The organism is Streptomyces sp. NPDC037290 (assembly GCF_055603245.1).
Genome location: NZ_JBVJVZ010000027.1, coordinates 1 through 57,671 on the forward strand (window position 1 = coordinate 1; position 57,671 = coordinate 57,671).

Genomic DNA, 57,671 nt, shown 5'->3' on the forward strand with positions numbered 1-57,671 from the left:
GCGATCACCGGGATCTGGGACTTCTTCGCGATGGTCGCGAGGGCGTCGGCGTCGTCCTGGGTGGGGCAGGCGACGCGGACGATCTGGCAGCCGGAGGCCGTCAGCTCGGCGATCTGCTGGAGGGTGGCGCCGATGTCGGACGTACGGGTCGTCGTCATCGACTGGACCGAGACGGGCGCGTCTCCGCCGACGGCCACGCTTCCGACCTGGATCTGCCGGCTCTTGCGGCGCTCGGCGAGCTTGGTCGGAACGGACGGCATGCCGAGAGAAATCGCAGTCATCTGCTGTGCAACCCCAAGTCGTGGATCAAGGTCCGGTCCCGTCAGCAGCGGGCTCCGCGCTTCGAGATTACGGCACGGACGTGAAGGGAGGCACACGGCGTCCCAACGGTCCACCCTATGGCGTCGTGTCACAGCGGGCCGGGCGTGGTGTGGTGCCCGGAGGAGCAGGATCCCTGGTTGAGCACCGTGACCGGCCCGTGGCCCAAGGTGACCGAGGGCACCCGCCCGCCTCGAACATGGGAACGATCGGGGATTGTTAGGGTCGGGTGATGATCTCCCTCCGCGAACCCGTCTTCTTCACCCGCCTGCGCGAGGCGGGCCGGGTCCTCGTCGCCGGGGCGGGTGGGGGGTTCGACGTCTACGCCGGGCTGCCGCTGGCCCTCGCGCTGCGGTCGGCCGGTGCCGAGGTGCACCTGGCCAGCCTGTCCTTTTCCGACCTGTTCGGCCTGGACCTGGACTCCTGGGTCGCGGAGGACGTCGCCGCCGTCCGCCCGGACACCCCGCTGCGCGGCGACTACTTCCCCGAGCGCGCCCTCGCCCGCTGGCTGCACTCGCAGGAGCTGCCCGACACCGTGTACGCCTTTCCCCGCACGGGTGTGCAGCCGCTGCGCGCCGCCTACCGGGCGCTGCTGGAACACCTGGGCGGCGTGGACGCGGTCGTGCTGGTGGACGGCGGGACCGACATCCTGATGCGGGGTGACGAGCACGGGCTCGGCACCCCGGAGGAGGACATGGCCAGCCTGGCGGCCGTCGCCGGGCTGGACGAGGTCACGCACCGGCTCGTCGCCTGCGTCGGCTTCGGCGTGGACGCCTACCACGGCGTCAACCACTCGCTGGCGCTGGAGAACCTGGCCGCTCTGGACCGCGCCGGCGGGTATCTGGGGGCGTTCTCGCTGCCTCGCGAGAGCGTGGAGGGGGCCGCCTATCTCGATGCGGTGGCCGATGCCCAGCACAGCCATGCGAGTCATCCGAGCATCGTCCACGGGTCCGTGGCGGCCGCCGTGCGGGGGGAGTTCGGGGACGTACGGTTCACCGAGCGGACCCGGGGCAGCGAGCTGTTCGTCAATCCGCTGATGGCGCTGTACTTCTGTGTCGACCTGCCCGCCCTGGCGCGCGCGAACCTCTACCTCGACCGGCTGGAGGACACGGTCCTGATGCGCCAGATCAGCTCCGCCATCTCCGCCTTCCGCGAGGAACTGCCCCGGCAGCGGCCACCGCGGGCCTACCCGCACTGACCGGGTCCTGCGCGCGGCTCGTGATGCCCTGTAGGTGCGTACCAGAATGCCATGGCGTCCCACGGAGGGGCGGTCCGTATGAGACCGCCCCTCGCAAGCCGAGCCTGCGGGACTGCTAACTGATCTTGACCGGGTTAACGATGTCCGCGATCAGGACCAGGATCGTGAAGCAGACGAAGATCCCGGCCACCACGTACGCCACCGGCATCAGCCTCGCCACGTCGAACGGGCCCGGGTCCGGGCGGCGCAGGACCCTGGCCACGTTGCGCCTGATGGCCTCCCACAGGGCGCCCGCGATGTGTCCGCCGTCGAGGGGGAGCAGCGGGAGCATGTTGAACAGGAACAGGGAGAGGTTGAAGCCCGCGAGGAGCATCACGAACCCTGCGACCTGCTGCGAGGCGGGGATGTCGAGGGTGGCGATCTCGCCGGTGACCCGGGCCGCGCCGACGATGCCCATCGGGGAGTCCGGCTCGCGCGGGCCGTCACCGAAGGCGGCGTCCCACAGGGCGGGGATCTTGCCGGGCAGGGCGGCGAGGGAGTCGACCGCGTCGCCGACCCGGTCGGTCATCCAGGTCACGGACTGGCCGAAGTCCTGGTGGACGACGCCGGTGGCGCCGCTGAAGCCGAGGAAGCCGGCCTCGACGTACTTGCCCTGGACGTACTGGCCGCTGGAGTCCTTCTTGGCGACCCTGTTCGTCGCGATCGTCGTGTGCAGGGTCAGCTCCTGGCCCTTGCGGTCGACGACGATCGCGACCTTCTTGCCGGCGCTGTCGCGGATGAGGTCCGAGAGCGTGTTCCAGTCCCTGGTCGGCACGCCGTCGAAGGAGACGATCCTGTCGTGCGGCTTCATGCCGGCCTGCGCCGCCGGGGAGACCGGGTCGGACTTCTTGCAGGTGTCGCGGTGCTGGCTCTGGTCGATGGCGCAGGGCGAGACGGAGGCGACGGTGGTGGTCTGCTGCTGGATGCCGAAGCCCATCAGGACCGTGAAGAACAGGCCGATCGCGAGGATCAGGTTCATGAAGGGGCCGGCGAACATGACGATGACACGCTTCCACGGCTTGCGCGTGTAGAACATGCGCGTCTCGTCACCGGGCCGCAGTTCCTCGAAGGCCGCCGAGCGGGCGTCCTCGATCATGCCGCGCCACGGGGAGGTGGAGCGGGCGGAGACCCGGCCCTCCTCGTCGGGCGGGAACATGCCGATCATGCGGATGTAGCCGCCGAGCGGGATCGCCTTGAAGCCGTACTCGGTCTCGCCCTTCTTCCGCGACCAGACGGTCGGGCCGAAGCCGACCATGTACTGCGGGACGCGGATGCCGAAGAGCTTGGCCGTGGACAGGTGCCCCAGTTCGTGCCACGCGATCGAGACGAGCAGCCCGACGAAGAAGACCCCTATGCCGAGGATGAACATCAAGGTCGTCATGCACGCGCCTCCGCGGTCGCCGTCGTGGCTGTCAGTTCTCGGGCCCGGGCGCGGGCCCAGGTCTCCGCTTCGAGGACGTCCGACACCGTGAGTGAAGTTCCCGTGGCCGGGGTGCCGTGCTCCTCGACGACCCGGGTGACGGTCTCCATGATCCCGTTGAAGGGCAGCGCGCCGCTGCGGAAGGCCTCGACGCACTCCTCATTGGCCGCATTGAACACCGCCGGGGCGGTCCCCGCGAGCCGCCCCACGTGCCGGGCGAGGTTCACCGAGGGGAAGGCCTCGTTGTCCAGCGGGAAGAACTCCCAGGTGGAGGCCGTGCTCCAGTCGAAGGCGGGCGCGGCGTCGGGGACGCGTTCGGGCCAGCCCAGACCGATGGCGATGGGCCCGCGCATGTCGGGGGGCGTCGCCTGGGCGATCGTGGATCCGTCGGTGAACTCGACCATCGAGTGAACATACGACTGGGGATGCACGACCACCTCAATGTGGTCGAAGGAAATGTCGTAGAGGAGGTGTGCCTCGATGACCTCCAGGCCCTTGTTGACGAGGGTCGCGGAGTTGATCGTGATCACCGGGCCCATGGCCCAGGTGGGGTGGGCGAGGGCGTCCTCGACGGTGACGTGCGCCAGCTCGGCCTTGGTACGGCCGCGGAACGGGCCGCCGGAGGCGGTGACGACCAGCTTGCGGACGTCGGCCCTGGACCCCGACGCCAGCGCCTGGAAGAGGGCGGCGTGCTCGGAGTCGACCGGGATGATCTGGCCGGGCTTGGCGAGCGCCTTGACCAGCGGTCCGCCGACGATCAGGGATTCCTTGTTGGCGAGCGCGAGGGTGCGGCCCGTCTCCAGCGCGGCCAGGGTCGGCGCGAGGCCGATGGAACCGGTGATGCCGTTCAGCACCGTGTGGCAGTCGGAGGCGGCGACCTGCGTGGCGGCGTCCGGTCCGGCGAGGATCTCGGGGAGCGGCTCGCCGGGGCCGTACTCGGCGGCGAGCGCCTCGCGCAGCGCGGGTACGACGTCCTCGCGGGCGACCGCGACGGTCCGCACCCGCAGCCGGTGCGCCTGCTCGGCGAGGAGGGCGACGCGGCCGCCGTTCGCGGAGAGGGCGGTGACCCGGAAACGGTCGGGGTGGCGCAGCACGAGGTCGATGGCCTGGGTGCCGATGGATCCGGTGGAGCCGAGGATCACCACGTCCTTGGGGCCGTCCCCGGCGACGGGGTCGTAGACGAGGTGCGGATCGGCGAGGGGTGCCGGATGGGCGGGGCTGTCGGTCATCCCTCCATTGTTGCCGCAAGCGGTGACGGTCAGGACAGGGCGTCCCCCGCGCGGGTGCGTGAACAGGTTTCGTCGCGGGCGGGAGCGGTTCTCCGTGTGAAGCATCGGTGAAGATCGTGTGATAACGGTTCGGTCTCAAGATCGGCGCCGGTGAGCGCCCGGAGATCCGCACCGGTCGCGGCCCGGACACCGCGCCGGACAAGGAGCGCAGGCCGCCGCGCCGTCCCCCCGCACCACGCGTCCGAGCGACAAGTACTGCTGAAATTGCGCACGTCGGGTCCGGGGGGATGGCATCCTTCTGCGTCGGGGCCCAGTCAAGCAGGGCCAAAGGGGGAGGAGTCACCACCATGAACCGCATGCGTACGACCACGACCGTCCTGGCGACGGCCGGTCTTCTGACCGCCGGACAGCTCGGGCTCGCCGGAGGCGCGTTCGCCGCCACGCAGACGCCGAGCAGCACCGGTTGCCCGATCAACCTGGTCTACCCGACCAGCTTCTACATCGACTCGCACGGCTGGGTGACCAACGGCGGTCTGTACTTCGGGATCAAGAACAAGAGCACGACCAAGAGCTTCAAGAAGGTCAGCCTCACCATCACGGACACCAAGAACATCCGCTTCGGCTCGGCCACGGCCACGGGCGGCAAGGTCACCCAGAAGACCTCGAAGACGGTGACCGTGTACACGGGGACGCTGAACAAGAAGGCGAGCCTCGGAGTGAAGGTGCAGACGCACCTGCTCAACACCCACAGCTACGGGGTGAAGTTCACCCTGCACGGCTCGGGCTGGAACTGCGCCGTGAACCAGGGCACCTGGGGCAACTGACCCCAGGCGCCCTGCCGGCCGGTACGGGAGCGGCTCAGTCGCCGAAGGGGCGGCGCTCGCTCGGCCGTGTGGCGGGCCCGGGGGTCGCGTCGGCGATCCACGGTCCGTCACCGGACGGGTCGATGACCCCCTCCTCCAGCCAGGTGTAGGCCCCGCCGAGCACGCCCTTGACCACGTCGCGGTCAAGGGCGTCGGTGTTGGTCCACAGCCGGCCGAAGAGCTCCTCGACGCGGATGCGGGCCTGCCGGCAGAAGGCGTCAGCCAGTTGGTAGGCCTCGCGGCCGTGGTCGTCCCGGCCGCGCAGCAGTTCGGCGCGGACGCAGGACGCGCTCATCGCGAACAGTTCGGCGCCGATGTCCACGATCCGCCCGAGGAAGCCCTGCTTGGTCTCCATCCGGCCCTGCCAGCGGGACATGGCGTAGAAGGTGGAGCGGGCCAGCTTGCGGGCGGTGCGCTCGACGTAACGCAGGTGCCCGGACAGGTCGACGCCGTGCTTGAACTCGCCGTAGGACGTGGGAAGTTGGCCGGGCCCGGCGACCAGCTTCGGGAGCCACTTGGCGTAGAAGACGCCCGCGTTCGCGCCTGCCTTCGCCTTGTCGGACAGGGACTTGTCGGGGTCGATGAGGTCACCGGCGACCGAGAGGTGGGCGTCGACGGCCTCGCGAGCGATCAGCAGGTGCATGATCTCGGTCGAGCCCTCGAAGATGCGGTTGATGCGCAGGTCGCGCAGCATCTGTTCGGCCGGGACGGCCCGTTCGCCGCGCGCCCTCAGGGACTCGGCGGTCTCGTAGCCGCGCCCGCCACGGATCTGGACCAGTTCGTCGGCCATCTTCCAGGCCATCTCGGAGCCGTAGAGCTTGGCGAGCGCGGCCTCGATGCGGATGTCGTTGCGGTCCTCGTCGGCCATCTGCGAGGACAGGTCGAGGACGGCCTCCAGGGCGAAGGTGGTGGCCGCGATGAAGCTGATCTTGGAGCCGACGGCCTCGTGCAGCGCGACCGGCTTGCCCCACTGCTCGCGCTCCGCCGACCACTCACGGGCGATCTTCAGGCACCACTTACCGGCGCCCGCGCACATGGCGGGCAGTGAGAGCCGGCCGGTGTTGAGGGTGGTGAGCGCGATCTTCAGGCCCGCGCCCTCGGGGCCGATGCGGTGCGCGGCCGGGACCCGCACCTGGTGGAAGCGGGTGACGCCGTTCTCGATGCCGCGCAGGCCCATGAACGCGTTGCGGTTCTCGACGGTGACGCCCTCGGAGGCCGCCTCCACGACGAACGCGGTGATACCGCCCTTGTGGCCCTCGGACTTCGGCACGCGCGCCATGACGACGAGCAGGTCGGCGACCACGCCGTTGGTGGTCCACAGTTTCACGCCGTCCAGGACGTAGTCGTCCCCGTCGGGTACGGCGGTGGTCGCGAGCCGCGCCGGGTCGGAGCCGACGTCCGGTTCGGTGAGCAGAAAGGCGGAGATGTCGGTGCGGGCGCAGCGGGGCAGGAAGGCGTCCTTCTGCTCCTGGGTGCCGAAGATCTTCAGCGGCTGCGGTACGCCGATCGACTGGTGGGCGGAGAGGAGGGCGCCGACGGCGGGGCTCGCGGAGCCGACCAGGGCGAGGGCCTTGTTGTAGTAGAGCTGGGTCAGGCCGAGACCCCCGTACTTGGGGTCGATCTTCATGCCGAGGGCGCCGAGTTCCTTCAGGCCCGCCACGACCTCGTCGGGGATGCGGGCCTCGCGCTCGATGCGGGCGGTGTCGATCGTGGACTCGCAGAACGCGCGCAGCTTGGCGAGGAACTCCTCGCCGCGCTGGACGCTTTCGGGATCCGGGAGCGGGTGGGGGTGGATGAGGTCGAGCCGGAAACGCCCGAGGAACAGCTCCTTGGCGAAGCTGGGCTTGTGCCAGTCCTGCTGCCGGGCGGCCTCCGCCACCTGACGGGCCTCGCGCTCGGTGACGTTGGTACGTGAAGTGGTGGGGGCGGACATGAGGCTCACCTCGCCGCGAAGAGGGATGATTGCGGACCGTTCGCTACCGACCAGTGCTACTGGATCGTTGGTACCCGAAACGGGCCGACCCCACCACCCCTCGCGCGTCCGAACGGCCGAAAGGTCTGCCGGAGTGCCGGTCCTCGGGTGTGAACTGCTTCCCGGGGGCCCGTTCGGCGTATCGACCGCGCGCGGAGGCCGCGCGGGGAGGCCGGACGGGGATCACGCAGGGCTCCCGCAGCGATCGCAGAAAGGCTGTCGAAGCGGTTCACAACGCTTGGAGCACGGTGTTCACCCTCGCCGAGGTCGCCCAGCACGCCGGAGTCTCGGCGAGCAGGCCAGTGCCTCTGGAACCAGTGGGCCCAGAAGTGGCGGGCGGTCGAGAAGGGCTGCCGCGGGTCGGTGAGCAGCCGGTGCACGAACTCCGCCGTCGACCCGTCGAACCGGTAGGGGGTGCCGTCGTCCTCGTACGCCAGGACGGGCCACCCGTCGGGGTCGGGGCCCTCGGTGAGCCAGAAGAACGAGTCGGCCTGCTCGCTGTCCGCCCACTTCAGCAGCCCGCCCGCAGCGGGGTACGGCCAGTGCGGCTGCCACAGCCGGTTGCCGTGCACCTCGGCCCACCGGGCCAGCCACTCGCTGTGGCCGACGATGTCGCAGTGCCGGTCACCGGGCAGGTAGAGCTGGAGGTAGCCGTCGAAGGCGCCGTGCCCGAACACGTCGGCCAGCCGCTTGTAGTCGCTCGGCAGCGCGGTGCCCAGCCGGGCCTCGGCCGCCGCCCAGTCGACGTCATACGCTCCGTCCGCCTCCCAACCCGTGACGGCGACGACCCGGTCCACCCAGGAGGCGTCGTCGGGCAGCCCGTCGAGCGACGGTGCGGCCCGCTCGGTGATCACGACGACGGGCCGTACGCCGTCACCGGTACGGGTCGTACCGCAGCCGATCCACCGCCCGCCGGCCGCCCACGCGTGCATCTCGATCACGTCCTGACCGAGCGGGGCGAGCAGCGGCAGCCCGCTCCGCTCGGTCACCGCGGGATCGGCGCGCCCGCCCCTGACGAGAGCGCGGGGCTCCCCGTACCAGCCGCTCAACTCCGCGAGCAGCGCGGGCAGACCGGCACCGTCGGCAGCCGTCAGGCACACATGCCCCCTCGGATGCCCGGCCTCCGCGCACTCCAACTCCCGTGTGCCCGACCAGACCACGGGATGGATGGCGGCGAGCACTTCGTGTGTGTCCATGGCCGGGCAGTGAAGCACACGCCACCGACGAGGGGCCGCCCGGGCGCGGCGCGCGCGAACGGCACCGGTACACGCGGACGGCCCGGGTCGGGGACCCGGGCCGTCGCAGGAGCGATCCACGAACGGGCGTCAGCCGCGGCTCGCCTTGCCGAGGGCCGGCACGAACCGGAGGGCGTCCAGGGTGCCCACGCCGGTGGCCATGTCGTAGCCGTTGACGGCCTTGTAGCCCTTGACACCCTGGTAGGTGTTGTCGGTGCCGTCGTTGACGTCCACGATGCCCGGGTTCTTCTGCCGGAGCAGGGTGTAGAGGGCTGCGTTGATGTCACCGACGCGGTGGCCGGCCGCCTGGTCGGCCAGGGCGACGATGCCCGAGAAGAGCGGGCTGGCCTCGCTGGTACCGCCGCTGACGTCCCAGCCGACGGCGGTCGGGTCGTAGCTGGAGTAGACCCAGGCGCCGCCGTTGACCGCGGCGGCCATCGAGATGTCCGGGGTACCGCGGCGGGTGCCCACGACGTTCTTCACGCCGTCCTGGAACGACGGCCGGGTGAACACGTGGGACTGGCCGCCGCCGCCCGAGCCGTAGTCGTTGTAGACGCTGTCCGGCTTGACCCGCTCGCCCTTGTCGTTGAGGTGGAGCTGGGTGCCGCCGATGGAGGTGACCAGCGGGTCCGAAGAGGGCCAGGAGTTGACCCGCTTCTTGTAGTACGTCTTGCCGTCGGCCTTCATGTCGGTGGCGCCGCCGTCACCGGAGGAGGCGAGGACGGTCACGTGCTTGCGCTGGGCGTCCTGGAAGGCGTACCGCAGCTTCTTGATGCTGGAGAAGTCGCCCTTGTCGAAGCCCGGGAAGGTGTTCTCGGTGGCACCGAAGCTCTGGCTGATGACGTCGCCGACACCGTGGTCGATCAGGTACTTCTCGGCGGACATCATCTCCGGCAGACCGGTGGTGCCCTCGGTCTCCGCGACCGCCGTCTCCACCAGCACAATCTTCGCGCCCGGCGCGACGGCGTGGGCCATCTCGACGTCGAGCGTGGTCTCGCCGGCCCAGCCGGTCATGTCGGAGTTCTTGGGGTCCCACTTCGGGATGTGGCCCCACTTGACCACGTTGACCTTGGTGCTGGGCAGCCCGAACTGCTTGCTGTAGACGTCCAGGTCGTGCTGGACGGTCGGCGAGCCGAAGGAGTCGACGATGACGATCGTACGGCCCTTGCCCGTGATGCCCTTCTTGTACAGCGGGTTCAGGTTGTACGCGGTGCGGTACTGCAGCGGGTTGTAGCAGTTGATGTGCCACTTGGCCTGGCACTGCGCGATGGGCAGCGGGCTGGGCGCGCCGTGGACCAGGTTGTGCCCCGCGATGGCCGGTGCCGCGAAGGTGTGCGGTACGCCGGCGGGCGCGGCGGTGGTGGCGCCGGCCTGGGAGGTGGCCGCCAGTGCGGCGGCGACGAGTGCGACGGTGGCGGCGGACGCCGCGACGCCGCGCCCGGAACGGGCTATGAGCATGTGGTCCCCTGAGTGGTCCTGAGGCGTCCTGGGCGGGCGGAACCCGGCCCGGACGAACTGGTCAGGCGCATCCCATCGGGCGAGTCATGGACAGATCAATACGCAGGGGCACACTCTTGAACAGCCGATATCGAATCCTTTACCAGGGGACAGAAAACCGGGAAACGGACAGAGGGTTATCCCTCGGTCCGCCGGCCCGGGAACAGGAACGGCCGGAGCCCCCGCACAGTGGGCTCCGGCCGTTCCGACTGACCTGTCCGTGGCAGGTCAGAGCGCGAGTCCGGTGAGAACCAGCACGCGCTCGTAGGTGTAGTCCTCCATCGCGAACCGCACGCCCTCGCGGCCCACACCGGACTGCTTGGCGCCGCCGTACGGCATCTGGTCGGCACGGTAGGACGGGACGTCGCCGACCACCACGCCGCCGACCTCGAGGGCGCGGTGGGCGCGGAAGGCGGCCTGCACGTCGTGGGTGAACACGCCCGCCTGGAGGCCGTACTTGGAGTCGTTGACCGCGGCGAACGCCTCGGCCTCGCCGTCCACCTTCTGCACGGTGAGGACCGGTCCGAAGACCTCCTCGCAGGCGATCGTGGTGTCCGTCGGTACGTCGGTGAGGACGGTCGGCGCGTAGGAGGCGCCGTCGCGGTCACCACCGGTGAGGAGGGTCGCGCCGGCCTCGACGGCCTCCTTGACCCACGACTCGACACGCTTGGCGGCGTCCTCGCTGACCAGCGGGCCGACGTCGGTCTTGGCGTCGCTCGGGTCACCGGTGACCTGGGCCTCGACGGCGGCGACGATACGCGGCAGCAGACGGTCGTACACCGACGCGTCGGCGATCACGCGCTGCACCGAGATGCAGGACTGGCCGCCCTGGTAGTTGGAGAAGGTCGCGATGCGGGTCGCGGCCCAGTCGAGGTCGGCGTCGGAGGCGTAGTCGCCGAGGACGACCGCAGCGCCGTTGCCGCCCAGCTCCAGCGTGCAGTGCTTGCGCGGCACCGAGTCCATGATCGCGTAACCGACCTTCTCGGAACCGGTGAAGGAGATGACCGGCAGGCGCTCGTCCTGGACGAGGGCGGGCATGCGGTCGTTGGCGACCGGCAGGATCGACCAGGAGCCGGCCGGCAGCTCGGTCTCGGCCAGCAGCTCGCCGATGACCAGACCGGACAGCGGCGTGGCCGGAGCCGGCTTGAGGATGATCGGCGCGCCGGCGGCGATCGCCGGGGCGACCTTGTGGGCGCACAGGTTCAGCGGGAAGTTGAAGGGCGCGATGCCGAGCACGACACCCTTCGGGAAGCGGCGGGTGAGGGCCAGGCGGCCCTGGCCGCCGGCGTCGGTGTCCAGCCGCTGGGCCTCGCCGCCGTTGAACCGGCGGGCCTCCTCGGCGGCGAAACGGAACACGGAGACGGCGCGGCCGACTTCCCCGCGGGCCCACTTGATGGGCTTGCCGTTCTCGGCGGAGATCAGCTGGGCGATCTCCTCGGTGCGCTCGACCAGCCGCTTGCTGACGTGGTCGAGGGCGGCGGCGCGCACGTGCGCCGGGGTGGCGGCGAACTCGTCCCGCACGGCGTACGCGGCGGCCACGGCCTCCTCGACCTGGGCGTCGGTCGGCACGCTGACCTTGCCGACGAGCCGGCCGTCCCACGGGGAGGTGACGTCGAAGGTGTCCTCGCCGGTGACCTGGCGGCCGGCGAGCCAGAAGGCGTGGGTGGAAGTCATGTGCGAGTCCCGGCCCTTCCGCGTTTGGGGGTGTTGTTTCGGTTCGCTGTCCACGGTAGGGCGGAGGCAGCCGAGGGTCGTTTGTCCGAGTCGTAGCAGTCGGGGTGGGGGGTGCGCCGGAATGGCGGGGTCACATCCCTGCTTCCCCTGGGCCCGGCCGGCTCGTGGTCACTCCGGCGAGGTCGCCTTCAGGGCGAGCCACAGTTCCATGCGTACGTCGGGGTCGTCCAAGGACCGCCCCAGGATCTCCTCGACCCGGCGCATCCGGTACCGCAGCGTGTGCCGGTGGACCCCCAGGTCCGCGGCGGCCGCGTCCCACTGCCCGTGCCGCGACAGCCAGGCCCGCAGGGAGGAAACCAGATCGCCCCGGCCCGTCGCGTCGTGCTCGTGCAACGCCCGCAGCAGCCCGTCGGCGAACGCCTTCACCGCGTCGTCGGCCAGCAGCGGCAGGACGGATCCCGCCGCCAGCTGCTCGTGCTCCACCAGCACGCGCCCCCGCCGCCGGGCCACGGACAGGGCCTGCTCGGCCTGCTTGTAGGCCGCCGCCGCGGCGATCGGCCCGGCCGGCGCGGACAGCCCGACGACCAGTTCGTCCTCGTCGGCCCCGGACTGCTCGGGCACCGCTCGCGCCGACTCCAGCGCGGCGGCGTACTGCGTGCACGCGGCCACCGCGGCGCCCCCGTCGGCGGCGAGCACCACCAGCCGTTCCCCTTCGGGCACGACCAGCACGGCCTCCCCGGAGCGGGCGGCGGCGGACTCCACGCTCTCCGTCAGCCCGCCCAGCGGGTCCCCGCCGGTGTCGGCGGCGGCGAGAGCGGCGGCCGGGGGTGCCGGCTTGGGGGCACCCGGCCCGCGCGCGGGGGCGTGCGTGTGGGTGTGGGCGTCCGCGTGCGCCCGTGCCGCCGAGCCGGACACCGACTCGGCGACGATCATCCGGAACGGCGCGTCGAGCAGCCCGCCGTACAGATCCCCGGCGACGGCCCGGGCGTGGTCGGGCTGCCCGGCGAGCAGCATGCGCAGGACGGCCGCGCCGATGCGCTGCTCGGCCGCGTGCAGGGAGCGGGAGCGCTCGGTGGTGAGGGTGAGCAGGGCGATGGCGGAGTGGACGGCGTACCGTTCGGCGGTGCCGAGCGCGGCGGCCGTGCCGACGGCGAGCGCGGCGCGCGGCCGCCGTCCCGTGCCCAGGGAGTGCAGTTCGACGCGGTCCTCGTGATCGGGTCCGCCGACGACGGAGGAGGCGGGGGCGGGCCGCTCCCTGAGCCGCTCGACGTCGGCGGTCAGCCGGGCGGCGCGCCGGCCGGCCCACTCGGGCGCGGCGGCGACGACGGCGCCGGAGGCGTCGTACAGGGCCGCCCACCCGTCGACCTGGGCGGCCAGTGCGCCGAGCAGCCCCTCGGGCCCGGAGTTCAGCGCTTGCCTGGTCAGCTCCCGCTGCGCGGCGAACCCCGCGGTGACGGCCCGGTACTGGTCGGCGGCGATGGCGGCGGACACGGCCTTGCTGATGGCGAGGAAGGGGGTGCGGCGGGGTACCTCCAGCAGCGGCAGCCCCTCCTCCCGGGCGGCCTCGACCAGGGCCTCGGGAATCTCGTCGTAGTTCACCCCGACGGCGAACCCGAGCCCGACGACACCGGCCCCCGCCAGCCGCTTCACATACCGCCGCATGGCCTCCGGATCCTCCGCGTCCAGCTTCAGCGCGGTGATCAGCAGCAGTTCGCCACCCTCCATGTACGGCACGGGGTCGGCCAGCTCGCTGACGTGGGCCCAGCGGACGGGCACGTCGAGACGGTCCTCGCCCGCGCGCACGGTCAGCTTGAGCGCGGAGTGGTGGACGAGCGAGGCGAGGGTCAGGGGCATGGGGCCTTCACGTGACGGAGATCCGGTGATCCTTCGGTGATCTTTTGGCCGCGGCGTATGAACGACCTATGCCGATTCTGCCTCACCGTACGATCCGCCGCTGCCTCCTCACCCCCGCAGATCCACCAGCAACGGCGGCGCGTGCTCCCCCCGCACACTGGTCAACGACAACACGGCATGCCCCGCCGGCACGCCGTGGGCCAACTCGGAAGCAGACCAACGCTCCCGCTCGACCTGCCGGACGGTGACGGCCCGGGCGGTGGGCGCCTTACCGGTGATGATCCGGCGCAGCATGTGCACGGCCTTGCCGGCCGGGGTCTCGGCGATGATCTGCCGGTCGGTGACGTCCCGGGTCTCGGTCCACTCCTTGCCCCACACGTCTGCGAAGTCCTGCCCGTCCCAGGGGGTGACCCCGGACAGCGCCATCCGGCAGCCGGTGGCGCCGAGCAGCGGCCCGCGCAGCGGCCTGGGCACGTCGTCCAGGGTGCGCAGGGTGAGCACCGCGCCGGCCCCCACGGAACGCAGCCGCTGGATGCCGCGGACCGCCTCCGCGGTGACGGCTCCGGAGGCGTCGTCGAGGATCAGGCAGGCGAAGAGCGAGCGGTCCTCGCGCACCGTCACGGCCGCGGTGAACTGGGCGAGCACCAGGCGGGCCAGGATCCGGGAGGCATCGGCGTGACCGCGCTGGGGCAGGTCGATGCGGACGCGGACCGGGTGGTCGAGGGCCTTGAGCGAGAAGGGCCGGCTGTGCCCCGAGGTGTCGAAGAAGGTGGCGAACGCGGGCCGGTCGAGCAGCGCGATCCGGTCGGCGAGCAGGGTGCCGACGTCACCCGGGTGGGCCATCTGCCGCTCCCGGGCATCGAGTTCGCGCAGCAGCCCGTCCTGTCCGGTGTCCGTCAGTGCCTTGCGCAGCGCGGCGAGCGGGCCGGGAGCACCGTCGAGGAGCCCGCGCAGCTCGGGCACGGACGGAAAGCGGTCGTGGACGGCGCGGAAGGGGCCGAGCAGCTGGGCGAGGACCGTGGTGGAGCGGCGGCTGTCACTGCCCGGGTGCGGGTCGGCGAGATCACCGACGAGGGCTTCGGCGAGTATGGCCGCGGCCTCGTCGGGATCGGTGGTGCCGCCGTACAGGTCGAGGTCGTAGACGGACTCCGGATGGCCGATGCGTACGACGACGTCGTAGGCCTCGGCCGGACCGAGTCCGGCGCCCGCCGCGCCGACGACCACGACGGAGGCGCGCCCGGCGAGGGCGTGCAGGCACAGGGACTCGGCGAGTGGCCGTACCACCGCGCCGGTCTTCCCGGAGCCGGACGGTCCGACGGCGAGCAGCGAGGTGCCGAGCAGTCCGGGGTCGAGTCCGAGGCCGGCGCCGCGGTAGTGGTACGGGTTGCGGGGGTCGTCGGCGGTGGTGCCGAGCCGGACCTGACCGGTGAGCAGGTCGTGGCGCGCGTGCCGGGCGGGGAGGTCGCGCTCGCCGGAGGGGTGCAGACAGGCGGCGGAGCCGTCCTTGAGCACGGCGCCGGTGAAACCGGCGAGCGAGTGCCTTCCGGACCGCACACCCTGCCAGGCCCGGCTGATCCGCGCGTGGTCGACATCCCGCATGAGCCCGGCCCTCACCTCGGCAGCCAGCCGGTCCGCGGCGTCATGGGCACCGGCTTGACGCAGCTGGGGCCACTCGGCGGGGTCCTGCTCGGGTGCGGGCGGGCGCTCGGCCACCGGCGCGGCGGGACGCCAGGCGGGCGGACCGTAGCGGCGCCAGACCTCGCCCCAGCGGCCGAGACGGCCCACGACGAGCAGAATGGCGAGGGCGATGACGGTGTAGTAGCCGTACCAGAGGAAGGCCTGCGCGACGTTGCTGTCGCTGTTGCGCCAGGAGTCGGGGACCAGTAGCTGGAGCGGCAGGACCCACCAGCCGCCGAGGTAGCCGTTCCACAGCAGGGACCACACCAGCCAGCCGACGAGGAAGGCGATGAGGGCGCCGCTGATCAGCTGCCGGGCCGGGACCTGCTCGGGCTCCTGCTCGGGCCGGGGCCGGTGGCCGAGGCGCCACACCCCGGGCGCCGCCTCCGGGCGGGGGGTGCGCAGCCAGGTGAGGAAGGAGGAGCCGTCCGGTTTCGGCGGTGCCCCCGGCGGTACCGTCGGCATCGGTGGTACGTCGCTGACCTCGAACGGTGCCGCCGGGCGGGGTACAGGATGCGCGTGCGTGCCGCGCGTGTCTCGCGTGCCGTCGCCGTCCATCGCCCTTGCCCCCTGACCAGCCGTTCCGTCCACCATCAGCGAGCCAATCTAATGCCATGACAAGGGGAGTTCACCGCTTACACGGCCGAGAGTGCCCACCGACTGGGCGTACCCCGGCCACCCGGCTATGTCCACGACGGACAACGGGAGTGGGCTACAACGCCCACATGGAGCATGCCCACCCCCCACCCCCGGCCCTAGCCTGCGAAGAAAGATAGGTATGCGGCCGAAAACGCACTGCCCGGAATCGTCCGGGACGCCAGATCAGACCGCCCGGTACGCAAGATCATCAGGAGCCCCCATGACCGCACTTCCGCAGGAGCGCCGCGTCGTCACCGCCATCCCCGGCCCGAAGTCGCAGGAGCTGCAGGCCCGCCGTACCGCCGTGGTCGCGCAGGGCGTGGGCTCCGTGCTGCCGGTCTTCACCGCGCGCGCGGGCGGCGGGATCATCGAGGACGTCGACGGCAACCGGCTCATCGACTTCGGCTCCGGTATCGCCGTGACCAGCGTCGGCGCCTCCGCCGAGGCCGTCGTACGGCGTGCCTCCGCCCAGCTTGCCGACTTCACCCACACCTGTTTCATGGTCACCCCGTACGAGGGCTACGTGGAGGTCGCCGAGGCGCTCGCCGAGCTGACCCCGGGTGACCACGCCAAGAAGTCCGCGCTGTTCAACTCCGGTGCCGAGGCCGTCGAGAACGCCGTCAAGATCGCGCGTGCGTACACCAAGCGGCAGGCCGTGGTCGTCTTCGACCACGGGTACCACGGGCGGACCAACCTGACCATGGCGCTGACGGCGAAGAACATGCCGTACAAGCACGGCTTCGGGCCGTTCGCGCCCGAGGTGTACCGGGTGCCGGTGGCCTACGGCTACCGCTGGCCGACCGGCCCGGAGAACGCCGGCCCGGAGGCCGCCAAGCAGGCCATCGACCAGATCACCAAGCAGGTCGGCCCGGACAACGTGGCCGCGATCATCATCGAGCCGGTCCTCGGCGAGGGCGGCTTCATCGAGCCGGCCAAGGGCTTCCTGCCGGAGATCGTGAAGTTCGCCAACGACAACGGCATCGTGTTCGTCGCCGACGAGATCCAGTCCGGGTTCTGCCGGACCGGGCAGTGGTTCGCCTGTGAGGACGAGGGGATCGTCCCGGACCTGATCACCACCGCCAAGGGCATCGCCGGCGGTCTGCCGCTCGCCGCCGTCACCGGGCGCGCGGAGATCATGGACGCCGCGCACGCCGGTGGCCTCGGTGGTACGTACGGCGGCAACCCCGTCGCCTGTGCGGGTGCGCTCGGCGCCATCGAGACCATGAAGGAGCTGGACCTCAACGGCAAGGCCAAGCGCATCGAGGAGATCATGAAGGGTCGCCTCACCGCCATGGCCGAGAAGTTCGACATCATCGGTGACGTGCGTGGGCGCGGCGCCATGATCGCGATCGAGCTGGTCAAGGACCGTACGACCAAGGAGCCGAACCCCGAGGCCACCGCCGCGCTCGCCAAGGCCTGCCACGCCGAGGGCCTGCTGGTCCTGACCTGTGGCACCTACGGCAACGTGCTGCGGTTCCTGCCGCCGCTGGTCATCGGTGAGGACCTGCTGGGCGAGGGCCTCGACATCATCGAGCAGGCGTTCTCGCGCATCTGAGCGAGTGCTCCGCACCTCTGACGGGGTCCTGCGGCAGGCCGTGTGAAGAAGGTGTGCGAGGTGGATGACGGGACGCGATTCCGTCTGCCCAAGCGCCTCGGCCTGCCGTAGGTTCTTTCCAGATGAGAGATACACCCCGCCCACAGGGGACTGTGGGCGATTTCAGGACGGGGCCTCCCCAGCTTCGGCCTGGTCGTGCCCTCGCGCACACAACCGGCGCCTGACGCCGGGATCTCCTCACCGATCGGACGGTCGCCGCCCCAAACCCCCCGGGGCGCGCGACGTTCCGATCCGGACGGCCGCCCCGGAACGACCCCCCCTGTTCCGGGGCGGCCGACCTCCTTCTCGCCGAGCCCGTCTGTCAAGCTGGGTGCCGTGTCGACCGTAGTCCGCCGCGCCCCGCTCCTCGGCCTCCCGGCCGCCCTCCTCGCCCTCATCACCTGGCAGGTGATCGGCCACGGCCCGCTGCTGCGCCTGGACGCCCGCCTCAGCCGGGTCCTCGTCCACCCGGACCGGTCCTCCGAGCTCCTCTCCGACCTCGGGAACATCCAGGTCGCCGTCCCCATGCTGGTCCTGGCCCTGGTGTACGCGGCCTGGCGGGGGCGTCTCGCCGGTGCCGGCCGCTGGTGGCTGCCGCCGCTCGCGGCGGCTGTTCTGATGGCGCTGGTCCCGGCGGTCGTCGTACCGCTCAAGGACTGGACCGCACGGCCGGGGACCCCCGTGGTGCCTCCGGGGGTGGGGTACTTCCCCTCCGGTCACACCGCCACGGCGGCCGTCGCCTACGGCTCCGCGACCCTGGTCCTGCTCCCCTGGCTGCGTTCCGCCGCCGCCCGCCGCACCCTGGTCGCCGTCTGTGCGGCCCTCGTCCTCGGGGTGTCGTACGGCCTGGTCCGCCACGGCTGGCACTGGCCGCTGGACGTGGTGGCCAGCTGGTGCCTGAGCACGATGCTGCTGACCACCCTCGCCCCGTTCGCCGGCCTCGTCAGCCGAAGTAGGCGTCGAAGTTCTTCTGGAACTCCCAGTTCGAGTACCGGTCCCAGTTCACCGACCATGTCATCAGGCCCCGCAGCGACGGCCAGGTCCCGTGGGTCGGGTACGAGCCGCAGTTCGTCTTCTTCGTCAGGCAGTCCAGGGCCTTGGTGACCTCGGCGGGAGCCACGTAGCCGTTGCCCGCGTTCGTCGAGGCGGGCATGCCGATGGCGACCTGGTCGGGGCGCAGCGGCGGGAAGACGTTGCCCGGGTCACCGGCGACAGGGAAGCCGGTGAGCAGCACGTCGGTCATGGCGATGTGGAAGTCGGCGCCGCCCATGGAGTGGTACTGGTTGTCCAGTCCCATGATCGGGCCCGAGTTGTAGTCCTGGACGTGGAGCAGCGTGAGGTCGTCGCGCAGGGCGTGGATGACCGGCAGGTATGCCCCACAGCGCGGGTCCTGACCGCCCCACTTGCCGGTGCCGTAGTACTGGTAGCCGTTCTGCACGAAGAACGTCTCCGGCGCCATGGTCAGGACGAACCGGGAGCCGTACCTGGCCTTCAGGTCTTCAGCGCCGAGATCAGGTTCACGATCACCGGCGTGGTGGGGTTCTTGAAGTCCGTGTCGTTCGTGTCGAGGGACAGCGAGTGGCCCTCGAAGTCGACGTCCAGGCCGTCGAGGCCCCATGTGTCGATGATGTCCGAGACGGAGGAGACGAAGGCGTCCCGGGCCGCGGTCGTGGTCAGCTGGACCTGGCCGTTCTGGCCGCCGATGGAGATCAGCACCTTCTTGCCGGCCGCCTGCCTGGCCTTGATCGCGGCCTTGAAGCCGGCGTCACTCTCCACGTTCGGGCACTCGGTGACCGGGCAGCGGTTGAAGCGGATGTCCCCGGAGGTGGCCGAGGTGGGCTCGCCGAAGGCCAGGTCGATGACGTCCCAGCTGTCGGGTACGTCGGCGAGGCGGGTGTAGCCGGAGCCGTTGGCGAAGCTCGCGTGCAGATAGCCGACGAGGGCGTGGGCGGGCAGGCCGGCCGAGCCGCCCCCGGTGCCGCCGCCCGCGCCGGTCGTCGCCGTCACGGCCGCCGACTTCGCGGACTCGCCGGCGTCGTTGCCGGCGGTGACCTGGAAGCTGTACGCCGTCGAGGCGGACAGTCCGGCGACGGTGGCCGAAGTGCCGCTCACCGTCTGCGACGTGGTCCCGTCCCGGTAGACGGTGTAGTTCGTGGCGCCGCTCACCGCAGACCAGGACAGGGCCACGGAGGACGAGGTGACGGCGGTGGTCCTCAGTCCGGTGGGCGCGGCGGGCACCTGCCCGGTGCTGCCGGCGCCCGGGCCGACCAGGGTGATGTCGTCGGCGTAGTAGGCGCCGGTGCCGTACCAGCCGTGCGTGTGGATGGTCACCTGCGTCGTGCCGGCGCCGGTGGTGAAGGTGGTGGTCAGTTTCTGCCAGTCGGGGGCGGACCGGGTCCAGGTGGAGACGTCGGTGGTGCCGGTGCCGCTCGCGCCGAGGTAGACGTACGAGCCGCGGACGTAGGCCGACAGGGAGTACTGCGCGTGGGGCTGGACGGTCACCGTCTGCGTGCACTGGGCGTTGTCGCCGCCGGCCGGTGTCGCCCGCAGCGCGGAACTCCCGCTGTGTACGGGCGTGTTCACGGTGGTGCCGCTACCGGCGGTGCAGGTCCAGCCGGTCAGGCCGGACTCGAAGCCGCCGTTCGTCGCGAGGTCCGTGTCGGCCGCACGGGCGGCCGACGAGAGCGCGGTGATGCCGGGCACGGCCAGCAGGGCGGCCGTGAGCAGGGCGAGGAGGGGTCTGCGGCGGCCGGCGCTGCGCCGGGTTCGGACGCGGTCCACAAGGGCCTCCGGTGTCAGGGGAGTTGGAGGGGTGGAGCGCACTCAACTTGGTCCAGACCAATCCTGTTGTCAAGGTGGGCGGGCCTCAGCCACCGCCCTCCCCGCCCCGGGCCGGCCCGGCCGCCGCCTCGTGCATCGCCAGTTCCAGCAGCGCCGGGTCGGTCAGCGTGCCCGAGCCGTCCGGCGGCACCAGCCAGCGGACGTCCCTGGTCGCCCGGCCGGGATGCGGCACCACGATCCAGGTTCCGCATCCCGCGGTACGGATGCCGGTGCCGAGCCAGCGGGCCGCGGTGCCCGGCGGCACGAAGAACCCGACCCGGTTGTCACCGAAGTCGGCGAGCACCGGGCCGGGCTGGTCGAGGACCCGGCTGAGCACGTCCAGGGTCGGATAGCCGAGGTCACCCGGCAGGATCAGCACGTCCCAGGCCCTGCCGGCGGGAAGCAGCGTGATCCCGAGGGGGTTGCGCTCCCATTCCCAGCGGCAGGCCTCGGGGTCCGGTGCGACGGATGCCAGCCACTCGACGGCCGTCTTCGCCCCAGCCATGAGAAGGCCTCCCTTTCTCTCGCCGGACCGTCCTTGTGCGGTCGCGTCAGGAGGAGAGAGGGAGGCCTTCCGGGGGCATTACGCGGGTTCCGCACCCCCTTTCAAGTGACCTGAATCACACAGCCTTCAGCTGTCGAAGCCCAGCCCCAGCCGGTCCATGGCCCGCAGCCACAGGTTGCGCCGGCCGCCGTGCGCGTCCGCGCGGGCCAGGGACCACTTGGTGAGCGCGATCCCGGTCCAGGCGAACGGCTCGGGCGGGAACGGCAGCGGCTTCTTGCGGACCATCTCCAGCTCGGTCCGCTCGGTGCGCTCCCCGTCCAGCAGGTCCAGCATCACGTCCGCGCCGAAGCGCGTGGCGCCCACGCCCAGGCCGGTGTAGCCGGCCGCGTACGCGACCTTCCCCTGGTGCGCGGTGCCGAAGAACGCCGAGAAGCGCGAGCAGGTGTCGATCGCGCCGCCCCAGGCGTGGGTGAACCGGACGCCCTCCAGCTGCGGGAAACAGGTGAAGAAGTGGCCCGCGAGCTTGGCGTACGTCTCCGGCCGGTCGTCGTACTCGGCGCGCACCCGGCCGCCGTAGTGGTGGATGGCGTCGTAGCCGCCCCACAGGATCCGGTTGTCGGCGGACAGCCGGAAGTAGTGGAACTGGTTGGCGCTGTCCCCGAGGCCCTGTCTGTTCTTCCAGCCGATCGAGGCCAGCTGGTCGGCGTTCAGCGGCTCGGTCATCAGCGCGTAGTCGTAGACCGGGACGGTGTAGGAGCGCACGCGGCGCAGCAGGTTCGGGAAGATGTTGGTGCCGAGGGCGACCCTGCGGGCGCGGACCGCGCCGTACGGGGTGCGTACGGCCATCCCGGCGCCGTACTGCCTCAACGTCAGCGCGGGCGTGTGCTCGTACACCCGCACGCCGAGTTTCAGGCACGCCTTCTTCAGGCCCCAGGCGAGCTTGGCCGGGTGCAGCATCGCCACGCCCCGGCGGTCCCAGAGGCCGGCCTCGAAGGTGGGCGAGTTGACCTGCTCGCGCACGGCGTCGGCGTCCAGGAACTCGATGCCGTCGGCGAGCCCCTTCTCCTCCAGCTCCCGGTGCCAGTCGCGCAGTTCCCACGCCTGGTAGGTCTCGGTGGCGACGTCGATCTCGCCGGTGCGCTCGAAGTCGCAGTCGATGCCGTGCCGGGCGACCGCGGCCTCGATCTCGTCGAGGTTGCGCCGGCCCAGTTCCTCCAGCTTCTGGATCTCGTCGGGCCAGCGGGTCAGGCCGTTGGGCAGGCCGTGGGTGAGGGAGGCGGCGCAGAAGCCGCCGTTGCGGCCGGAGGCGGCCCAGCCCACCTCGCGGCCTTCCAGCAGGACCACATCACGCTGCGGGTCGCGCTCCTTGGCGTTCAGCGCGGCCCACAGTCCGCTGTAGCCGCCGCCGACGACCAGCAGGTCGCAGGTGTCGGTGCCGGTGAGGGCGGGCTCGGCGGGCGGCTTGCCGGGGTCTTCCAGCCAGTACGGGACCGGCTGGGCTTCGGAGAGAGAGGAGATCCAGTTGTCTTTGCCACGGCTCATGGCGCTTGGGGCCATGATTTCAACTCCCTACAGGGGCTTACGCCTTTTGCTTGTTACGGCGATTGCTGATGACCATCGAGGTCAGGACGAAGAGCACGGCGACCAGGAACATGGCCGTGCCGATGACGTTGATCTGGACGGGCGTGCCGCGCTGCGCCGAACCCCACACGAACATCGGGAAGGTGACGGTCGAGCCGGCGTTGAAGTTGGTGATGATGAAGTCGTCGAAGGACAGAGCGAACGACAGCAGCGCGCCCGCGGCGATGCCCGGTGCCGCGATGGGCAGGGTGACCCGCAGGAACGTCTGCACGGGGCCGGCGTACAGGTCCCGGGCGGCCTCTTCAAGGCGCGGGTCCATCGACATCACGCGCGCCTTGACCGCGGTGACGACGAAGCTGAGGCAGAACATGATGTGCGCGATCAGGATCGTGTAGAAGCCCAGCTGTGCGCCCATGTTGAGGAACAGGGTGAGCAGCGAGGCGGCCATGACGACCTCGGGCATCGCCATCGGCAGGAAGATCAGCGAGTTGACGGCGCCGCGGGCGCGGAAGCGGTAGCGGACCAGCGCGAAGGCGATCATCGTGCCGAGGACCGTGGCGCCGATCGTCGCCCAGACGGCGATCTGGAGGCTGATGGACAGTGAGCCGCACATGTCGGCGACGCCGCACGGCTGCTTCCAGGCGTCCAGCGAGAACTGCTGCCACTCGTAGTTGAAGCGTCCCTTCGGCTTGTTGAAGGAGAACACCGTGACGATGACGTTCGGCAGCAACAGGTACGCGAGCGTCAGGAGTCCCGCGATGACGACGAGACGGCGCTTGAGCCAGGTGACGACGGGCATTTAGACCAGGTCCTCCGTCCCGGACCGGCGGATGTAGATCGTGACCATGGCCAGGATGGCGGCCATGAGGATGAAGGACAGGGCCGCGGCGGTCGGGTAGTCCAGGATCCGCAGGAACTGCGTCTGGATGACGTTGCCGATCATGCGGGTGTCGGTGGAGCCGAGGAGTTCGGCGTTGACGTAGTCACCGGCCGCCGGGATGAAGGTCAGCAGGGTGCCGGAGACCACGCCCGGCATCGACAGCGGGAAGGTGACCTTGCGGAAGGTGGTCCAGGGCTTGGCGTACAGGTCGCCGGCCGCCTCGTGCAGCCGCCCGTCGATCCGCTCCAGCGAGGTGTACAGCGGAAGGATCATGAACGGGAGGAAGTTGTACGTCAGGCCGCAGACGACGGCCAGTGGTGTGGCGAGCACCCGGTCTCCGGCCGTCCAGCCGAGCCAGTTGGTGAGGTCCAGGAGGTGCAGCGAGTTCAGGGTGTGCACGACCGGGCCGTTGTCGGCGAGGATCGTCTTCCAGGCCAGGGTGCGGATCAGGAAGCTGGTGAAGAACGGCGCGATCACCAGGATCATGATCAGGTTCCGCCAGCGGCCCGCGCGGAAGGCGATCAGGTACGCCAGCGGGTAGCCGAGCAGCAGGCACAGCACGGTCGCGGCGGCGGCGTAGAAGACCGAGCGCAGGAACTGCGGCCAGTACTCGGACAGGGCGTCCCAGTAGGTCACGAAGTGCCAGGTGACCTTGTAGCCCTCCTCCAGGGAGCCCGTCTGCACGGAGGTGGAGGCCTGGTAGATCATCGGCAGCGCGAAGAAGATCACCAGCCACAGCAGGCCGGGCAGCAGCAGCCAGTACGGGGTGAACCGGCCGCGTTTGCGCGGGGGCTTCTTCTCCGGTGCGGTGGGGGCGAGAGGCGGGGGCGCCTCGGTGAGCGTCGACATCAGGCGGCCGCCTCTTCCTCGGTGCCCGCGTCGATGTCCTGGGCGGCGTCCAGGCCGAAGGTGTGCGCCGGGCTCCAGTGCAGGACGACGTCGGCGCCGGGCACCAGCCGGCCGTCGCGCTCGACGTTCTGGACGTACACCGAGAGCTCGTCGCAGATGGGGCTGTCGATCACGTACTGGGTGGACACGCCGATGAAGCTGGCGTCGGCGATCTTGCCGGTGAGGCGGTTGCGGCCCGCCGGGATGTCCCCCGCGTCGTCGGCGTGCGTGAGGGAGATCTTCTCGGGGCGGATGCCGACCAGCACCTTGCCGCCGGCCGTCGCGGGGGCGGAACATCGCGCCTCGGGCAGCACCAGCTTGCCGCCGGCCGCCCTGAGCACGATGTCGTCGCCGTTCTTCGTGTCGACCTCGGCCTCGATGAGGTTGGAGGTGCCGAGGAAGTTCGCGACGAACGTCGTCTGCGGGTTCTCGTACAGGTCGGTCGGCGAGCCGAGCTGTTCGACGCGGCCCGCGTTCATCACGGCGACCGTGTCGGCCATGGTCATGGCCTCCTCCTGGTCGTGCGTGACGTGGACGAAGGTGATGCCGACCTCGGTCTGGATGCGCTTGAGCTCCAGCTGCATCTGGCGGCGCAGTTTGAGGTCGAGGGCGCCGAGCGGCTCGTCGAGGAGGAGCACCTTCGGGTGGTTGATCAGCGCGCGGGCGACGGCGACGCGCTGCTGCTGGCCGCCGGAGAGCTGGTGCGGTTTCTTGCGCGCCTGCTCGCCGAGCTGGACCAGCTCCAGCATGTCCTCGACCTGCTTCTTCACGCTCTTGATGCCGCGCCGGCGCAGGCCGAAGGCGACGTTCTCGAAGATGTCGAGGTGCGGGAAGAGGGCGTAGGACTGGAAGACCGTGTTGACCGGCCGCTTGTACGGCGGCAGGTGGGTGACGTCCTGGTCGCCGAGGCGCACGGTGCCGGAGGAAGGTTCCTCCAGTCCGGCGATCATGCGCAGGGTGGTGGTCTTGCCGCAGCCGGACGCGCCGAGCAGGGCGAAGAAGGAGCCCTGCGGCACGGTCAGGTCCAGCGGCTGTACGGCGGTGAAGCCGTTGTCGTACGTCTTGCTGATACCGGAGAGGCGGACGTCGCCGCTGTTGTCTGGTGTCGTCATCGTCGTCACGCCCCTGTGAGCTTGGAGAACTTCTGCTGGTAGGCCGTCTCTTCCTTCTGCGTCAGCGCGCGGAAGGCGTGGGACCTCGCCTGCATGGCCTTGTCGGGAATGATCAGCGGGTTGGACGCCGCCGATTTGTCGATCTTCGCAAGGTAGGGCTTCACTTCGGCGACGGGGCTCACGTAGTTGATGTACGCGGCCAGCTCGGCGGCCGGCTGGGGCTCGTAGAAGAAGTCGATGAGCCGCTCGGCGTTCGTCTTGTGGCGCGCCCTGTTGGGGATCAGCATGTTGTCGGTCGACGTCATGTAGCCGCTGTCGGGGATGACGTAGCCGACGTCCGGGTTGTCCGCCTGGAGCTGCACGATGTCGCCGCCCCACGCTATGCACGCGGCGAAGTCGCCCTTGGTGAGGTCCGAGGTGTAGTCGTTGCCGGTGAAGCGGCGGATCTGGCCCTGGTCGACGGCCTTCTGCAGACGGGCGATCACCGCGTCGAAGTCGTCGTCGGTGAACTTCGCCGGGTCCTTGCCCATGTCGAGCATGGTCATGCCGATGCTGTCGCGCATCTCGGTCAGGAAGCCGACCCGGCCCTTGAGCCTGGGGTTGTCGAGCAGGTCGGAGACCGACTTCACCTCGATGCCGTCGAGCGCCTTCTTGTTGTAGGCGATGACGGTGGAGATGCCCTGCCAGGGGTACGAGTAGGCGCGGCCGGGGTCCCAGTCGGGGTCGCGGAACTGGTCCGACAGGTGGGCGAAGGCGTTCGGCAGGTTGGACGCGTCCAGTTTCTGGACGTACCCGAGCCGGATCATCCGGGCGGCCAGCCAGTCGGTGAGGACGATGAGGTCGCGCCCGGTGTCCTGGCCCGCGGCGAGCTCCGGCTGGATCTTGCCGAAGAACTCGTCGTTGTCGTTGATGTCCTCGGTGTACTTGACCTGGATGCCGGTCCGCTTCGCGAACGCGTCGAGCGAGGGGTGGCGCTTGGTCTTGTCGTCCACGTCGATGTACTCGGGCCAGTTGGAGAAGTTGACGACCTTCTCCTTGGCCGAGTGGTCGTCGGCGGACACGCCGCCCTGCGTCTTGGTCGCCGCGGGGATGCCGCAGGCGCTCAGCGCCCCGAGGCCGCCGACCGCGAGCGCGCCGCCCGCGGAGGCGCGCAGCCACGACCGGCGGGTCATGGCCGCGCGGCCGTCGCGCAGACTGCGCCGCATGGCGGCCGCTTCGGCCGGGGTCAGGCGGTCGGGCTCGTACTGCTCCATGCGCGTGGTGCCCTTTCGGGAGGGATCGGCCTGGTCACTGGCCGGGTCGTGGCTAGCGGTCCCCGAAGATGGTGCGGTGCCAGTCCTTTGCGGCCACCGCGGTGTTGTCGAACATTACGTGCTTGACCTGCGTGTACTCCTCGAAGGAGTACGCCGACATGTCCTTGCCGAAGCCGGAGGCCTTGTAGCCGCCGTGCGGCATCTCACTGATGATCGGGATGTGGTCGTTGATCCACACGCAGCCCGCCTTGATCTCGCGGGTGGCGCGGTTCGCCCGGTACACGTCCCTGCTCCAGGCGGAGGCGGCAAGACCGTACGGCGTGTCGTTCGCCAGCCGGATGCCCTCATCATCACTGTCGAAGGGCAGGACGACCAGCACCGGACCGAAGATCTCGGACTGGACGATCTCGCTGTCCTGGGCGGCGTCGGCGATCAGGGTCGGCCGGTAGTAGGCGCCGTTCTCCAGGGCACCCTTCGGTGCCTCGCCGCCGGTCACCACGCGTGCGTAGGCACGCGCACGGTCCACGAAGCCGGCGACCCGGTCCCGCTGGACGTGCGAGATGAGCGGCCCGAGGTCGGTACCGGCGGCGAACGGGTCCCCGAGCCGCACGGTCTCCATCAGGGCGGCCGTCCGCTCCACGAAGGCGTCGTAGAGGGGCCTCTGCACGTACGCGCGTGTGGCGGCCGTGCAGTCCTGCCCGGTGTTGATCAGCGCACCGGCGACGGCCCCGTTGACGGCGGCCTCCAGATCGGCGTCGTCGAAGACGACGAAGGGCGCCTTGCCGCCGAGTTCCAGGTGCAGCCGTTTGACGGTGGCGGTGGCGACCTCGGCGACGCGCCTGCCGACGGCGGTGGACCCGGTGAAGGAGGTCATGGCGACGTCGGGGTGGCCGACCAGGTGCTCCCCGGCCTCCTTCCCGGTCCCGGTGACGATGTTGATCACACCGTCCGGGATGCCGGCATCGGTGGCGGCCCGGGCGAAGAGCAGCGAGGTGAGCGGGGTCAGCTCGGCCGGCTTCAGCACGATGGTGTTGCCGGCGGCGACCGCCGGGAGGATCTTCCAGGCGGCCATCTGCAGGGGGTAGTTCCAGGGCGCGATCGACCCGACGACGCCGATCGGCTCGCGGCGGACGTAGGAGGTGTGGTCGCCGGAGTACTCGCCGGCGGACTGCCCCTGCAGGTGCCGGGCGGCGCCCGCGAAGAAGGCGGTGTTGTCGATGGTCCCCGGCACGTCGAACTCGCGGGTCAGCTTGAGCGGCTTGCCGCACTGCAGCGACTCGGCGCGGGCGAAGTCCTCGGCACGGTCGGCGAGCACGGCGGCGAAGCGGTGCAGGGCGTCGGAGCGCTCGCCCGGGGTGGCCGAGGACCAGCCCCCGAAGGCCGCGCGTGCGGCGGCGACGGCGGCGTCGACGTCGTCGGTGCCGGCCAGCTCGTAGGTGTACACCTCCTCGCCGGTGGCGGGGTCGACCACGGCGTGGGTCCGTCCGGACGTGCCCTTGGTCAGCCGGCCGGCGATGAACTGCGCGCCGTCGGCGAATCGCTCCTCGGCGGGAAATCGTTCCGGGGTGGCGGTGCCCGGCTTGTGCATGTCGCTCTCCTCCGCCGTTCGCCCCGTCCCGGGGGGGCGGGTGGCGTAGCTCCAGCTCGATTTGAGTGCCGATCCTGACAGAGGGAGTGCACTCCAACAAGTGATTCCGTTGTTGCCTTTTGGTTACGCGACGGAATCTGTCGACCAGGTGTCGAGTCCGAAGGGAAAAGGCCGGACGGAGTGTCAGTGGTGCGTGCCAGACTCGCGTGCATGGGGAAGATCGACGGGGCGGAAGCCCTGATCAGAGAGGTCCGGGCAGGGGCCCGGATCAAGTATCTGCACTTCTGGGGGCACCGGCCGCGCCCGGACGGCAGGATCGGCGCGAGCTGTCTGAGCCAGTGGTGGCCGTCACCGTTCGTGGTGGACGGGGTCAGCTACGCGACGGCCGAGCACTGGATGATGGCCGGCAAGGCACGGCTGTTCGGGGACGCGGAGGCGGAGCGCCGGGTGCTGGCCGCGGAGCATCCCGCGCAGGCGAAGAAGGCGGGACGGCTGGTCCGGGACTTCGACGAGGAGGTGTGGGAGCGGGAGCGCTTCGGGCTCGTGGTCGAGGGCAGCGTGCACAAGTTCGCCTCGGACGACGATCTGCGCGTGTTCCTGCTGGGCACGGGCGACCGGGTGCTGGTGGAGGCGAGCCCGCTGGACCGTATATGGGGCATCGGCCTCGCCGCGGACGACGAGGCGGCCTCGGACCCGGAGCGGTGGCGGGGGCCGAATCTGCTGGGGTTCGCGCTGATGGAGGCGCGGGAGCGGCTGGCGGGATCCGGGGCCTGAGGGCCCCGGTCCGTCGGGGCCCCAGGATCCTCGGGTCAGAAGGTGCTGCTGGTGCTGAAGATGCTGGCGAAGAACAAGAAGACCAGCAGCGGCAGGAGCACGGTGGCGATGATGCCGCAGACCAGGCCGGCGGTCGCCGCGCCCTTGTTGGTGGCCTCACCCCGGTTGGCCTTGCCCCGGCCGATGGCACCGAAGATGATCGCCAGGATGCCCAGGATCATCCCGAGGATTTCCATGAAAACGGTGACGCTGCAGACCACGCCGATGATGCCCAGCACCAGTCCCGTGGTGCCCATGCCGTTGCTCGGCTGCATCGGCATCGTGTAGCCGGGAGCCTGCGGGTAGCCCACCGGCGGCCCGGCCGGGTAGGACGGAGCCGGCTGGGGGTGGCCGTAACCGGGCCCGGGCTGCTGCGGGTATCCGTATCCCGGTGCCTGCTGCGGGGCCGGCGGGCCGAAACCACCAGATTCTGGGTTGAGGTGTGACATGACGCGGGTTCCCCTCCGTTGACGATCAAGGCATCGTAATGGCCGTACGGAAGGGAAGAGGCGGGTTCCGGCCGGAAGGTGCCGGTCGGGCACGACCTGGCGGAGTTCAGCGGTCGGCGGCCACCGTCACCGAGACGGTGCGGGCGGAGCTGTCGTCGTACGGGTCGGAGTGCGTCCTGCCGTCATGGATGGCGGCGGTGATGCCGATCGCGAGCAGGACGATCACGGCGATCCCGAGCACGATGCCGATGATGCCCATGATCAGGCCCGCCTGGGCCTGGCCGCGGTTGGTGGCCTCGCCGGACTCGGCCCGCCTGCGGCCCTTGATGCCGAAGACCACCGCGAGGATGCCGAGCACCACCGAGACCACGCCGTACAGGCAGAACAGGCACAGGGAGAGGATGCCGAGCACCATCGCCGCGGTGCCCATGCCGTTCTGCGGGGCCATCGGCATGCCGGGCCAGCCGTAGCCCGCGGGGTAACCGGGGTAGCCGTAGCCGCCGGACACGGGCGGTGCTGCGGGTATGCCGGGGCCCGAGGGAGCGATCGGCGGCGGCGGAACCGCCTCGCCGCCCACCGGGGCCGTGCCCGGCAGTCCGAACCCGGGGGCGGCGGCCGACGGTGCGAAGCCGGGAGTAGAGGCGGGCGGTGCGAAGCCGTCGCTTGGCAGGGAGGTCATGGTCGCCTGGTCGTGCACGGACGGCGGCTGCACGGGCGGTTGAGCCGCCGCCCCGGGCGGATTCTTCTCCAGCGAAGGCCGGTGCTCGGGCGGCGCCCACGGGTTGTAGTCGCCCCCCGAGGCTCCGCTCGGCTGCGCTCCGTCACTCACGGGCATGTCCCCCTCGGTCGTTCGTCCCGCCATGCTACGACCTCGCCTCCACACCGCCACGGCCCGGTCCCACCGGGGCCACCGAGCGGGCGGCGAGCGGGGGGCCACGGTGCTCGCAGTGGTCGGCCCCCTGCGCCGACCGGGCGGTATCCGCCGCCCGCCTACGATGTCGTGCGTGGCATCGATCAGCCGATCACCCGCGCCTCGCCCGCACCGGGCCGCCGGCGCCCTTCCCGGGGAGGACCCCATGACCGACAGCAGCTCCGTACCCGCCGCCGGCACCGCCGACCGCGACCTGCGGGCCTTCATCGCCGGGCTGCCCAAGGCCGAACTGCACGTCCACCACGTCGGCTCCGCCTCCCCGCGCATCGTCTCGGAGCTGGCCGCCCGCCACCCCGACTCCAAGGTCCCCACCGACCCCGAGGCCCTGGTCGACTTCTTCACCTTCACCGACTTCGCCCACTTCATCGACGTGTACCTGTCGGTCGTCGATCTGATCCGCACCCCGGAGGACATCCGGCTGCTGACGTACGAGGTGGCGCGTGACCTGGCCCGGCAGCAGGTGCGCTACGCCGAGCTGACCGTCACCCCCTTCTCCTCCACCCGGCGCGGCATCGACGAGCTGGCGTTCATGGCCGCGATCGAGGACGCCCGCAAGGCGGCCGAGGCCGAGTTCGGGACCGTGCTGCGCTGGTGCTTCGACATTCCGGGCGAGGCGGGCCTGGAGTCCGCCGAGCAGACCGCCCGGCTGGCCACCGACGACCGGATCCGGCCGGAGGGGCTGGTGTCGTTCGGGCTCGGCGGGCCCGAGATCGGCGTACCCCGGCCGCAGTTCAAGCCGTACTTCGACCGGGCCATCGCCGCGGGTCTGCACTCCGTGCCGCACGCCGGTGAGACGACCGGCCCGGAGACCGTGTGGGACGCCCTGACCGAGCTGCGCGCGGAGCGCATCGGGCACGGCACGAGCTCGGCGCAGGATCCCGAGCTGCTCGCCCATCTCGCCGAGCACCGCATCCCGCTGGAGGTCTGCCCGACCTCCAACATCGCCACCCGCGCGGTCCGCACCCTCGACGAGCACCCCCTCAAGGAGTTCACGCGGGCCGGGGTGCTGGTCACGATCAACTCCGACGACCCGCCGATGTTCGGCACCGACCTGAACAACGAGTACGCGGTGGCCGCCCGGCTGCTCGGCCTGGACGAGCGGGGCCTGGCCGACCTCGCCAAGAACGCGGTGGAGGCCTCCTTCCTGGACGCCGGCGGCAAGGCCCGGATCGCGGCGGAGATCGACACGTACACCAGCACCTGGCTCGCCTCCTGACGTCTGCCGTGACGGTCACAATGGGGGCCATGCAGACCGTGACCGCCGTGGCCCACCGCGGCGACCCCTACCGCTTCCGCGAGAACACCGTCGACTCGCTGCGTTCCGCGCTCGACCGGGGCGCGGACGCGGTCGAGATCGACGTACGGCTCACCCGCGACGGCGTCCCCGTGCTGCTGCACGACGCGACGCTCGGACGGCTGTGGGAACTCGACCGGCCGCTCGGCGCGCTGTCCGCCGAGGAGGTTCGCGGGCTCACGGCGGGCGGTGTGCCGACGCTCGCGGAGGCGTTGGCCGCGACCGGCGACTGCCGGGTGATGGTGGACCTGTGCGGGCGGCCCGACCGGCGGATGGTGGACCGGGTCATGGACGTGGTCCGGCAGAGCGGGGCCGAGGAGCGCGTCTACTACTGCGCGGGCGCCGAGGCGATGCTCACCGTCCGCGCCGCCGACCCGGCCGCCGAGATCGCCCTGACCTGGACGACCCTCGCCCCGCCCCGGCCCGCACTGCTGGACGTGGTCCGCCCGCGCTGGCTCAACTACCGCTTCTCCCTGGTCAGCCGGGAGCTGGCGGCCCGCGTCCACCACGACGGCTACCTGCTGTCCGCCTGGACCCCGGACACCCGCCGCTCGATGAGCCGCCTGCTGGACCTGGGCGCCGACTCGATCACCACGAACCGGGTCGACGTCCTGCACGCCCTGCGCAACGGCAGCTAGACCCCGGCGAACTCCAGCGGGGGCGCGATCGCCTGGGCGTCCGCGCCCTCCCCCGCCCACAGCCCGATCAGCAGTGCCGCCGTCGCCTCCAGCAGTGCGGCCCGGTGGAGTCCGCCGGCGTGCAGCGGCTCACAGCCCAGGTCCCGCAACAGCCGCCGTACGACCGCGAGCGCGTCCTCGTCGTCACCGCAGAGCGGGACGGCGAGCGGGCGGCCGGCGAAGGCCGGTGGGGTCAGGCGCCAGACGCTCTCGTGGCAGAGGTTGAACCCCTTGACCACGCGGGCTCCGGGCGCGGCGGCGGTGACACGCTCGGCCGCCGCCGGGCCGCCGGCCGTGAGCAGCCGGAAGTCCGGGCCGCCCACGGGATTGGTGCAGTCGATCAGCACCCGCCCGCGCAGGGCCGGCCGGAGCTCGGTCAGCACGTCCACGGCCGCCGTGTACGGCACGGCCAGCAGCACCGCGTCGGTGCCGTGCTCCACGGCCGCCCGCACATCGCCGTGCGAGCGGCTGCCCGCGACCACCTGGTGGCCGGCCCGCCGCCACTGCCCGCCCAGCGCGTCCGCCATCGCACCGGTGCCGAGAATCCCTATGCGCACAACTGCCCCCTTCTGCGAGCCGGTTGGATACGGACACGACAGTAGGAGGGCGTTCGGGCACCATTCGGTACGTGACCGACGACCACGCCTTCCTCGCCGACTGCCGGGCCCGCCTCGCCTTCGACCTGCTCGCCAACACCTGGAACGCGGTGGTGCTGTGGGCGCTCAGGGACGGCCCCCGCCGGCCGGGCGCGCTGCGCGAGCACATCGGCGGGATCAGCCAGAAGGTACTGACCGAGACGCTGCGCCGGCTGGAGTTCAACGGCCTGGTGGAGCGGCGGGCCCACGGCGGCTCGCCGCCCCGGGTGGAGTACGGACTCACCGCGCTGGGGCGGACCTTGCTGGGGCCGATCGACGCCTTCCGCGCCTGGGCGTTCGAGCACGGCGACGAGGTCATGGCCGCCCAGGACCGCTACACGCGCGAGCGCTGAGCCACCGTCGCCGCGCCGGCCTCGCGCCCTGACCGGAGCCGGTGGCGTGCCCCTGGACCAACGCCTCCAGTCGCTTGATCTTCTTCCGTACGACGTACAGCGGGACGACTCCGACGACCCCGAAGGACATGTCGACCAGGCTCCAGCAGAAGGGGATCCCGCGGATCGGGCCGCAGATCAGGGCGAGCGGGATGATCCCGGCGCAGGCGATCATCCCGAACTCGACGACCCAGATGTTGCGGACGGGGTCGCGGTACGGGCCGTAGAAGGCGACCGCGATGACGAGGTGGGCGAAGGCCAGCCAGTCGGTGCCGTAGAGCAGGAACGGGTAGTCGGCGTCGGCGGTGTCGAGGCCGTCCCGCACCCGCGTGATCCAGGCCATGAGCCCTGGAAGGTGCTCCGGCACGGACAGGGCCCGCAACGCGTCGGCGGTCCAGCGCAGTTCGTGCACCAGCGGGAAGGCCGTGGCCCCGCTCAGCACGAGGCACACGACGAACAGGACCAACCAGGCGCGAATGCCCTTGAGCAGGGCGGCTCTGTCGCTCATGACAGCAGCGTACGCCCATATTTGAACGCGTTCAAAAGCACCGCGCCTCCGGTCGCCCCCCTCACCCCAGCCGGTCGTCCAGCGGCACCTGCCACACCCCCGGCAGCTGCCCGTCCAGCTCGCCCGGCTCGAACCGGCACATGCCGACCGCGTGCCAGAACTCGCCGGTGACGTCACCCTCGTACTTGTAGCCGCCGGACGGCGCGAGGGCCGCCCAGCCGCCGGGCATGCCGACCAGGGTGACCCGCAGGGTCGCCGGGGCGTCGGCGGGGACGTTCCACAGCCGTACCGTGCCGTCCTCGCCGCCGCTGGCCAGCAGCGAGCCGTCGGGGCTGAAGGCCACGGCGAGGATCCGGCCGGTGTGGCCCGTCAGCACCGCCGTCTCCGCACCGGTGCCGGGGTTCCACAGGCGGACCGTGCGGTCGTCGCCCGCCGTCGCCAGCAGGGGGCGCGAGGGGTGGACCGCCGCCGTCCAGAGCTTGCCGGTGTGGCCCGTCAGCCGGTGGCCGATCTCGCCGTCCTTCCAGATCACCGCCGTACCGTCCCAGGAGGCGCTGGCCAGCCAGGAGCCGTCCGGCGCGAAGGAGACGGCGTACACCCGGTCGGTGTGGCCGTCGAGTTCGGTGGTGATCCGGCGGTCCTCCACGTCCCAGACGCGCACCTTGCGGTCGTCGCAGCCGGTGGCGAGGACCGCGCCGTCGCGCCGGAAGGCGATCGCGCGGACCCGCCCGTAGTGCTCGCGGATGGTGGCGACGTGCGCTCCGGTGGCCCGGTACCACAGCCGTACCGTGTCGTCGTCGTTGGCGGTGGCGAGGAGTTCGCCGTCGGCGCTGAACGCCTCCGCCCACACGTGGTCGGTCTCGACGTCCAGTTCGCGCTGGTACTCACCGGTGGCCGCGTTCCACAGGTAGACGTCGCCGTCGCTGCTCGCGGTGGCCAGCAGGGATCCGGAGGGGCCGAACGCCGCCGACACCAGGCGGTCGCTCTGGCCGGTCAGTTCGCGCAGCCGCCGGCCGGAGGCGGACAGCCACACCCGGACGACACCGTCGTTGCCGCCCGCCGCGAGCATCGAGCCGTCGGCGCTGAAGGACAGGGTGCCGATGCGCCGTCCGTGGCCGCGCAGAATGCGCCGGCCCTGGCCGGTGGCCGGCTCCCACAGCCGTACGACACCGTCGTTGCCGCCGGTCACCAGCAGTGTGCCGGGGCCCTGGGCGGGCGTGTCGCCGTGCGGGCGGAACTTGCACACCCACACCGAGCCGCGGTGCTCGGGCGGCTGCCGGTTGAGCGGGGCCGCGACCGGGTCGGCCCCCGGGTCGATCCGCCACAGCCGGACCACCCCGGCGCTGTCCCCGGCGGCGAGCAGGGTCCCGTCGGGGTCGAACAGCACCTGGTACACGGCCCCTCGGCAGCCGCCGAGCAGCCCGGCGGAGCGCCCGCTGGCCAGGTCCCACAGCCGCACCTCCCCCTCGGTGTCACCGCTGACCAGCAGGGCGCCGCCGGGATGGAAGTCCAGGGTGTAGACACGCCCGGAGTGTCCGGTGAACTCGTGCCGCAGGCTCCCCGTGGCGACGTCCCACAGCCGGACCGTGCCGCCCGGACGGTCGTCGCCGCGGCCGGTGACGGCCAGCAGGGTGCCGTCCGGGCTGAACCGCGCCCGGTACACCGCGCCCTGGTGGCCCGCCAGTTCGCCGCTCTGCCGGCCGGTGTCCAGGTCCCACAGGCGTACGGCGCCGGCGGCGTCCCCGGTGACCAGCGAGGTGTCGCCCGGCCCGAACGCCACGGTGTAGACGGGCGCCGTGTGGCCGGGCAGCCGGTGCAGCGGGGTGCCCGAGGCCGGGTCCCAGACGGTGACCACGCCGTCGGCGTCGCCGGTGACCATGCGGGTGCCCTCGGCGTTGAGGACGACCGGCCACACGCCGTCCGGGTGGATCTCCAGCCGGTGTGCGCAGCGACCGGAGACCGGGTCCCACAGGCGTACGGTTCCGTCGGAGCTGCCGGTGGCCAGGACCCGGCCGCGGAACTTGACGGCGTACACCCGGCCGGTGTGGCCCTGCAGGGTGCGCAGGGGGATGCCGGTAGCCGCGTCGCAGACCAGGACCCCGCCGTCCTCGCTGCCCACGGCGAGCAGTTCGCCGTCGGGGCTGTAGGAGATGGGTTCGGGCAGCCGGCTGGTGCGCATGTCGAAGCCGTACGGCACGCCGACCGCGGAGGGCCGGAAGCCGGAGTCGACGGCCATGCCGGGCGCGATCGCCGCGGTGGCGAGCTCGGGCCGGCCGGCCAGCGGCCCGATGGCCGCCGAGATCAGCGCCGCCCGCCGCCACCGGCCGCCGTCCACCCGGGCGCCGGTCAGGTCGGTGCCGATCAGCCGGGCCCGCCTGAGGTCGGCGCCCCGCAGGTCGGCGCCCGTCAGATCGGCACCGTCGAGCCGTGCGCCGGTCAGCCGGGCGCCGCGCAGGACCGCCCCGGAGAGGTTGGCCCCGACCAGCCGGGCGTCGGTGAGGTCGGCGCGGGTGAGGTCGACGCCGGAGAAGTCACGGTGGGACAGGTCCTCCCCGGCCAGGGCGGCGCCGCGCAGATCGGTGTGGGCGGGCACGCGGAGCCGGCTGAGGATCTTCACGGCGTTGGCGTGACCGGCGTCCAGGGAGGCGTCCTGCACGGTGCCGGACAGCTCGCGCTCGGCCCACGCCTGGCAGACCCGGTGGTCGGCGAGGTCGCACAGGAACTCCACGGCCAGCTGGCTGAGTTGGCGCCGGCCGAGCAGGGTGCTGTCGCCGCCGGTGAGCCCGTGGGCGCACTCCCGGGCGACGAGCCACTCCACCACCGAGCCGTGGATGAACCGGAACACACCGTCGTCGCTGCGCACCAGCAGGCTGCCGGAGCCGATGGCGTGCGCGGTCTGCGGCACCGAGAGGCGGGCGTCCGCGAGCCCGGTCAGGGTCTCGGCGACGTCGGTCAGCTCGTCCAGGCGCAGTGAGTCCTGTCCGCTCTCCCACAGCCGCAGGGCGAGCGCGGTGACCGCGTCCCACAACTGGTCCACGGAGAGTCCCGGCGCCCGGCCGGGACTGCCGCTGCCGCGCTCCGCCTCGAAGCCCAGCCAGGCGGTGAGGACCTCCTCGTACAGTCCGGCGGGGCTGAGGGCGCGCCCGGCGCCGGCGACCGCGCGCAGCCGGTCGTCGTCGAGGTCGGCGACGAAGCCCAGGAGCCGGGGGTTGCGGCACAGGGCGAGCAGGTCGGGGATGGCGTCGAGCAGCGCCAGCCGGTGGTCGGCGACGCGTTCGTCGCCGTGGTAGCGGTTGACCAGGTAGGCGCGGATCTGCTGCGGGGTGAACTCCTGGACGGCGAGGACCCGGCGGTGCGGGAGCAGCCCGACGCGTTCGCCGAGCGCGGTGAGCACCTGGCCCTGGGAACGGAAGTGCTGGGTGCGGCTGGAGACCACGATCTTGGCGCTGTCCACGGCGGAGTCCAGCAGCACCTGCAGGCGTTCGGCGGCGCGGTCGTAGGTGACCTGGTTGACGAGTTCGTCGAAGCCGTCGAAGAGCAGCACGATCCGGCCCTGCTGGAGCATGTACCTGAAGGCCCGCAGGTCGATGTTGTCGACCCCGTGGGCGGCGAGGTGGGCGGCGACGAGGCCCTCGAAGGAGTACGCCCGGTCCAGCGCGTTCAGTTCGACCAGCAGCGGGACCAGGTGCGGGAGTTCGGTGGGGACGCGGCGGGCGAGCTCGCGCAGCGCGAAGGTCTTGCCGTGCCCGAAGTCGCCGAGCAGCAGCAGGAAGCGCCCCTGGTCGGAGTCGAGCAGCCGGAGCATCTCGTCGACGAGCCCGTCACGGTCCTCGGCGTCGAGGCGTTCCCCCTCCCGGTACCGCTGCGGCAGGTACATGCCCGAGGGATAGCGCGGGTCGGTGCGCAGCCGCTCGCTCTGCGCGGCGACATAGCCGCGCAGGTCCAGCAGGCCCTGGAACTCGGTGAAGCTGCGCACCCGGACACCCCGGCGGCGGGCCGCGTCGCGCAGCTCGCGGGCGGGCGGCGGCCCGTCGTGGACGAGTTCGGCCTCGGTCTCCGCGTCGGCGGCGTGCACGAAAGCCACGAACCGGTCGACGTCCTGCTCGGTCGGGGTGCCGGTGTGCACGGCGACGCGCTGCTGCCGCACGAAGCCGGACTGGGTCCAGGTGACGAGCAGTTGCGGCAGCGGCCCGTCGACCTGACGGATCTGGGCGCCCTCGTGGCGGGTGCGGCAGACCTCGGCGACCCGGGCGAGCAGGATCTCCACCGGGCTGGTCAGGGCGCGCGGCTCCGGCTCGGGCTCCGGGGCGCCGGCGCGGCCGGCGGAGGGCGCGGGGTCGGTGCCGGGCGTGGCCCCTTCCGGGCCGAGGGCGCGGTGGGCCCGGTGCCACCGGACCGGCCGCCGCTGCGGCTCCTGCGGCCCGTCCCAGACGGCCACTCCGTCCCGGCCGACCCGCAGCAGCTGGTGCCGGCCGGGCCCGACGGCGCCGATCACCGGCACCTCACCGGAGGCGGTGGTGAGGACGGGCGGCGCACCGGGGCCGGTCGGGCCGTGCAGCAGCAGGTGCAGCCGGGGAGCGGTCAGCCGGGTCAGTACGTCGGTGTCGCGCAGCGGCCCGGCGCCGTCCAGCGCGGCCGTACCGGCGCGCCGCACGCCGGGGGCGGCCGGGCGTACGGCACCGGGCGCGTGGCGTACGACGCCGATCCTCAGCCATCCCTCGGTCTCGTGCGGCCGCAGCGCCTGCGCGAACCAGGCGGCCTGCTCACCCCCGACCATCCCGTACTGGTCGTCACGCCGGTGGCTGTAGGCCATCGAGGAGTTCAGCCCCGCGACGACGGTGTGCAGCTCCGGCACGGGAAAGAGGGTCCACGGCTGATCGCTGTCGAAGACGACGTCGAGCCCCTGGTACAGCTCCTGGAACAGCCTTGCGAAATGCCGCCACTTGGGCCAGTACGGCGGCCGGGGCGGCATCTCGTCGGCCTCACAGGTGCTGAAGTAGGCCCGGCAGGCCGCCTGGTTGACGTCCTGGCCGCCCGGGACGAGGGCGACCCGGTGCGGTTCGAGCCCGAGCAGCGCCCGCAGCCCGGTGAGGAAGGCGAGGGCCTGCTCGAACTCGCGCCGGCTGCCGGAGGCGGTCAGGTCGCCGGTGACCACCAGCAGGTCCGGGGACGGCGCCCCGGCATCCGCCAGCTCGACCAGGTCGCCCCAGATGGCCGCCTGCAACTCGGCGGGGTCCTGCCCGCGGCCGAAGGCGGGCCCGGCCAGCTGGAGCACGGTGACCGACTCCTGCTGGCCCGCCGCTGCGGACGCCCGCGGATACGACGGCGGCGCGGCGGGTCTGCGCCGCCCCGCCCACCCGGGCCCGCCGAGCGGCCGCCCGGGCCCCGGGGAGGTCGCGGCAGGCGGTACGGGATGCCCGTGCGCCCCTGGGTAACCGGGCGCCAGGCTGGGCCGGGCCCGCCCGTCGAGGGCCTGCCGGACCCGGGCGAGCAGCAGGTCCCGGGCCGCCGCCGGATCGGCGACCGGCACCAGGTCCACATAGGTGATGGTGGCCAGCAGCCCCTCCACCGGGATGTCCTCGACCCGCACGGTGATCAGCCGCCGCTCCGGCGCGTCCGGGTCGGCGCGCAGCGCGGCCTGCCACTCCATCCGCCCGTACCGGGAGCGTTCGTAGTTGCGCGAGAGTACGGCGATGACGGCGGCGGACTCACTGACGCCCCGGTCCATGAAGTCGACGAAGTTCGTGCCCGGTACGAAGTCCCAGGCCTGCAGGACCGTACGGTATCCGGCCTCCTCCAGGGTCCAGGCGATCCAGGACGCCCAGCGTTCGTCGGCCGGCGAGTAACTGATGAAGAAGTCCAATGGCCCGGTGTCCCCCGGGGTGATCTGACGAGCCACCATGTATTCAATGATGCCGTGAGAAGACAGGGCGACACCGGTGGTTTCCAGGCGTTCGACTGCGCACCGGTCACAGCGGGGCACAAACGTGCGACCCTTCCAACCGTGCGAGCCTCATTGCTGCGTCTGCATGTCCTCGACCGGGTGGCGATCGCCCTGCTGGTGGCCGGACTGCTCTGCGTGGCCACGGGTTTGCTGCCCACCGCTGCCGCGTCCGGCGCGATGACCCGCGTCGCCCCGCTGCTGGCCTTCCTGGGCACGGTCATCGTGCTGGCCGAACTGACCAGCCGCGCCGAGGTGTTCGACGTGGTGGCGGCGCGGGTGGCGCGGGCCGGACGGGGCAGTTATCCGCTGCTGTTCCTGCTGTGCGTGGCCTTCGCCTCGGTCACCACGATCGCCCTGAACCTGGACACGACGGCGGTCCTGCTCACTCCGGTGATGCTGGCGCTCGCGTCCCGGGTGGGCATCGCGCCGGTGCCGCTGGCGATGACGACGGTGTGGCTCGCCAACACGGCGAGCCTGCTGCTGCCGGTGTCCAACCTGACGAACCTGCTCGCCGCCAACCGGGTCGCGCTGTCCCCGCTGGGCCTGGCGGCCCGGATGTGGGCACCGCAGCTCGCCGCGCTGGCCGTGACGATGGCTTGTTTGTGGCTGTTCTTCTGGCGCCGGGGCAGGCGTGGGGAGCCGGTGGTGGACGGTTCCGGCCTGATGGCCGCCGTACCGGTGTCGGGGCCGGGCGCGGCGCGCGCCGACGACGTACGGGTGGACGCCGCCGACCGCTATGTGCCGCCGGCCGTGCACCGGCCCGCCGATCCGGTGCTCTTCCGCGCCTGCGCGCTCGCGTGCGCCGGCTTTCTGCTGGCCATTCTGGTGGCCGACGTCCCGCTGTGGATGGCCTCCGCGACGGCCGCGCTCGTCGCCGTGGCCGCCTTCGCGGGACGCGACCGGTCCGCGCTCCGGCTGTCGCTCGTCCCCTGGCGGCTGCTGGTGATGGTGCCCGGCATGTTCCTGGTGGTCGAGACGTTCGACGCGCACGGGCTGCACGATCTGCTGGCTTCGGCGGTCGGGCAGGACGGCGGCACGCTCGGCCTGTTCCGCGCGGCGGCGGTGGGCGGCGGCCTGTCCAACGCCCTCAACAACCTCCCGGTGTACCTGGCCGGAGAGGCGGCCGTCCCCCTGGGCAACCACGACCAGCTCCTCGCCCTGCTGGTCGGCACCAACGCCGGCCCGGTGATCACCCCGTGGGCGTCCCTGGCCACGCTCCTGTGGTACGAGCGCTGCCACGCGTACGGGGTGCGCGTGCCGGTGGCGCGCCTGATGGGCACGGGCGCGGTACTGGCGACGGCGGCGGTGGCGGCCTCGGTGAGCGTGCTGGCGCTGGGGCGCTAGTACTCCTGTCCGGCGAGGCGCCGCCACTCGGCTCCTCCCTCGGGGGACGGGACCTCCGTCGCATGGGGGAGACGGTCTGCCACAGCGGACGACGCGCGGCTGCCACGTCCGTGGCCAGCATGTATGTCATGACCACGGAATCCGCTCGCCTCCCCGCTCCCGCGCCCGTATGGGCCCGTCGCGCCGCCCACTCCATCGCCCTGTGCGCCCTCCCCTCCGGCCTGTGGCGCATCGCCATGGCATCCGGTGTCCACGTCGGCTACAGCGACCGGGTCCTGCGGGACGTCTTCGACATCCCGGGCTGGGGTGTCGCGTACGTCGTCGGCCTCTCCGTCCTCTCCGAACTGGCCGCCCTGTTCCCGCTGCTCCTCGTGAGCGACCGGTGGCGGCCGCTGCGGCCCCGGGTCCTCGCCTCACTGGCCTGGACCGCCTCGGCCGTCCTGGTTCTGGTGGCGCTGTGGCAGGTCGTGGTCGCCCTGACGGCCGAGAGCCGGACGTACATGTCCAGCGGTACGGCACAGACCGTCTGGGGCATCACCTACGCCCCCCTGCTCGCCATCCCGGCCCTCATGACGGCGTTGACCTGGTCGTACACCAGGCGACTGCGCCAGCCGCCGGCCTTCACGACGCCGGGGAAAGCGGGCCGGGCGAGCCTGCCCGCGCCCGCTTCACTGTGTGCGTGCATCGCCGCGCGAGGCGAAGGGCGCAGGCGTAGCGGACGCCGACGAGGCTGAGACCGAGCCGACCAGGTCCAGCAGGTGCGGCAGCAGTTCCGGGCGGCCGGCGACGAAGGAACGCGCGGTGTCGGGGCCGTCGTAGCCGCCTGTGAACTCCGCCCCGTCCAGGTGCCTCAGGGCGACACCGGCCTCACGGGCCAGGAGCGCGCCCGCCGGGAGGTCGATCGCCTCGGCGCGGTAGCCCACGAAGCCGTCGATGTCGCCGCGGGCCAGCATCGCCCAGGCCACCAGGGGCGCCCAGAGCTGGAGCAGGCGCCGGGAGCGCAGTTCGAGGGTGTGCCGCAGGGAACAGGCCACGGGGTCGTCGCGCAGGACGCCGTGGCCCTGGGTCCAGGCCAGCAGGGGGCCGGCGGCGGACAGGGCCTGCCCGGGGGCGGCGAGCCGGCCGCCCGGGCCGTGGGCACCGCCGCCGCGCCGGGCGGACCACGTGCGGCCGGTCATCGGATCGTGGACGACACCCACCACAGGGGTGTCGTCCACGCACAGGGCGATGCCGACGACGTAGACGGCGAGCCCGATCACCACGTTGTTGCTGCCGTCGAGCGGATCGATGAGCCAGGTACGGCCACCGCCGTCGCCGGCGAGTTCGCCGGACTCCTCGGCCAGGATGCGGTCGCGCGGGAAACGGGCGCGGATCCGGCCGACCACGAGCCGCTCGGCGGCCACGTCCAGGTCGGTGACGACATCGCCGAGCCGGCCCTTGGTGCGGGCGGCGAAGCCGTCGGGGAAGCGGGACCGCAGCAGCGCCCCGGCCTCCTCGGCGGCGGTCACGGCCGTACGGTGCTCACTGCGGTAGCCGGGGTCAGGGTTCGGGCTCATGGATCCTCCTGAGGGCGGCCCGAGCGATCCGGGCGGTCTGGGTCGCGTCGCACGTCCGGCGGACCATGCGGTGCCCCGGCTCGGACAGCGGGCCCAGCGAGAGGTCCACCCGGCCGGGCAGGGTCCGCCCCAGCACCAGGGTGGCGGTGGGGCGGCCGTCCGGCACCACGGTGGTGTGGAACTCACCCGCCGGGAGGGCATAGGTCTGGCCCGGCGCACTGGTGTGTTCGGCGCCGGGGCGGCAGCGCACCAACCGCCGGGTGGGCCGCAGTTCGTCGATGCCCGAGGGATCGCTGAGCACCTCGAAGACCCGGTGGGTGGGTGCGCCGGTGTCGTCCTCGACGTCCATGTGCCGGTTGCCGAGCCGCCCGTACAGCACGGTGCTGGTCAGGTCCCAGCTGTGGCAGTGCACTTGGGGTGCGGTCCGGTCGGGTTCCGCCTCCGGTGTGCGGAAGACGTGGACGCAGACGCCGTCGTCGCCGTCGCGCAGGACGGGGAAGCAGACGAATCCCAGGGGATGGCGCACCGCGCGCAGGGCGCGGCGGCCCGAGGCGATCCCGTCCAGTTCCGACACGGCGTGCCGGATCAGCTCGGCGGTGGCGTGCCGCCGGGCGGCCCGTTCCAGGGCCGGGTAGTCCATGTTCCCTCCCCGTTGGCCGGAACACGGCGCTCACCTGCGGTACGGGTTCTCCGCGCGCAGCGCCTTGTCGATGATGTCGCCGACGTCAGGATCGGTGAAGGTCGACGGAAGCGGCAGGCCGAGCCGGTCGAGCAGGCGTCTGACCTCGTCGACGGTGGGCTCGTCGGCGAGCGGGACGGCCTCGCGCAGATCGAGCTTGACCGCCTGCTCGCGGCTCTGGTGCAGCTCGGTGACGTAGTAGTCGTACAGCGGCCGGTCCCGCTCCACGTACAGGCTGACCCGGCTCGGGTCGTCCTGGGTGATGATCAGGCAGGCGTCCGAGAGGTCGAAGCGCAGGGCCGGTGCCACCGAGGACAGGTGGACGTCGATCTCCAGGGTGTCCAGCCGCTGCCGGTGCCAACTGGCGGCCACGACCGTGGCGTACGCCTCCTTGCGGGTCCGTTCGAGGGTCCACTCGCCGAAGCCGCCCCCGAACGTGCTCCTGAAGCGCGCGTACGCGGTGCACACCTGGTCGTCGGCGGGATTGATGATGTCGATCTTCATGCTGAGGGAGCGCCGCTGCCGCTGTGCCTCCAGCACGCACTCGGGCAGCGTGACGGCGCGCAGATAGGTGCCGGTGCCGCCCTTGAACACCCAGCGGGTGGTGGCGCGCCGGGCCCGCTCGTGCGCGAGGGCGACCTCGGCTCCGGACAGCGTGCGCACCATCGCCAGGTCCTCGATGGCCCGGCCGGTCCCGGCGGTCGCGGCACGGATGTCGGCCATCCGCCGGCGGCGCTCGGTGAGCGAGCCGTACACGAGCGCCGCGAGCACGAGCAGGGTGGCGCCGGAGACGATGTTGGGGTCCATGTTCTGGTTGAGGACGTCCATCAGCCCGACGACCAGGGCGACACCGATGGCGACGACCCCGTCCAGGTTCCGGACGGCCCAGGCGATCCCGTTCTCCAGCCGGCGTCCGGCCCCCTGCGGTGTACTGCTCGTCACGTCCACCCTCCCCCGACGGTGGCTTCCATCGTAGGAGCAGGGACACCTCGTCAGCCATGCGTCAATCGGCCGTGAAATCGGCCGGGTCCAGTGCCCCTCGGCAGCCCCCAAGGCGGAAAGGGTGTTGGCGATGGCTGAAAGTGACGCGGGTCTGCCGTCCTGGTGACCGCCCCGACGACCACCCGCCCGGGCCGCCTGACCCAGCCGCCTGACCGCGGCGGAACGGGTCTCGGTCCGCCGAGGTGAACCGGGGGCGTTCGCTCACCTGCGCGATTTGACAGGGCGATGTGGCCCTTGATCACATCGGCTCCCAACGGAGCCGCGCGGGGGAGCGTCACGGCGCGTATCAGTCGTTTCCACCGACTGGCTTTGGCGCCTCTCCTGCTGTCGTTCCCCTCCAACAGCCGCTCCGGAAGTCTTCCTCATGTCCCTTGACCGCACGTCCTTTTCGCTGCGCCGCCCCGCTGCCGTCTGGCTGATCCCGGCGCTGTGGACCGTCGCTCTCGGCCTGTGGGGGCTGTCACGGCAGGGCAGTGTGTGGCGGGACGAGGCCGCGACCTGGCAGGTGGCCGAACGCTCCCCCGCCCAGATAGGGCACATGCTGGGGAACGTCGACGTCGTGCACGGGTGCTACTACCTGCTGATGCACGAGCTGTTCGCATGGTTCGGGCCCAGCACCACCACCCTGCGGCTGCCCTCGGTGCTGGCCATCGCGGTGGCGGCGGCGTGCGTGGCGGTCACGGGCCACCGGCTGGCCGGCCCATGGCCGGGACTGGCCGGCGGGATGGCGTTGGGGCTGCTACCGGCCGTGCAGTTCCACCTCCAGGAGGGGCGACCGTACGCCCTGGTCGCAGCGGGAGCCGGGATCTCCACACTGCTCCTCGTGACCGCGCTCCAAGGGCGTGCCCGGATGGTGCACTGGGCCGCGTACGGCGGCACCGTCCTGCTGATGGGCCTGCTGAACTGGCTCTCGCTCATGATCCTGCCGGCCCACCTGGCGACCCTGCTCTGGACCCGGGCCGGACGCGGACCGTGGGCGCGCTGGGCCACGGCATCCGCGGGCGCCACGGCCTGTGTGCTGCCCCTGGTCCTCTTCAGCCGGAGCCAGTCCGAGCAGGTGTCGTGGATACCACCGCTGACCTGGCACATGCTGATCGGGCCGGCCGTCCTGCTGGCGATCGGTGGCCTCGGTGCCCTGGCGGACCGGCCCCGGGCGGACCGGCCCCAGGCAGGCCGGACTTCCCGGGCGGGCCGGCTGTCGGTCGCGGCCGTCGGGCTGCCGTTGCTGGTGGTGCCGCACCTCATCCTGGTCGGCCTGTCCCTGGTCCAGCCGCTGTTCCTGGACCGGTACCTCCTCTTCAGCCTGCTGGGACTGGCGCTGCTGATCGGCAGGATCATCGGCTCGGCGACACAGGCGGTCGGGCTCAGGCGCCCGCGAGCGTCGATGTGGGTTCTTCCCGCGGCACTCACCGTCGCGATGGTGGCGCTCCTGCCGCAGTCCCTGGCCGAACGGTCCCCGGCGAGCCGGATCGACGACGTCAGGGCGATCGCGTCGGACGTACGGCGGCTGAAGGCGACCGGGGACGCGGTGCTCTTCGTCCCCGCGGCACGCCGGGACACCCGGTCCGTCACCCCGGACGCCTTCACCGGTCTGCGGGACATAGCTCTCGCTCAGAGCCCGGTGGACTCCGGGACCCTGAAGGGGCTGGAGGCGGATCCGCGGCGCATACGTCACGCGATGCTGGCCCAGCACCGGGTCCTGCTGGTGACGGACGCGGTTCAGGTGGCGAAGCCGGTCACGGCCGAGCGGGACCGCATGAAGATCGCCGTGCTGAAGAGGTACTTCACGGCCGTGGCCGACAAGCAGGTCCGTGGCCGCAGGGTGACGGTGTACGAGCGCCGGGCACCGACTCACTGATCCCGGGGCCGAGTTCGGGGGCGAGCGCGCCAACTGCTCCTTCTCGCCGGCGACTTCCAAGCCACCCCTGCCGCCTCGGCCATGTTCTCCCGCCCCATTGTGTTGTGCCTTGTGCGCCTCTACTGTTCGACTTTGCCTGAGTCTGTTTGATGCTGATTGCTCAGTCGGTATGGAGGCCGCAGTGCGGAGTGATCGGATCGGTTCAGAGGTCGCACGACCCGGTCGCCGCCGGTGGTGGAGGGCCGCCCTCGCGACGGCCGCGACCATCGGCCTGGCCACGGGCATGACCGCCCCCGCCGCGGCGCGGGACGCCGGCGGGCGGGCGCCCGCCGCCACGACTGCCGCAAGTCCGCGGGCGCACACGGTGAGTCTCGACGGCTACTCGTTCCTCGTCGACGGCAAGCGCACCTACCTGTGGTCCGGCGAGTTCCACTACTTCCGGCTCCCGAGTCCGGACCTGTGGCGCGACATCTTCCAGAAGATGAAGGCCGCCGGGTTCAACTCCACCTCGCTGTACTTCGACTGGGGCTACCACTCGCCGAAGCCGGGTGTGTACGACTTCAGCGGCGTGCGTGACGTGGACAAGCTGCTCGACATGGCCGAGGAGACCGGGCTCTACGTCATCGCGCGCCCCGCGCCGTACATCAACGCGGAGGTCGACAGCGGCGGTCTGCCCGGCTGGATGACCACCAGGGCCGGGCACAACCGCAGTGACGACCCGCAGTTCCTGAAGTACGCGGACGAGTGGCTCACCGAGATCGACCGGATCATCGCGCGCCACCAGCTGACCAACGGCACCGGGTCGGTCATCGCCTACCAGGTCGAGAACGAGTACTACAACGGCTCGGCCGCCGGCCGCTCCTACATGAAGCACCTGGAGGACAAGGCCCGCGCCGACGGCATCACCGTACCGCTGACCGGCAACAACAACGGCACCTTCAACTCCGGAACCGGCGCACTGGACGTCGACGGACCGGACTCCTACCCGCAGGGCTTCAACTGCTCCAACCCCTCGAAGTGGAACGGCGTACCCGACATCGGCTACGACCACCCCGCCGGCAAGCCGCTGTACTCACCGGAGTTCCAGGGCGGCGCCTTCGACCCCTGGGGCGGGCCGGGCTACGACAAGTGCGCCCAGCTGATCAACGACCGGTTCGCCGACGTGTTCTACAAGCAGAACATAGCCGTCGGCGCCACCGCCCAGAGCTTCTACATGACCTACGGCGGCACCAACTGGGGCTGGCTGGGCATGCCGGAGAACTACACGTCCTACGACTACGGGGCCGCCATCCGCGAGAACCGCCGGCTCGATCCGAAGTACTACGAGGACAAGCTGATCGGGTACTTCACGCAGTCGGTCGCCCCGCTGACCCGGACCGAGGCGATCAGGGCCACGCCGCCGGACGACTCGGCGGTCGTCGACACCGCCCGAATAAACCCCGACACCAGGACACAGTTCCACGTCCTGCGGCACGGGAACTCCACGTCCACGGCGGCCGACAGGACCCACATCTCGCTGGACCTCAACGCCCAGCCGTCCGCGGACACCGCCTACACCTGGGACGACCCCGACTCCGCGCTGCAGTACACCGGTTCGTGGTCGCACGTGGCCGACACGAGCTACACCGGCGGCGACTACCGGCACACCGAGTCGTTCTCGAACAAGGCCGGTGACTCGGTCACCGTCCCCTTCGACGGCACCGCGGTCCGCTGGATCGGCTCGAAGACCGGCAACCACGGCTACGCCGACGTCTACCTCGACGACACCAAGGCGGCGACGGTCGACGACTCCGGCAGCGAGGACCAGGCGGTGATCTTCCAGAAGTCCGGCCTGACGCCCGGAGCGCACACGCTGAAGATCGTCGTCAACGGGAACCACAGCTCGGGCTCGACGGACGACTACGTGTCCATCGACGCCGTCGACGTGCCGACGGCCGCCGCCTCGAACCCGACCTACCCGGTCGTGCCGCAGCAACCGGGCACCGCGATCACGCTCGACGGACGCGACTCGCACGTGATCGTGGCGAACTACCGGCTCGGGGACGCGCAGTTGCAGTACTCGACCTCGGAGATCATGACCAGCGCGACGATCGGCAACCGGGATGCCGCCGTGCTCTACGGCGACCCGGACAGCGACGGCGAGACCGTCCTTCACTACGCCTCCAGGCCCACCGTGACCACCAGCGGCGGCACGGTCACGACCACCTGGGACGCGGCCACCGGTGACCTGCGGCTGAACTACACGCACAAGGGCCTGATCCGCATCAGCGTCGACGGCGGCGGACAGCGCCCGCTTCTCCTCCTGGTGGGCGACAAGGCCACGGCGAAGACCTTCTGGCGTCAGGACACGGCGACCGGCCCGGTGCTCGTGCGCGGCACCCACCTGCTGCGCACGGCGACCAGCCTGGACGGCGGCCACACCGTGGCTCTGACCGGCGACAACGCCGATGACAAGAACATCGAGGTGTTCACCGCCGCCGACCACGTCACCTGGAACGGCGGGACGCTGGCCACCCGGGCGACCGACACGGGAAGCCTCGCCGGTGAGATCCCGGTCGCGGCCCCGGTCCACCTGCCGGCGCTGACCGACTGGAAGCACGCCGAGGAGTCCCCCGAAGCGGCCCCCGGATTCGACGACTCCCGCTGGCAGGTGGCCGACAGGACGACCACCAACAGCGTCTCCGGCGCCAACGCGCTGCCGGTGCTCTACGCGGACGACTACGGCTTCCACACCGGCAACACCTGGTACCGCGGCCGCTTCCGCGCGACCGGCAAGGAGACGGGCATCCACCTGGTCTCGGACTCCGGCGGCGGCGCGCAGGCGTTCTCCGCCTGGCTCGGCGGCACCTTCCTGGGCAGCTCCACCACAGGCAGCGCCGACTTCACCTTCCCGGCCGGTGCGGTGAAGGCCAAGGGTGACAACGTCATCTCCGTGCTCACGGTGAACATGGGCCACGAGGAGGACTACAACGCGACCAACGGCAACAAGGCCCCGCGCGGCCTGACCAGCGCCTCCCTGGTGGGGGCGCCGCTGACCTCCGTCACCTGGCGGCTGCAGGGCGTACGGGGTGGCGAGGACCCGCAGGACCCGGTGCGCGGCCCGCTCGCGACGGGCGGCCTGTACGGCGAACGGGCCGGCTGGTCCCTGCCGGGCTACCCGGACGGCAGCTGGAACCGGGTGTCCCTGCCGACGGCCGACACCCGGCCCGGGGTCTCCTGGTACCGCACCGACGTCAGCCTCGACCTGCCGCACGGCCAGGACACCTCGCTCGGGCTGACGTTCACCGACGACCCGTCACGCAGGTACCGCGCCACGATCTTCGTGAACGGCTGGCAGGTCGGCAACTACGTCAACTACCTCGGCCCGCAGGACACCTTCCCGGTCCCCAACGGCATACTGAACCCCAACGGCCACAACAGCATCGCCATCGCCGTGTGGAACCTGGACGGCAGCACCGGCGGGCTCGGCAAGGTCTCGCTCACCGACTACGGCAGCTACGCATCGTCCCTGCAGGTCGCGCAGAACGACAGCCCCCGCTACGACCAGCGGAGGTACGCGATGCCGCGACGCCCGGGAGCGGACGTCAGCCTGGACGTGCCGGACACCGCCCGGTCAGGACAGGCCTTCACGGCCGAGGCGACGGTGCGGGTCCCGCAGGACCGGCCGTCCGCCTCTCGCCTGACGGCCTCGCTCTCCGTGCCCGACGGCTGGAACGCGAGCGCCACGAGCCCCACGTCGGTCCCGCGCCTGGGTCCCGGCGGATCAGCCTCCTTCACCTGGAAGGTCCGGCCGCCCGCCGGGCAGCTGCCGTCCGCCTCGGCACTCACCGCCACGGTGCACTACCGGCAGAACGGACGGCGGGCCACCGGCGGTGACGAGCGCATCGTCGGCGGAATCCCGCCGGCTCCACCGACCGGGAAGAGCGCTGTGAGCGACCTGCCGTTCCTGTCGTCCACCAACGGGTGGGGTCCGGTGGAGCGCGACAGCAGCGTGGGCGAACAGGCAGCCGGGGACGGACGCCCGCTCAGTATCGCCGGTGTCCGCTACGCCAAGGGCCTGGGCACCAACTCCGTCAGCGACGTCGAGCTCTACCTCGCCGGAAACTGCTCCCGGTTGACGGCGGACGTCGGCGTCGACGACGAGACGGGCGGTGCGGGAACGGTGACGTTCTCCGTGATCGCCGACGGCAGGACCCTGGTGACCACGCCGACGCTCCGGGGCAGACAGGCCGCCCTGCCGGTCGACGTCGACATCAGCGGCGCCCAGGTGGTCGACCTCAAGGTCGGTGACGCCCAGGACGGCAACGGCAACGACCACGGAGACTGGGCGCTGCCCACGCTGACGTGCGCCGCGGGTGCGGCCTCCTGACACCGGCCTCGTCCGACCTCGTCACAGACCCACGATCTTGTTCCATCGCTGTGCGAACTCCACCCGTTCCGTGGACGTGATGTCGCGGGCGATGGCGAGGCGGGACCGCATGGTGGAGTCCGGGAAGATCAGCGGGTTGTCGGCGAGGGCGGCGGTGTCCTTGTCCTTCGAGGCGGCCAGGACCTCCCTGGCCGCCGGGACCGGGCAGACGTAGTTGACCCAGGCGGCGAGCTTCGCGGCGGTCTCGGGGGCGTAGTAGTAGTCGATCAGGCGCTCGGCGTTGGCCTTGTGGCCGGCCCGGTTGGGGATCATCAGGGAGTCCGACCACAGCTCGGCGCCCTCCTCGGGCACGAGGAAGCGGATGTCGGGGTTGTCCGCCTGGAGCTGGATGACGTCGCCGGAGTACGCCTGGCAGGCCAGCACGTCCCCGCTGACCAGGTCCTTGGTGTAGTCGTTTCCGGTGAAGCGGCGTATCTGGCCGCGCTGGACCTCCCGCTCCACCTCGTCGCAGACGGTGTGGAAGTCGTCCGCCGTCCACCGGGTGATGTCCACGCCGTTGCCCTGCATGAGCAGAGCGAACGACTCGTCCAGGCCGGACAGGAGGGTCACGCGGCCCTTCAGGTCGCTCGCCCAGAGGTCCTTGACGTGGCGGATCTCGCGGCCGAGTTTCCTGCGGTTGTAGGCGATGCCGGTGATGCCCGACTGCCAGGGCACCGTGAAGCGGCGGCCCCTGTCGAAGGCGGGCGAACGGAGCAGCGGGTCCAGGTACTTCGCCACGTTCGGCTGGTGGGCGCGGTCCATCTTCTGCACCCAGCCCAGCCGCACGAACCGGGCGCACATCCAGTCGCTGATGACGATCAGGTCGCGCCCGGTGGACTGGTGGTTCATCAGCGCGGGGCTGATCTTGCCGAAGAACTCGTCGTTGTCGTTGATCTCCTCGGCGTAGTCGACGGAGATGCCGGTGCGCTGCTCGAAGGCGTCCACGGTGGGCCGCTTGTTCGGGTTCTTGTCGTCGGTGTCGATGTACAGCGGCCAGTTCGCCCAGGTCAGCTTCTTGTCGGCCGTGGACTCGTCGGCGACGGCCCGGTCGCCCGGCGCGACATAGGCGGCGGGCACCCCGCAGCCGGCCAGGCCACCGAGCGCGGCGGCGCCGCCGAGGGCGCGCAGGAGGGAGCGGCGGGACATCGCGGACGTACGAGAGGAAGTCTGGGGCACCCGGGAAGGATGCCGTCCCGCCGGGTGGAGGGACAATCGACGCTGCGTCGAGCAAGGTCCCGCCTCGCCGACACCTTGTCGATCAGCGCCGTTGCGACCGGTCCCAGAGCCTCGCACGGAGACAGCGCGGCTCCGGACGGGGAGGTGACCCGTCCGGAGCCGCGCTGCGTTGCCGGTGCTTACGCGTCCAGGGACGTCATCACGTGCTTGATGCGCGTGTAGTCCTCGAAGCCGTACGCCGACAGGTCCTTGCCGTAGCCGGACTTCTTGAAGCCGCCGTGGGGCATCTCTGCGACCAGCGGGATGTGGGTGTTGATCCACACGCAGCCGAAGTCGAGCCTCTTGGACATCCGCATCGCGCGGGCGTGGTCCTTGGTCCACACCGAGGAGGCGAGGGCGTACTCGACGCCGTTGGCCCACTCGACGGCCTGGTCCTCGTCCGAGAAGGACTGGACGGTGATGACCGGGCCGAAGACCTCGTTCTGGATGATCTCGTCGTCCTGCTTCAGGCCGGAGACGACGGTCGGGGCGTAGAAGTAGCCCTTGTCGCCGACCTGCTGGCCGCCCGCCTCGACCTTGGCGTGGGCGGGGAGGCGCTCGATGAAGCCGGCGACCTGCTTGAGCTGGTTGGGGTTGTTCAGCGGGCCGAACAGGACGTCCTCGTCGTCCGGCTGGCCGGTCTTCGTCTCGGACGCGGTCTTGGCGAGCGCGGCCACGAACTCGTCGTGGATGGACTCGTGGACGAGGACGCGGGTCGCGGCCGTACAGTCCTGGCCGGCGTTGAAGAAGCCCGCGACCGAGATGTCCTCGACGGCCTTGGCGATGTCGGTGTCCTCGAAGACGACGACGGGGGCCTTGCCGCCCAGCTCCAGGTGGACCCGCTTGAGGTCCTTGGAGGCGGACTCGGCCACCGACATGCCGGCGCGGACCGAGCCGGTGATGGAGGCCATGGCCGGGGTCTCGTGCTCGACCATCAGGCGGCCGGTGTCACGGTCGCCGCAGATGACGTTGAAGACGCCCTTGGGCAGGATCGAGCCGATGATGTCGGCGATCAGGACCGTGGAGGCGGGGGTGGTGTCCGAGGGCTTGAGGACCACGGTGTTGCCGGCCGCGATCGCCGGGGCGAACTTCCACACCGCCATCATCATCGGGTAGTTCCAGGGGGCGACCTGGGCGCACACACCGACCGGCTCACGGCGGATGATCGAGGTCATCCCCTCCATGTACTCGCCGGCCGAGCGGCCCTCCAGCAGTCGCGCCGCGCCCGCGAAGAAGCGGATCTGGTCGACCATCGGCGGGATCTCCTCGGAGCGGGTGAGCCCGGTCGGCTTGCCCGTGTTCTCCACCTCGGCCGCGATCAGTTCCTCGGCACGCTCCTCGAACGCGTCGGCGATCTTGAGGAGGGCCTTCTGACGCTCGGCGGGGGTCGTGTCACGCCAGGCCGGGAAGGCGCGGGCGGCGGCCTCCATGGCGGCGTCCACGTCCGCCTCGCCGGACAGCGGCGCAGTCGCGTACGCCTCGCCCGTCGCGGGGTTGACCACCTCGGTGGTCCGTCCGTCGGCGGCGTCCCGGAACTCACCGTCGATGTAGTTGCGCAGACGACGCAGCTCGGTGCTCACTGCCGGCCTCCTGATCTGGTTCTTTGCGTCCACTCACTGAGACACCCACCCTAGCCGCCGGGCCCACGTTTTCAACACCCCCATCGCCACCAGTTCTGCGAAATCCGCAAGCTTCGGCCACTCAAACAACGAATTTCATCGCTGGAGGGTTGCGAAACTATCGAGACGTCGTGCACAGTGAGGTCGTGGCCAGTCGAAGCGCAGACCAGAGGGACTTCTCCCGCGAGTCCAGGAACGGCACCCCCCAGCTGGATGCCGTCTCCCTCGCCATCATCCAGCAGCTCCAGGAGGACGGCCGCCGGCCGTACGCCGCGATCGGCAAGGCCGTCGGCCTCTCCGAGGCGGCCGTGCGCCAGCGCGTCCAGAAGCTGCTGGACCAGGGCGTGATGCAGATCGTCGCCGTCACGGACCCGCTCACCGTGGGTTTCCGCCGGCAGGCGATGGTCGGGATCCACGTCGAGGGCGATGTCGAGTCGATCGCGGACGCGCTGACCGCCATGTCGGAAGTCGAGTACGTGGTGATGACCGCGGGCTCGTTCGACATCCTCGCCGAGATCGTCTGCGAGGACGACGACCACCTGCTGGACGTCATCAACAAACGCATCCGGTCCCTGCCCGGCGTGCGCTCCACCGAAAGCTTCGTCTACCTGAAGCTGAAGAAGCAGACCTACATGTGGGGAACCCGATAACCGTGAGGACCCGATAACCGTGAGCACCAAGGACCTCAGCCGCACCGCGTACGACCACCTGTGGATGCACTTCACCCGCATGTCCTCGTACGAGAACTCCCCCGTCCCGACCATCGTCCGGGGTGAGGGCACCTACATCTACGACGACAAGGGCAGGCGCTACCTCGACGGTCTCGCGGGTCTGTTCGTGGTCCAGGCCGGCCACGGCCGCACGGAACTCGCCGAGACCGCCTTCAAGCAGGCCCAGGAGCTGGCCTTCTTCCCGGTGTGGTCCTACGCCCACCCGAAGGCCGTCGAGCTGGCCGAGCGCCTGGCCCACCACGCCCCGGGCGACCTGAACAAGGTCTTCTTCACCACGGGCGGCGGCGAGGCCGTCGAGACCGCCTGGAAGCTCGCCAAGCAGTACTTCAAGCTGCAGGGCAAGCCGACCAAGTACAAGGTCATCTCCCGCGCGGTCGCCTACCACGGCACCCCGCAGGGCGCCCTGTCCATCACGGGCCTGCCCGGCCTGAAGGCCCCCTTCGAGCCGCTCGTCCCGGGCGCGCACAAGGTGCCGAACACCAACATCTACCGCGCCCCGCTCTTCGGTGACGACCCGGAGGCCTTCGGCCGCTGGGCCGCCGACCAGATCGAGCAGCAGATCCTCTTCGAGGGCCCGGAGACCGTCGCCGCGGTCTTCCTGGAGCCGGTGCAGAACGCCGGCGGCTGCTTCCCGCCGCCGCCCGGCTACTTCCAGCGCGTGCGCGAGATCTGCGACCAGTACGACGTCCTGCTCGTGTCGGACGAGGTCATCTGCGCCTTCGGCCGCCTCGGCACGATGTTCGCCTGCGACAAGTTCGGCTACGTCCCGGACATGATCACCTGCGCCAAGGGCATGACCTCGGGCTACTCCCCGATCGGCGCGTGCATCATCTCCGACAAGCTCGCCGAGCCGTTCTACAAGGGCGACAACACGTTCCTGCACGGCTACACCTTCGGTGGCCACCCCGTGTCGGCCGCGGTGGGCCTCGCCAACCTCGACCTGTTCGAGCGCGAGGGCATCAACCAGCACGTGCTCGACAACGAGGGCGCCTTCCTGCAGACCCTGCAGAAGCTGCACGACCTGCCGATCGTCGGCGACGTCCGCGGCAACGGCTTCTTCTACGGCATCGAGCTGGTGAAGGACAAGAACACCAAGGAGTCCTTCAACGAGGAGGAGACCGAGCGCGTCCTGTACGGCTTCCTCTCCAAGGCGCTCTTCGACAACGGGCTGTACTGCCGTGCCGACGACCGCGGCGACCCGGTCATCCAGCTCGCCCCGCCGCTGATCTCCAACCAGGAGACCTTCGACGAGATCGAGCAGATCCTGCGCGCCACCCTCACGGAGGCGTGGACGAAGCTCTGAGCCTTCCCGGAAGGTCCGCTCCTTCCCCCGGAAGGTCCGATCATCCGACCGGCTGATCGACACCGGCCCCGGTGCCTCCGTTCGAGTGGGAACGGCGGCCCGGGGCCGTGTGCTGTCCGGGCTGCCGCAGAACACCTGCCTAGCGTTCCAGTGACCGATCGGCCCATCCTTCGTTCCCCCGCACGAGGGACGAGGCAGGGAAAGCGGATCAGAACCGAGGTGTGACGCGCATGGAGGCCCCGCCGGACAACGACGTGCTCTGGGCACGCTCGCTGCACTTCAGGTACCCCGACGGGTCACCCGGACTGGCCGGGGTCGCACTCGCCGTGCGCGAGCGCGAGATCGTCGCCGTCTCCGGCCCGCGTGGCAGCGGCAAGACGACCCTGCTGGGCTGCCTGTCCGGCCTGCTGCCGGTACGGCACGGCGAGGTGTGGTTCAACAGCACCCCCCTGCACACCCTCGGCCCGACGCGCCGCGAGCAGCTGCGCCGGGACCGCTTCGGCTGGATCGACCCCGTACCGGCCCTGGTCCCCGAGCTGAACGCCTGGGAGAACGTCGCCCTCCCCCTGATGCTGCGCGGCACCGGCCGCCGCAGGGCGAAGGTCACCGCGCGGGAGTGGCTGGAACGGCTCGACGTCGGCGGCAAGGCACGGTGCCGCCCGCACGCGCTCCAGCAGACCGAGCGCCAGCGGGTCTCGATCGCCCGGGCACTGGCCGCGGCTCCCATGATCCTCTTCGCCGACGAGCCGACGGCCCCGCTGCACCGCACCGACCGCACCCAGGTCCTGCGCACCCTCATCACGGCCGCACGCTCGCACGGCATCACCGTGGTCCTCGCCACGCACGACCCCGAGACGGCCGCCCTCGCCGACCGCACCGTGGGCCTGCTCGACGGGCGGAGCGTGCGCACCGTGCACCTGCCGGAGGCACCGGACACGGAGGGCCGCGCCGCGTGGTCGCTCTCCGTCTGACCCGTACGGCGCGGCCCGCCGTCCAGCTGCGCCGTCTGCTGGTCGCCGCGGCCTCGGCGGGCACCGGCTTCCTGCTCCTGTCCTGCCTGGGCTACGCCCTGAACCACCCCGAGTCCCCGTCCACCGCCGCGCTGCGCCTGGCCTGGTGCACGGTGCCGGTCGCCGCCACGGCGTACCTGGCGCTCGCCGTCGCCCGCACCGACCCCGGCACCCGGCCACGCCCCGGCCTGTCCGCCGTGGGCCTCGGCCCGGCGCGGCTGATGGCCGTCTCGGCACTGACGACCGCCCTGTCCTGCACCCTGGGCTCGCTGCTCGCCCTGCTGGTCTTCCTGCACCTGCGCGGGGATCTGACGGGCATGCCCTTCGACGGCGCGGCGGCGGACTTCCTGGCGGCGGACGTGCCCTTTCCCGCCCCGGCGACCCTGACCCTGCTGTGCCTGCCCCCGGCCGCCGCGTCGGCCACCGTGGCCCTGGCCCTGCGCCCGAAGGACCCGGGCCCCGCCGCCCCCGGCCCGCGCGCACACGGCCGCTTCGGCTCGTTCGGCTACGCGGCGGCGCGGGAGAGGTTCGGCTCGTACGCCCGGTTCGGCGCCCGCCTCAGCCCCGAGGCCGCGGGGATCGGCCACCGCCCCGTCGGTGAGCCCGCGGCCGGTCGCGCCGCTGGAGTGGCGCCTGTCCCACAGAAGGTGCCGGGCGACGCGACCGGCCTCGGGCCCCAGCCGCCGGACAGCGCCGCCGACGCCGGACCCCGGACCCCGGATGCCGACTGGGCCGACGTCGCCCCCGCGTCCCCCAACGACGCGCCCGTGGGCCTCCCTTGGGGCATCGCCCTCCTCGCCACCGGCCTGACGGCACAGGCGTACGCCGACGGGTCGTCCCTCGCCGTCCTCACCGGCTGGCTCCTGACCGCGACCGGTCTCGTCCTCGCCTCCCCCGGTCTCACCCACCTGTGCGGCCGCCTCCTCCAGTGCACCCGCCCGGGCGCCCTCCGCCTCCTCGCCGGCCGGTTCCTCATGGCGGAGGCCACCCGGGTCGGCCGCCCCCTGGGCGTCGTCTGCGCGGTCGCGTCGGCCGGCTTCACCATGACCACCCTGTACGCCCGCTCGGCACCGGCGTTCGGCCCCCTGACCACCTTCGGCACGCTGCTCGTCGCCGGCTGCACGGTCGCCACGCTCCTCACCGCGGCCGTGGAGACCCGCCAGTGCCGGGCCGGCACGAGGGCCGCGCTGCTCCGCCTCGGCGCCCGGGTCACGACGCTGCGCGCCGCCGCGGCCCTCCGCACGGCGGCCCTGCTGGCGCTCTTCGGTCCGCTCACCCTCGGCGTCGCCGCCCTGGCGGCGCTCCCCGTGACCCGCTGACCCACTGAGCCGCTGAGCCGCTGAGCCGCCCTCCGCAAGAAAAATCTCCGGCGACCGATGAGTTCTCCCGGGGCCCGGGGTCTACCCCCTCGAACAGACCCACCCCGGAACGAAGCCACGGAAGCGAGAGTCCCGTATGTACCAGCAG

At 71.5% G+C, this 57,671-nt stretch carries 43 protein-coding genes and 1 pseudogene (1 of these 44 running past the window's edge); 17 read left to right on the forward strand and 27 right to left on the reverse strand.

Annotation, left to right across the window (positions count from 1 at the left end; genetic code table 11):
• Window positions 1–281, reverse strand: a 281-nt coding sequence (locus ACZ7HQ_RS39710; protein ID WP_471000796.1) for a flavodoxin-dependent (E)-4-hydroxy-3-methylbut-2-enyl-diphosphate synthase, incomplete at its 3' end; no start/stop codon positions are given.
• Between the two features lie 269 nt (window positions 282–550).
• Here ACZ7HQ_RS39710 and ACZ7HQ_RS39715 point away from each other — a divergent pair.
• On the forward strand, window positions 551–1,516 hold the full coding sequence (locus ACZ7HQ_RS39715; RefSeq protein ID WP_471000799.1) for a DUF1152 domain-containing protein: 966 nt from the start codon (window positions 551–553) through the stop codon (window positions 1,514–1,516).
• Between the two features lie 115 nt (window positions 1,517–1,631).
• On the opposite strand, the gene ACZ7HQ_RS39720 is transcribed toward ACZ7HQ_RS39715, so the two are convergent.
• Window positions 1,632–2,924, reverse strand: coding sequence for a M50 family metallopeptidase (locus tag ACZ7HQ_RS39720; RefSeq protein WP_471000917.1), 1,293 nt, complete (start codon window positions 2,922–2,924; stop codon window positions 1,632–1,634).
• Between the two features lie 8 nt (window positions 2,925–2,932).
• The gene (gene dxr, locus ACZ7HQ_RS39725) at window positions 2,933–4,204 is read right to left on the reverse strand and encodes a 1-deoxy-D-xylulose-5-phosphate reductoisomerase (RefSeq protein WP_471000802.1); all 1,272 of its coding nucleotides are present in this window, start codon (window positions 4,202–4,204) and stop codon (window positions 2,933–2,935) included.
• Window positions 4,205–4,560: 356 nt separating this feature from the next.
• On the opposite strand from dxr, the gene ACZ7HQ_RS39730 reads away from it, so the two are divergent.
• Window positions 4,561–5,028: a hypothetical protein gene (locus ACZ7HQ_RS39730; RefSeq protein ID WP_471000805.1), complete on the forward strand. Its 468-nt coding sequence runs from the start codon at window positions 4,561–4,563 to the stop codon at window positions 5,026–5,028.
• A 34-nt stretch (window positions 5,029–5,062) separates the two neighbouring features.
• On the opposite strand, the gene ACZ7HQ_RS39735 is transcribed toward ACZ7HQ_RS39730, so the two are convergent.
• The 6 genes from ACZ7HQ_RS39735 to ACZ7HQ_RS39760 form a co-directional block, all read right to left on the reverse strand.
• Window positions 5,063–7,000, reverse strand: a complete 1,938-nt coding sequence (locus ACZ7HQ_RS39735; protein ID WP_471000808.1) for an acyl-CoA dehydrogenase family protein — start codon at window positions 6,998–7,000, stop codon at window positions 5,063–5,065.
• Between the two features lie 56 nt (window positions 7,001–7,056).
• Window positions 7,057–8,235, reverse strand: coding sequence for an SMI1/KNR4 family protein (locus ACZ7HQ_RS39740; RefSeq protein ID WP_471000811.1), 1,179 nt, complete (start codon window positions 8,233–8,235; stop codon window positions 7,057–7,059).
• A 129-nt stretch (window positions 8,236–8,364) separates the two neighbouring features.
• A complete protein-coding gene (locus ACZ7HQ_RS39745; RefSeq protein WP_471000814.1) occupies window positions 8,365–9,732 on the reverse strand; it encodes a S53 family peptidase in 1,368 nt (455 codons plus the stop codon).
• Window positions 9,733–9,999: 267 nt separating this feature from the next.
• Window positions 10,000–11,445: an aldehyde dehydrogenase family protein gene (locus ACZ7HQ_RS39750; RefSeq protein WP_471000817.1), complete on the reverse strand. Its 1,446-nt coding sequence runs from the start codon at window positions 11,443–11,445 to the stop codon at window positions 10,000–10,002.
• 168 nt (window positions 11,446–11,613) lie between these two features.
• Window positions 11,614–13,299 (reverse strand): PucR family transcriptional regulator, encoded by a 1,686-nt coding sequence (locus ACZ7HQ_RS39755; protein WP_471000820.1) that lies wholly within the window; start codon window positions 13,297–13,299, stop codon window positions 11,614–11,616.
• Window positions 13,300–13,407: 108 nt separating this feature from the next.
• Window positions 13,408–15,534, reverse strand: coding sequence for an ATP-binding protein (locus ACZ7HQ_RS39760; protein WP_471000823.1), 2,127 nt, complete (start codon window positions 15,532–15,534; stop codon window positions 13,408–13,410).
• 301 nt (window positions 15,535–15,835) lie between these two features.
• On the opposite strand from ACZ7HQ_RS39760, the gene gabT reads away from it, so the two are divergent.
• On the forward strand, window positions 15,836–17,170 hold the full coding sequence (gene gabT / locus ACZ7HQ_RS39765) for a 4-aminobutyrate--2-oxoglutarate transaminase (protein WP_471000826.1): 1,335 nt from the start codon (window positions 15,836–15,838) through the stop codon (window positions 17,168–17,170).
• Between the two features lie 375 nt (window positions 17,171–17,545).
• On the forward strand, window positions 17,546–18,313 hold the full coding sequence (locus tag ACZ7HQ_RS39770; RefSeq protein WP_471000829.1) for a phosphatase PAP2 family protein: 768 nt from the start codon (window positions 17,546–17,548) through the stop codon (window positions 18,311–18,313).
• 387 nt (window positions 18,314–18,700) lie between these two features.
• On the opposite strand, the gene ACZ7HQ_RS39775 is transcribed toward ACZ7HQ_RS39770, so the two are convergent.
• From ACZ7HQ_RS39775 to ACZ7HQ_RS39810, 8 genes are all read right to left on the reverse strand, one after another.
• Complete coding sequence (locus ACZ7HQ_RS39775) at window positions 18,701–19,990, reverse strand: carbohydrate binding domain-containing protein (protein ID WP_471000832.1); 1,290 nt, start codon at window positions 19,988–19,990, stop codon at window positions 18,701–18,703.
• Between the two features lie 85 nt (window positions 19,991–20,075).
• On the reverse strand, window positions 20,076–20,534 hold the full coding sequence (locus ACZ7HQ_RS39780; protein ID WP_471000835.1) for a hypothetical protein: 459 nt from the start codon (window positions 20,532–20,534) through the stop codon (window positions 20,076–20,078).
• A gap of 126 nt (window positions 20,535–20,660) precedes the next feature.
• The gene (locus ACZ7HQ_RS39785; protein ID WP_471000838.1) at window positions 20,661–22,091 is read right to left on the reverse strand and encodes an NAD(P)/FAD-dependent oxidoreductase; all 1,431 of its coding nucleotides are present in this window, start codon (window positions 22,089–22,091) and stop codon (window positions 20,661–20,663) included.
• Window positions 22,092–22,113: 22 nt separating this feature from the next.
• On the reverse strand, window positions 22,114–22,914 hold the full coding sequence (locus ACZ7HQ_RS39790) for an ABC transporter permease (protein ID WP_471000841.1): 801 nt from the start codon (window positions 22,912–22,914) through the stop codon (window positions 22,114–22,116).
• Window positions 22,915–23,844: an ABC transporter permease gene (locus ACZ7HQ_RS39795; protein ID WP_471000844.1), complete on the reverse strand. Its 930-nt coding sequence runs from the start codon at window positions 23,842–23,844 to the stop codon at window positions 22,915–22,917.
• Entirely contained in the window at window positions 23,844–25,004 is a 1,161-nt protein-coding gene (locus ACZ7HQ_RS39800) for an ABC transporter ATP-binding protein (protein WP_471000847.1), read from the reverse strand. Before ACZ7HQ_RS39800 ends, ACZ7HQ_RS39795 begins: the two co-directional genes overlap by 1 nt.
• Entirely contained in the window at window positions 25,001–26,248 is a 1,248-nt protein-coding gene (locus ACZ7HQ_RS39805) for an ABC transporter substrate-binding protein (protein WP_471000850.1), read from the reverse strand. The genes ACZ7HQ_RS39800 and ACZ7HQ_RS39805 overlap by 4 nt, the downstream gene beginning before the upstream one ends.
• A gap of 52 nt (window positions 26,249–26,300) precedes the next feature.
• Window positions 26,301–27,836, reverse strand: coding sequence for a gamma-aminobutyraldehyde dehydrogenase (locus tag ACZ7HQ_RS39810; RefSeq protein WP_471000853.1), 1,536 nt, complete (start codon window positions 27,834–27,836; stop codon window positions 26,301–26,303).
• Window positions 27,837–28,046: 210 nt separating this feature from the next.
• On the opposite strand from ACZ7HQ_RS39810, the gene ACZ7HQ_RS39815 reads away from it, so the two are divergent.
• Entirely contained in the window at window positions 28,047–28,610 is a 564-nt protein-coding gene (locus tag ACZ7HQ_RS39815) for an NADAR family protein (RefSeq protein WP_471000856.1), read from the forward strand.
• A 35-nt stretch (window positions 28,611–28,645) separates the two neighbouring features.
• On the opposite strand, the gene ACZ7HQ_RS39820 is transcribed toward ACZ7HQ_RS39815, so the two are convergent.
• Window positions 28,646–29,098 carry a DUF4190 domain-containing protein gene (locus tag ACZ7HQ_RS39820; protein ID WP_471000859.1) on the reverse strand — a complete coding sequence of 151 codons (453 nt, stop codon included), beginning with the start codon at window positions 29,096–29,098 and terminating at the stop codon, window positions 28,646–28,648.
• Window positions 29,099–29,204: 106 nt separating this feature from the next.
• On the reverse strand, window positions 29,205–29,927 hold the full coding sequence (locus ACZ7HQ_RS39825; RefSeq protein ID WP_471000861.1) for a DUF4190 domain-containing protein: 723 nt from the start codon (window positions 29,925–29,927) through the stop codon (window positions 29,205–29,207).
• A gap of 171 nt (window positions 29,928–30,098) precedes the next feature.
• Between ACZ7HQ_RS39825 and ACZ7HQ_RS39830 the strand changes: the two are divergent.
• Together ACZ7HQ_RS39830 and ACZ7HQ_RS39835 are read left to right on the forward strand one after the other, a co-directional pair.
• Window positions 30,099–31,245: pseudogene (locus ACZ7HQ_RS39830) on the forward strand (adenosine deaminase).
• A gap of 29 nt (window positions 31,246–31,274) precedes the next feature.
• Complete coding sequence (locus ACZ7HQ_RS39835; RefSeq protein WP_471000865.1) at window positions 31,275–31,961, forward strand: glycerophosphodiester phosphodiesterase; 687 nt, start codon at window positions 31,275–31,277, stop codon at window positions 31,959–31,961.
• Here ACZ7HQ_RS39835 and ACZ7HQ_RS39840 read toward each other — a convergent pair.
• Window positions 31,958–32,557 carry an NADPH-dependent F420 reductase gene (locus tag ACZ7HQ_RS39840; protein WP_471000868.1) on the reverse strand — a complete coding sequence of 200 codons (600 nt, stop codon included), beginning with the start codon at window positions 32,555–32,557 and terminating at the stop codon, window positions 31,958–31,960. The two genes, ACZ7HQ_RS39835 and ACZ7HQ_RS39840, sit on opposite strands and share 4 nt — an antisense overlap.
• A 71-nt stretch (window positions 32,558–32,628) precedes the next feature.
• On the opposite strand from ACZ7HQ_RS39840, the gene ACZ7HQ_RS39845 reads away from it, so the two are divergent.
• A complete protein-coding gene (locus ACZ7HQ_RS39845; protein WP_471000870.1) occupies window positions 32,629–32,988 on the forward strand; it encodes a winged helix-turn-helix transcriptional regulator in 360 nt (119 codons plus the stop codon).
• On the opposite strand, the gene ACZ7HQ_RS39850 is transcribed toward ACZ7HQ_RS39845, so the two are convergent.
• Entirely contained in the window at window positions 32,951–33,535 is a 585-nt protein-coding gene (locus tag ACZ7HQ_RS39850) for a hypothetical protein (protein ID WP_471000873.1), read from the reverse strand. The genes ACZ7HQ_RS39845 and ACZ7HQ_RS39850 overlap by 38 nt on opposite strands.
• A 61-nt stretch (window positions 33,536–33,596) precedes the next feature.
• Complete coding sequence (locus ACZ7HQ_RS39855; RefSeq protein ID WP_471000876.1) at window positions 33,597–39,437, reverse strand: WD40 domain-containing protein; 5,841 nt, start codon at window positions 39,435–39,437, stop codon at window positions 33,597–33,599.
• Window positions 39,438–39,539: 102 nt separating this feature from the next.
• Between ACZ7HQ_RS39855 and ACZ7HQ_RS39860 the strand changes: the two genes are divergently transcribed.
• Together ACZ7HQ_RS39860 and ACZ7HQ_RS39865 are read left to right on the forward strand one after the other, a co-directional pair.
• A complete protein-coding gene (locus ACZ7HQ_RS39860) occupies window positions 39,540–40,823 on the forward strand; it encodes an ArsB/NhaD family transporter (RefSeq protein ID WP_471000879.1) in 1,284 nt (427 codons plus the stop codon).
• 128 nt (window positions 40,824–40,951) lie between these two features.
• A complete protein-coding gene (locus tag ACZ7HQ_RS39865) occupies window positions 40,952–41,557 on the forward strand; it encodes a hypothetical protein (protein ID WP_471000882.1) in 606 nt (201 codons plus the stop codon).
• Here the strand turns inward: ACZ7HQ_RS39865 and ACZ7HQ_RS39870 are convergent.
• The 3 genes from ACZ7HQ_RS39870 to ACZ7HQ_RS39880 are packed head-to-tail and all read right to left on the reverse strand — an operon-like array spanning window position 41,492 to window position 44,000.
• A complete protein-coding gene (locus ACZ7HQ_RS39870; RefSeq protein WP_471000885.1) occupies window positions 41,492–42,379 on the reverse strand; it encodes an inositol monophosphatase family protein in 888 nt (295 codons plus the stop codon). The genes ACZ7HQ_RS39865 and ACZ7HQ_RS39870 overlap by 66 nt on opposite strands.
• Window positions 42,363–43,019, reverse strand: coding sequence for a hypothetical protein (locus ACZ7HQ_RS39875; RefSeq protein ID WP_471000888.1), 657 nt, complete (start codon window positions 43,017–43,019; stop codon window positions 42,363–42,365). Before ACZ7HQ_RS39875 ends, ACZ7HQ_RS39870 begins: the two co-directional genes overlap by 17 nt.
• A 30-nt stretch (window positions 43,020–43,049) precedes the next feature.
• Entirely contained in the window at window positions 43,050–44,000 is a 951-nt protein-coding gene (locus ACZ7HQ_RS39880; RefSeq protein WP_471000891.1) for a hypothetical protein, read from the reverse strand.
• 424 nt (window positions 44,001–44,424) lie between these two features.
• On the opposite strand from ACZ7HQ_RS39880, the gene ACZ7HQ_RS39885 reads away from it, so the two are divergent.
• The gene (locus tag ACZ7HQ_RS39885; RefSeq protein ID WP_471000893.1) at window positions 44,425–45,918 is read left to right on the forward strand and encodes a glycosyltransferase family 39 protein; all 1,494 of its coding nucleotides are present in this window, start codon (window positions 44,425–44,427) and stop codon (window positions 45,916–45,918) included.
• 283 nt (window positions 45,919–46,201) lie between these two features.
• Complete coding sequence (locus tag ACZ7HQ_RS39890) at window positions 46,202–50,287, forward strand: beta-galactosidase (protein WP_471000895.1); 4,086 nt, start codon at window positions 46,202–46,204, stop codon at window positions 50,285–50,287.
• 21 nt (window positions 50,288–50,308) lie between these two features.
• On the opposite strand, the gene ACZ7HQ_RS39895 is transcribed toward ACZ7HQ_RS39890, so the two are convergent.
• Both ACZ7HQ_RS39895 and ACZ7HQ_RS39900 read right to left on the reverse strand, forming a co-directional pair.
• The gene (locus ACZ7HQ_RS39895; RefSeq protein WP_471000920.1) at window positions 50,309–51,472 is read right to left on the reverse strand and encodes a polyamine ABC transporter substrate-binding protein; all 1,164 of its coding nucleotides are present in this window, start codon (window positions 51,470–51,472) and stop codon (window positions 50,309–50,311) included.
• Between the two features lie 209 nt (window positions 51,473–51,681).
• Complete coding sequence (locus tag ACZ7HQ_RS39900; RefSeq protein WP_471000897.1) at window positions 51,682–53,121, reverse strand: gamma-aminobutyraldehyde dehydrogenase; 1,440 nt, start codon at window positions 53,119–53,121, stop codon at window positions 51,682–51,684.
• Between the two features lie 170 nt (window positions 53,122–53,291).
• Between ACZ7HQ_RS39900 and ACZ7HQ_RS39905 the strand changes: the two genes are divergently transcribed.
• From ACZ7HQ_RS39905 to ACZ7HQ_RS39925, 5 genes are all read left to right on the forward strand, one after another.
• Entirely contained in the window at window positions 53,292–53,810 is a 519-nt protein-coding gene (locus ACZ7HQ_RS39905) for an Lrp/AsnC family transcriptional regulator (protein WP_471000900.1), read from the forward strand.
• A 19-nt stretch (window positions 53,811–53,829) separates the two neighbouring features.
• Window positions 53,830–55,194 (forward strand): aspartate aminotransferase family protein, encoded by a 1,365-nt coding sequence (locus ACZ7HQ_RS39910; RefSeq protein WP_471000903.1) that lies wholly within the window; start codon window positions 53,830–53,832, stop codon window positions 55,192–55,194.
• 230 nt (window positions 55,195–55,424) lie between these two features.
• Window positions 55,425–56,165: an ABC transporter ATP-binding protein gene (locus ACZ7HQ_RS39915; protein WP_471000905.1), complete on the forward strand. Its 741-nt coding sequence runs from the start codon at window positions 55,425–55,427 to the stop codon at window positions 56,163–56,165.
• Window positions 56,147–57,523 (forward strand): hypothetical protein, encoded by a 1,377-nt coding sequence (locus ACZ7HQ_RS39920; protein WP_471000908.1) that lies wholly within the window; start codon window positions 56,147–56,149, stop codon window positions 57,521–57,523. Before ACZ7HQ_RS39915 ends, ACZ7HQ_RS39920 begins: the two co-directional genes overlap by 19 nt.
• A gap of 136 nt (window positions 57,524–57,659) precedes the next feature.
• Window positions 57,660–57,671 carry the 5' end (the start) of a VOC family protein gene (locus ACZ7HQ_RS39925; RefSeq protein ID WP_471000911.1) on the forward strand. 396 nt of this gene lie beyond the right edge of the window, so the window shows 12 of its 408 coding nt (coding positions 1–12); its start codon is at window positions 57,660–57,662; its stop codon lies beyond the right edge, outside the window.

Bases quoted from the DNA above. Each gene is read 5' to 3' on its own strand.
- ACZ7HQ_RS39850 (WP_471000873.1), bottom strand. From the start codon at position 33,535: ATGAGCGACAGAGCCGCCCTGCTCAAGGGCATTCGCGCCTGGTTGGTC.
- ACZ7HQ_RS39815 (WP_471000856.1), top strand. From the start codon at position 28,047: ATGGGGAAGATCGACGGGGCGGAAGCCCTGATCAGAGAGGTCCGGGCA.
- ACZ7HQ_RS39785 (WP_471000838.1), bottom strand. From the start codon at position 22,091: ATGGCCCCAAGCGCCATGAGCCGTGGCAAAGACAACTGGATCTCCTCT.
- ACZ7HQ_RS39790 (WP_471000841.1), bottom strand. From the start codon at position 22,914: ATGCCCGTCGTCACCTGGCTCAAGCGCCGTCTCGTCGTCATCGCGGGA.
- ACZ7HQ_RS39820 (WP_471000859.1), bottom strand. From the start codon at position 29,098: ATGTCACACCTCAACCCAGAATCTGGTGGTTTCGGCCCGCCGGCCCCG.
- ACZ7HQ_RS39720 (WP_471000917.1), bottom strand. From the start codon at position 2,924: ATGTTCATCCTCGGCATAGGGGTCTTCTTCGTCGGGCTGCTCGTCTCG.
- dxr (WP_471000802.1), bottom strand. From the start codon at position 4,204: ATGACCGACAGCCCCGCCCATCCGGCACCCCTCGCCGATCCGCACCTC.
- ACZ7HQ_RS39795 (WP_471000844.1), bottom strand. From the start codon at position 23,844: ATGTCGACGCTCACCGAGGCGCCCCCGCCTCTCGCCCCCACCGCACCG.
- ACZ7HQ_RS39760 (WP_471000823.1), bottom strand. From the start codon at position 15,534: ATGGACGGCGACGGCACGCGAGACACGCGCGGCACGCACGCGCATCCT.
- ACZ7HQ_RS39915 (WP_471000905.1), top strand. From the start codon at position 55,425: ATGGAGGCCCCGCCGGACAACGACGTGCTCTGGGCACGCTCGCTGCAC.
- gabT (WP_471000826.1), top strand. From the start codon at position 15,836: ATGACCGCACTTCCGCAGGAGCGCCGCGTCGTCACCGCCATCCCCGGC.
- ACZ7HQ_RS39810 (WP_471000853.1), bottom strand. From the start codon at position 27,836: ATGCACAAGCCGGGCACCGCCACCCCGGAACGATTTCCCGCCGAGGAG.
- ACZ7HQ_RS39745 (WP_471000814.1), bottom strand. From the start codon at position 9,732: ATGCTCATAGCCCGTTCCGGGCGCGGCGTCGCGGCGTCCGCCGCCACC.
- ACZ7HQ_RS39875 (WP_471000888.1), bottom strand. From the start codon at position 43,019: ATGGACTACCCGGCCCTGGAACGGGCCGCCCGGCGGCACGCCACCGCC.
- ACZ7HQ_RS39885 (WP_471000893.1), top strand. From the start codon at position 44,425: ATGTCCCTTGACCGCACGTCCTTTTCGCTGCGCCGCCCCGCTGCCGTC.
- ACZ7HQ_RS39890 (WP_471000895.1), top strand. From the start codon at position 46,202: ATGACCGCCCCCGCCGCGGCGCGGGACGCCGGCGGGCGGGCGCCCGCC.
- ACZ7HQ_RS39730 (WP_471000805.1), top strand. From the start codon at position 4,561: ATGCGTACGACCACGACCGTCCTGGCGACGGCCGGTCTTCTGACCGCC.
- ACZ7HQ_RS39865 (WP_471000882.1), top strand. From the start codon at position 40,952: ATGACCACGGAATCCGCTCGCCTCCCCGCTCCCGCGCCCGTATGGGCC.
- ACZ7HQ_RS39715 (WP_471000799.1), top strand. From the start codon at position 551: ATGATCTCCCTCCGCGAACCCGTCTTCTTCACCCGCCTGCGCGAGGCG.
- ACZ7HQ_RS39895 (WP_471000920.1), bottom strand. From the start codon at position 51,472: ATGTCCCGCCGCTCCCTCCTGCGCGCCCTCGGCGGCGCCGCCGCGCTC.
- ACZ7HQ_RS39870 (WP_471000885.1), bottom strand. From the start codon at position 42,379: ATGAGCCCGAACCCTGACCCCGGCTACCGCAGTGAGCACCGTACGGCC.
- ACZ7HQ_RS39750 (WP_471000817.1), bottom strand. From the start codon at position 11,445: ATGACTTCCACCCACGCCTTCTGGCTCGCCGGCCGCCAGGTCACCGGC.
- ACZ7HQ_RS39735 (WP_471000808.1), bottom strand. From the start codon at position 7,000: ATGTCCGCCCCCACCACTTCACGTACCAACGTCACCGAGCGCGAGGCC.
- ACZ7HQ_RS39755 (WP_471000820.1), bottom strand. From the start codon at position 13,299: ATGCCCCTGACCCTCGCCTCGCTCGTCCACCACTCCGCGCTCAAGCTG.
- ACZ7HQ_RS39805 (WP_471000850.1), bottom strand. From the start codon at position 26,248: ATGGAGCAGTACGAGCCCGACCGCCTGACCCCGGCCGAAGCGGCCGCC.
- ACZ7HQ_RS39855 (WP_471000876.1), bottom strand. From the start codon at position 39,437: ATGGTGGCTCGTCAGATCACCCCGGGGGACACCGGGCCATTGGACTTC.
- ACZ7HQ_RS39780 (WP_471000835.1), bottom strand. From the start codon at position 20,534: ATGGCTGGGGCGAAGACGGCCGTCGAGTGGCTGGCATCCGTCGCACCG.
- ACZ7HQ_RS39835 (WP_471000865.1), top strand. From the start codon at position 31,275: ATGCAGACCGTGACCGCCGTGGCCCACCGCGGCGACCCCTACCGCTTC.
- ACZ7HQ_RS39740 (WP_471000811.1), bottom strand. From the start codon at position 8,235: ATGGACACACACGAAGTGCTCGCCGCCATCCATCCCGTGGTCTGGTCG.